38 protein-coding genes (2 of these 38 running past the window's edge) are annotated in these 57,671 nt (G+C 69.4%); 24 read left to right on the top strand and 14 right to left on the bottom strand.

Going from position 1 to position 57,671, the window contains the following annotated elements; genetic code table 11:
* The 3 genes in view from SALPAC2_RS0102930 to SALPAC2_RS0102920 are tightly spaced (at most 11 nt apart) and all read left to right on the top strand, a layout consistent with a single transcriptional unit that may run on beyond the window.
* On the top strand, positions 1-524 hold the 3' portion of the coding sequence (locus SALPAC2_RS0102930; RefSeq protein WP_018215138.1) for a sigma-70 family RNA polymerase sigma factor. It extends 1,045 nt beyond the left edge of the window; 524 of the gene's 1,569 nt are visible here — the last part of the coding sequence; its start codon lies off the left edge, out of view; it ends in the stop codon at positions 522-524.
* Positions 521-3,595, top strand: coding sequence for a helicase-related protein (locus SALPAC2_RS0102925; protein ID WP_018215137.1), 3,075 nt, complete (start codon positions 521-523; stop codon positions 3,593-3,595). The genes SALPAC2_RS0102930 and SALPAC2_RS0102925 overlap by 4 nt, the downstream gene beginning before the upstream one ends.
* An 11-nt stretch (positions 3,596-3,606) precedes the next feature.
* On the top strand, positions 3,607-5,247 hold the full coding sequence (locus SALPAC2_RS0102920) for a hypothetical protein (RefSeq protein WP_018215136.1): 1,641 nt from the start codon (positions 3,607-3,609) through the stop codon (positions 5,245-5,247).
* A gap of 80 nt (positions 5,248-5,327) precedes the next feature.
* On the opposite strand, the gene SALPAC2_RS0102915 is transcribed toward SALPAC2_RS0102920, so the two are convergent.
* Both SALPAC2_RS0102915 and SALPAC2_RS0102910 read right to left on the bottom strand, forming a co-directional pair.
* Positions 5,328-5,669: an HIT domain-containing protein gene (locus SALPAC2_RS0102915; RefSeq protein ID WP_018215135.1), complete on the bottom strand. Its 342-nt coding sequence runs from the start codon at positions 5,667-5,669 to the stop codon at positions 5,328-5,330.
* A gap of 158 nt (positions 5,670-5,827) precedes the next feature.
* Positions 5,828-6,469, bottom strand: coding sequence for a hemerythrin domain-containing protein (locus tag SALPAC2_RS0102910; RefSeq protein ID WP_223874136.1), 642 nt, complete (start codon positions 6,467-6,469; stop codon positions 5,828-5,830).
* 214 nt (positions 6,470-6,683) lie between these two features.
* Between SALPAC2_RS0102910 and SALPAC2_RS0102905 the strand changes: the two genes are divergently transcribed.
* Positions 6,684-7,328, top strand: coding sequence for a response regulator transcription factor (locus tag SALPAC2_RS0102905; RefSeq protein ID WP_026184350.1), 645 nt, complete (start codon positions 6,684-6,686; stop codon positions 7,326-7,328).
* Here the strand turns inward: SALPAC2_RS0102905 and SALPAC2_RS0102900 are convergent.
* Positions 7,313-8,578: a sensor histidine kinase gene (locus SALPAC2_RS0102900; RefSeq protein ID WP_018215132.1), complete on the bottom strand. Its 1,266-nt coding sequence runs from the start codon at positions 8,576-8,578 to the stop codon at positions 7,313-7,315. The two genes, SALPAC2_RS0102905 and SALPAC2_RS0102900, sit on opposite strands and share 16 nt — an antisense overlap.
* A gap of 173 nt (positions 8,579-8,751) precedes the next feature.
* Between SALPAC2_RS0102900 and SALPAC2_RS0102895 the strand changes: the two genes are divergently transcribed.
* The 16 genes from SALPAC2_RS0102895 to SALPAC2_RS0102825 all read left to right on the top strand — a co-directional run bounded on the left by SALPAC2_RS0102895 (position 8,752) and on the right by SALPAC2_RS0102825 (position 37,620).
* Positions 8,752-10,950: an MMPL family transporter gene (locus SALPAC2_RS0102895; protein WP_223874135.1), complete on the top strand. Its 2,199-nt coding sequence runs from the start codon at positions 8,752-8,754 to the stop codon at positions 10,948-10,950.
* Positions 10,951-11,048: 98 nt separating this feature from the next.
* Positions 11,049-11,276, top strand: a complete 228-nt coding sequence (locus SALPAC2_RS24345; protein ID WP_027657336.1) for a hypothetical protein — start codon at positions 11,049-11,051, stop codon at positions 11,274-11,276.
* A gap of 2 nt (positions 11,277-11,278) precedes the next feature.
* A complete protein-coding gene (locus SALPAC2_RS0102890; RefSeq protein WP_018215130.1) occupies positions 11,279-11,761 on the top strand; it encodes a Clp protease N-terminal domain-containing protein in 483 nt (160 codons plus the stop codon).
* A 670-nt stretch (positions 11,762-12,431) separates the two neighbouring features.
* Positions 12,432-13,559 carry an aromatic ring-hydroxylating oxygenase subunit alpha gene (locus SALPAC2_RS0102885; RefSeq protein WP_018215129.1) on the top strand — a complete coding sequence of 376 codons (1,128 nt, stop codon included), beginning with the start codon at positions 12,432-12,434 and terminating at the stop codon, positions 13,557-13,559.
* The gene (locus tag SALPAC2_RS0102880) at positions 13,556-14,914 is read left to right on the top strand and encodes a flavin monoamine oxidase family protein (RefSeq protein ID WP_018215128.1); all 1,359 of its coding nucleotides are present in this window, start codon (positions 13,556-13,558) and stop codon (positions 14,912-14,914) included. Before SALPAC2_RS0102885 ends, SALPAC2_RS0102880 begins: the two co-directional genes overlap by 4 nt.
* Entirely contained in the window at positions 14,911-15,822 is a 912-nt protein-coding gene (locus tag SALPAC2_RS0102875; RefSeq protein WP_018215127.1) for an LLM class flavin-dependent oxidoreductase, read from the top strand. Before SALPAC2_RS0102880 ends, SALPAC2_RS0102875 begins: the two co-directional genes overlap by 4 nt.
* Positions 15,819-17,684, top strand: a complete 1,866-nt coding sequence (locus SALPAC2_RS0102870; protein ID WP_018215126.1) for a non-ribosomal peptide synthetase — start codon at positions 15,819-15,821, stop codon at positions 17,682-17,684. Before SALPAC2_RS0102875 ends, SALPAC2_RS0102870 begins: the two co-directional genes overlap by 4 nt.
* 35 nt (positions 17,685-17,719) lie before the next feature.
* Complete coding sequence (locus SALPAC2_RS0102865) at positions 17,720-17,944, top strand: hypothetical protein (protein ID WP_018215125.1); 225 nt, start codon at positions 17,720-17,722, stop codon at positions 17,942-17,944.
* Positions 17,941-22,530 carry a non-ribosomal peptide synthetase gene (locus SALPAC2_RS0102860; RefSeq protein ID WP_018215124.1) on the top strand — a complete coding sequence of 1,530 codons (4,590 nt, stop codon included), beginning with the start codon at positions 17,941-17,943 and terminating at the stop codon, positions 22,528-22,530. The genes SALPAC2_RS0102865 and SALPAC2_RS0102860 overlap by 4 nt, the downstream gene beginning before the upstream one ends.
* Entirely contained in the window at positions 22,527-29,816 is a 7,290-nt protein-coding gene (locus SALPAC2_RS0102855; RefSeq protein WP_018215123.1) for an amino acid adenylation domain-containing protein, read from the top strand. The genes SALPAC2_RS0102860 and SALPAC2_RS0102855 overlap by 4 nt, the downstream gene beginning before the upstream one ends.
* 40 nt (positions 29,817-29,856) lie before the next feature.
* Positions 29,857-30,063 carry an MbtH family protein gene (locus tag SALPAC2_RS0102850; protein WP_018215122.1) on the top strand — a complete coding sequence of 69 codons (207 nt, stop codon included), beginning with the start codon at positions 29,857-29,859 and terminating at the stop codon, positions 30,061-30,063.
* Between the two features lie 31 nt (positions 30,064-30,094).
* On the top strand, positions 30,095-31,921 hold the full coding sequence (locus SALPAC2_RS0102845; RefSeq protein WP_018215121.1) for a non-ribosomal peptide synthetase: 1,827 nt from the start codon (positions 30,095-30,097) through the stop codon (positions 31,919-31,921).
* A complete protein-coding gene (locus SALPAC2_RS0102840; protein WP_018215120.1) occupies positions 31,918-32,439 on the top strand; it encodes a cobalamin B12-binding domain-containing protein in 522 nt (173 codons plus the stop codon). Before SALPAC2_RS0102845 ends, SALPAC2_RS0102840 begins: the two co-directional genes overlap by 4 nt.
* Complete coding sequence (locus SALPAC2_RS0102835) at positions 32,436-33,761, top strand: hypothetical protein (RefSeq protein ID WP_018215119.1); 1,326 nt, start codon at positions 32,436-32,438, stop codon at positions 33,759-33,761. Before SALPAC2_RS0102840 ends, SALPAC2_RS0102835 begins: the two co-directional genes overlap by 4 nt.
* 394 nt (positions 33,762-34,155) lie before the next feature.
* On the top strand, positions 34,156-36,915 hold the full coding sequence (locus tag SALPAC2_RS0102830) for an ABC transporter permease (protein ID WP_018215118.1): 2,760 nt from the start codon (positions 34,156-34,158) through the stop codon (positions 36,913-36,915).
* Positions 36,916-36,918: 3 nt separating this feature from the next.
* Positions 36,919-37,620 (top strand): ABC transporter ATP-binding protein, encoded by a 702-nt coding sequence (locus tag SALPAC2_RS0102825; protein WP_026184348.1) that lies wholly within the window; start codon positions 36,919-36,921, stop codon positions 37,618-37,620.
* Positions 37,621-37,743: 123 nt separating this feature from the next.
* On the opposite strand, the gene SALPAC2_RS0102820 is transcribed toward SALPAC2_RS0102825, so the two are convergent.
* On the bottom strand, positions 37,744-39,030 hold the full coding sequence (locus SALPAC2_RS0102820; RefSeq protein ID WP_018215116.1) for an IS256 family transposase: 1,287 nt from the start codon (positions 39,028-39,030) through the stop codon (positions 37,744-37,746).
* 179 nt (positions 39,031-39,209) lie between these two features.
* Here SALPAC2_RS0102820 and SALPAC2_RS24340 point away from each other — a divergent pair, with 179 nt between their 5' ends.
* Both SALPAC2_RS24340 and SALPAC2_RS28295 read left to right on the top strand, forming a co-directional pair.
* On the top strand, positions 39,210-39,389 hold the full coding sequence (locus tag SALPAC2_RS24340; RefSeq protein ID WP_018215115.1) for a hypothetical protein: 180 nt from the start codon (positions 39,210-39,212) through the stop codon (positions 39,387-39,389).
* Between the two features lie 98 nt (positions 39,390-39,487).
* Positions 39,488-39,754 (top strand): hypothetical protein, encoded by a 267-nt coding sequence (locus SALPAC2_RS28295; RefSeq protein WP_026184347.1) that lies wholly within the window; start codon positions 39,488-39,490, stop codon positions 39,752-39,754.
* On the opposite strand, the gene SALPAC2_RS0102810 is transcribed toward SALPAC2_RS28295, so the two are convergent.
* The 7 genes from SALPAC2_RS0102810 to SALPAC2_RS0102785 form a co-directional block, all read right to left on the bottom strand.
* Positions 39,755-43,285, bottom strand: a complete 3,531-nt coding sequence (locus tag SALPAC2_RS0102810) for a WD40 repeat domain-containing protein (RefSeq protein WP_018215113.1) — start codon at positions 43,283-43,285, stop codon at positions 39,755-39,757.
* 83 nt (positions 43,286-43,368) lie between these two features.
* Complete coding sequence (locus SALPAC2_RS25710) at positions 43,369-43,848, bottom strand: Rossmann-fold NAD(P)-binding domain-containing protein (RefSeq protein ID WP_223874166.1); 480 nt, start codon at positions 43,846-43,848, stop codon at positions 43,369-43,371.
* A 273-nt stretch (positions 43,849-44,121) separates the two neighbouring features.
* Positions 44,122-45,258 carry a cytochrome P450 gene (locus SALPAC2_RS0102800; protein ID WP_018215111.1) on the bottom strand — a complete coding sequence of 379 codons (1,137 nt, stop codon included), beginning with the start codon at positions 45,256-45,258 and terminating at the stop codon, positions 44,122-44,124.
* 39 nt (positions 45,259-45,297) lie between these two features.
* Positions 45,298-45,471, bottom strand: a complete 174-nt coding sequence (locus tag SALPAC2_RS25705; protein ID WP_263404681.1) for an acyl-CoA dehydrogenase family protein — start codon at positions 45,469-45,471, stop codon at positions 45,298-45,300.
* Positions 45,472-45,564: 93 nt separating this feature from the next.
* Positions 45,565-46,419: an isocitrate lyase/PEP mutase family protein gene (locus SALPAC2_RS0102795; RefSeq protein ID WP_018215110.1), complete on the bottom strand. Its 855-nt coding sequence runs from the start codon at positions 46,417-46,419 to the stop codon at positions 45,565-45,567.
* 327 nt (positions 46,420-46,746) lie between these two features.
* Complete coding sequence (locus SALPAC2_RS0102790; RefSeq protein WP_162561286.1) at positions 46,747-47,190, bottom strand: hypothetical protein; 444 nt, start codon at positions 47,188-47,190, stop codon at positions 46,747-46,749.
* A 129-nt stretch (positions 47,191-47,319) separates the two neighbouring features.
* Positions 47,320-49,479 carry a TerD family protein gene (locus SALPAC2_RS0102785; RefSeq protein WP_018215108.1) on the bottom strand — a complete coding sequence of 720 codons (2,160 nt, stop codon included), beginning with the start codon at positions 49,477-49,479 and terminating at the stop codon, positions 47,320-47,322.
* A 151-nt stretch (positions 49,480-49,630) separates the two neighbouring features.
* On the opposite strand from SALPAC2_RS0102785, the gene SALPAC2_RS28290 reads away from it, so the two are divergent.
* Both SALPAC2_RS28290 and SALPAC2_RS0102775 read left to right on the top strand, forming a co-directional pair.
* Positions 49,631-50,023, top strand: a complete 393-nt coding sequence (locus tag SALPAC2_RS28290; protein ID WP_018215107.1) for a hypothetical protein — start codon at positions 49,631-49,633, stop codon at positions 50,021-50,023.
* Positions 50,020-50,742: a DUF2637 domain-containing protein gene (locus tag SALPAC2_RS0102775; protein ID WP_018215106.1), complete on the top strand. Its 723-nt coding sequence runs from the start codon at positions 50,020-50,022 to the stop codon at positions 50,740-50,742. The genes SALPAC2_RS28290 and SALPAC2_RS0102775 overlap by 4 nt, the downstream gene beginning before the upstream one ends.
* Positions 50,743-50,823: 81 nt before the next feature.
* Here SALPAC2_RS0102775 and SALPAC2_RS0102770 read toward each other — a convergent pair whose 3' ends face one another.
* The 3 genes from SALPAC2_RS0102770 to SALPAC2_RS0102760 all read right to left on the bottom strand — a co-directional run.
* Positions 50,824-52,722: a hypothetical protein gene (locus SALPAC2_RS0102770; protein WP_223874886.1), complete on the bottom strand. Its 1,899-nt coding sequence runs from the start codon at positions 52,720-52,722 to the stop codon at positions 50,824-50,826.
* 150 nt (positions 52,723-52,872) lie between these two features.
* Entirely contained in the window at positions 52,873-53,709 is an 837-nt protein-coding gene (locus tag SALPAC2_RS0102765) for a hypothetical protein (protein ID WP_018215104.1), read from the bottom strand.
* Positions 53,706-57,671 carry the 3' portion of an AAA domain-containing protein gene (locus tag SALPAC2_RS0102760; RefSeq protein WP_033662072.1) on the bottom strand. 93 nt of this gene lie beyond the right edge of the window, so 3,966 of the gene's 4,059 nt are visible here — the last part of the coding sequence; its start codon lies off the right edge, out of view; it ends in the stop codon at positions 53,706-53,708. Before SALPAC2_RS0102760 ends, SALPAC2_RS0102765 begins: the two co-directional genes overlap by 4 nt.

Raw genomic sequence — 57,671 nt, 5'->3', positions numbered from 1 at the left:
AACGGATCCAGAAAATCCGGCGGGCGACCCGGAAGCTCACCGACCGGCTGGGTCGAGAGCCGACGCTCGACGAACTGGCCGACACCACCAGCATGGAGCCAGGCAAGGTCCAGGCGATGCTGGAGCTTGCCCAACCGGCTCTCAGCATCGACCTGTTACTCAGTGTGGATGGTGACCTTCGCCTCTCGGACGTCCTCGGCCACGACGAGGAGCGTGATGGGCGCACCGACCCGGCAGCGATCGTCGAGCACGCGACCCTGCGCGGCGAGGTCGATCGCCTCCTCCGCACGGTGCTCCCCGACCGAGCCGTCGACGTGATCCGCCGCCGGTTCGGCCTCAGCACCGGCGCGGAAGAGACCCTGGACGACATCGCCGCAGACCACGGCGTCAGCCGCGAACGGATCCGCCAGATCCAGGGAAAGGCCATGAGCAAGCTGCAGCGGTCGACGGAGAAGCTGGCGCTGCGGCCGTACTTGGGCAGCGAACCGGGGCGCGGCGCGTCGACGGAGAGGAAGACCCGATGAGCGGCAGGGTGGTGCAGTCGCTGGAGGAGGCGTGCGATGCCTTCGTCACCTGGCTCGATCGGCGGGTGGTCGCCGCGGGTCGGGGCGACGGACTGGATCGACTGGACGTGGCCCCATCGGGAACCTTTTGGCTGGGACGACTCGGGTGCGAGGACGAGGTGCGGAAGGGCACCGGCGACGACCGAGCTGAGCGGCTGGACCCGTGCGCGATCGGCATCCGGCTCCGCCCGGCCGAAGCGCCGCCGTGGTCGATGACGGTGACGGTGCGGGCCCGCGCCTGGGTCAGGGACCCCAGGGATGGTCCGGACCCAAACCGACGCTGGTGGCGTACCGGTCCCGTCGAGGAGGAGATCGGTGTCGTGGCGGGCGCCGAAGGTGAAACCTTCGGGGCCGAGCAGCTGCGAGCCGCCTTCGCCGCGGTGGGAGCGCCGGGGCGGACGGCTGAGGTCCGGGTCGAGGTGGAGGATTGGCATCAGGACCCCGAGCTGGTCGTACAGCTGGTCAACACCAGCCCGGGGAAGTCCCGCGATCTGACCGACTCGCACCTTTATGAGACACAGCTGGAGGTCTCCGGTCTCCGCACCACCCCGTTCCAGTTGGAGGCGCTGCCGGACAGTTTCCGCTACGACCGCGATGTGCCGGCGTACGGCCTCAACGTGGGTGTCGAGGTGCCCGCACCCGGGGTGTTTCGCAGTTCGGACACCACCACGGTGCAGACCGTCCGCCCCGACTATTGGAACAGCAGCCGGCCGGAGCCGACGCTGTCGTTCGAGCGGCTCGCCGCCGACCCGGTTCCGGAGCTCACCGCGCTGGTTGACGCGCTCGAAGCGTACGACCGGGCCCACTGGTCCGCCTCGGCGCTGGGCGCCCGGGAGGCGGCTGAGGGCTGGACGGCGGAAATGCGCGCCGAGGCGGACCGGGCGGCCGCGGAGGTGTTCGCCGAACTCGACCGGCTCCGGACCGGGCTGCGGCTACTGGGGACCAATAGCGACATTCGCCAGTCGTTCCAGCTGATGAACCAGGCGATCGGGTGGAGCGCGAAGGGGCGCGGCTACGACGCCTGGCGGCCGTTCCAGGTTGGCTTCCTGCTGTCCGCGATCCGCTTCCTCGCCGAACCCGCCGAGGACGCGAAGTTCGTCGACACCGTCTGGTTCGCCACCGGGGGCGGCAAGACCGAGACCTATCTGGGGCTGTTGTTGACGACGGCCTTCTTCGATCGGCTCACCGGCAAACGCACCGGCGTGACGGCCTGGTCCCGGTTTCCGCTCCGGCTGCTGAGCTTGCAACAGACGCAACGTTTCGCCGACGCACTCGCCGGCGCCGAGCTGGTACGCCGGGATGCGGTGGCGCGTCGGGTGGCCGATGTCAAAGGTGCGCCGTTCAGCCTCGGGTTCCTGGTCGGTCAGGCCGGTACGCCCAACAAGATCGTGCCCAGGCCGGCGGACGACGAGATCGGTCCGGATAGCCCGGGCATGCCGGACAAGTACCGGGTACTGCTGCACTGTCCGTTCTGCCGGGACGAGAAGCTGCGGATGAGGTTCGACCGGCAACGCTGGAAGCTGGAACACCACTGCACCAACCCGCGCTGCCCCTGGCGACGCGGGGCACTGCCGGTGTACGTCGTTGACCAGGAGATCTTCCGCTTCCTCCCGACCGTGGTGGTGGGAACGCTGGACAAGGCCGCCTCGATCGGCCTGCAGCAGGCGATGCGTGGTCTCGTCGGGCCGCCACAGAAGGTCTGCTCGGTTGACTGGCACGGCTTCACCTATGCGAGCAGGTCGAAGGCGCCCAACGGCTGTCTGGTGCCGGACTGCCAGGGGACGCTCAGGTCGCTACCGATGCCGGCGGACCGGTTCGCACCGTCGCTGCGGCTGCAGGACGAGCTGCACCTACTCCGCGACAGCCTCGGTGCCGTCGACTCACACTATGAGAGTCTGCTCGACCACCTACAGCAGGAGCTGTCCGGTAGCCAGGCCAAGATCGTCGCCAGCAGCGCGACACTCATCGGGTACGACCGGCAGGTCGAGGTTCTCTACCGGCGGGAAGGCCGGGTCTTCCCGCAGCCGGGTCCCCGCTCCGGTGAGTCCTTCTGGACGCTGCGCAGGTCGGAAAAGCTGCGGCGGTTCGTGGCGGTCGCGCCGCGTGGGGTGACGGTGGAGCACGTCAGCGACCGGACTCTGGACGCCCTCCAGCGCAGCGTACGGCGGCTGGCGGACGAGCCGTCGGCCGTCTGCACGGAAGCCGGCATCGATCCGAGACATGTCGAGGAACTGCTCAGCCTCTACGGTACGAACGTGGTGTACGGCTCCACCCTGTACGACGTCGAGGCCGCCGGCCGAAGCCTCGGCAGCAACAGCACCGTCGATGGCATCAACGTCGAACAACTCACCGGGCAGACCGACTTCGATGAGGTGCGGGACATCCTGGAACGGCTGGAGAAACCAGAGGAAAAGTTCTCGGATCGCATTCACGTGGTAGCGGCCAGCTCGATGTTGTCGCACGGGGTGGACATCGACCGGCTCAACACGATGGTCATGCTGGGCCTGCCGTTGACCACGGCCGAGTTCATCCAGACCACCGCCCGGGTCGGTCGTCGGCATCCGGGCCTGGTGTACGTCCTGCACAAGATCGGCCGGGAACGCGACGCCCAGACGTTCCGGCACTTCGACCAGTACGTTCGCCAGGGCGATCGGTTCGTTGACGCTATCCCGATCACCCGCCGCAGCCGGCGCGTCCTCGCCCTCACGCTTCCCGGGCTGGTTTCGGCGCGCACCCTGATGGTGCACGAGCCCGCCAGCAGGCAGCGGTTGAGCAACCCGGCGAAGCTGCACCAGTACCTCCACGACGTGGAACTGACGCCCGACGTCGAGGCAGCGGCCGTGGCGGAGCTCCTCGGTCTCGACGGGCCGGAGGATTCCCTGCACCGACAGCAGATCGCCGAGTGGGTCCGGGAGTGGTTCACCGGCCTTGCGGACCCCACCATCACGGCGCGTTTCATCAGCGAGATCGGTCACCCCTCCCCCATGCGGAGCCTTCGCGACGTCGAGCCCCAAGCTCCGATTCACGAGTGAAGGCGGGCGACATGGCGAAACTGGGTTCCCGTAGCGGCAGCCAGATCCTGCGTACCTTCCTGCCGGAGCAGACGGTTGACCTGCGCGGCGACATCTACCGGGTGCGCGAGTGGTCGGCCCCGAACCCGATCGAGATCGACTCCGACGTCGTACGGTGGAGTCTGTTGACCGAGATCGGCGCGTGGACCGCCAACGACACAGACGGCGGTATGGCCGGGGAGTTGCTGCGCCAGGTACCGGTGGAGGTCGTAGAGCTGGATGAACGCCGTGGCGTGACGGTCGAGAGATACCCGCGAACCTGGCTGTGCCGGTGCTGCAAGCGCATCGGCAGGTCCGCGGAGGAGCGCTGCAGGTGCGGCAACCGGAACTGGGGTCAGCTCCACTTCGTCGGCGTGCACGAGTGCGGAGCAATCACCGAGCCCCGGATCCGGCGATGCCCGCAGCACGACGACGTACGGGTGGTCGTGCCCAGGAGCGCCAAGGCCGCGGACATTCGCTTCGTCTGCCCGGTCTGCGCCACCCCGACGATGCAGGGGCTGGGTTTCCACCAAAAGTGCGGGTGCGGTACCGGCACCGTGCGCTGGACCGTGCACAAGGCCCGCATGGTCTATGTGCCCCGGGGCGTGGTGCTGATCAACCCAGGTCGGCCCGAGCATCGGGAGAACCTCAACCTCACCGGAGGTCCGCGTAAGGCGCTGATCTGGGTGGTCGAGGGTTTGCAGGTGGTCACGCCCGCCGAGCCGGCTGGCCGCTCGGCCGAGGCCGGTGATCACCCGGTCGACCGGCTTTCCCCGGCCCAACGTGCGGTGGCCGAACGGGAGGCCGTCGACATCGCGATGGCTCTGGCCGAAAGTCGGACACCGACGACGGCATTGCGCCTGCCGGACCCCGGCGACCCACTCGAGCAGCGCTATCGGGAGAAGTACCCACCAGCCCTGCGGCAGGCCGGCATCGACGGGCTCGACCTAGTCGACCGGTTCCCGATCCTCAACGCCATGTACGGCTACACGCGGGGGAAGGACGATCCGTCGAAGTGCCGGCTGGTGCCGTTCCGGCGCAGGCGGGGCGGCTACCGGCTCTACGGCAACCTCGCCGAGACCGAGGCGTTCCTGATCCGGCTCGACCCGATCCGGGTGGCGACGTGGCTGGCCGGTCGCGGTCACCGGTTAGCGGGATGGACGCCGGAGTACACCGACCCGGTCCTGGCCCGGGTCGCCATCCTGGAGTCAGCCGCGATTCCCGCTAAACGCGACGATCCGCGGGTCGAGTCGACCGGGGCCGACGTGCTGAAGCTGATTCACACCTACGCCCACCGACTCATCCGGCAGACCGCCGTCTTCTCCGGCATCGAACGTGACGCGCTCAGCGAGTATCTCGTGCCCCACCATCTCGGCTTCTTCCTGTACCCGGCCGCCCGGAGCGACTTCGTACTCGGCGGCATCCAGGCGGTCTTCGAGTCGAACCTCGACGACCTGTTGACCGCGTTCGTTACCGCAGAGCACCGTTGTCCACTGGATCCGGGGTGCGGGATCGGCAGTGGGGCCTGCGCGGCCTGCATGCACCTGGGTGAACCGTCGTGCCGATTCTTCAACCTGTTCCTGGACCGTGGCGTGTTGTTCGGGCGGAACGGCTACCTGCGCCACTCGACCTGATCCCCCGACGGCCGTCGGCACCACGACGGCGAACAACCACCACTGATCAGCTTGCGGGCAGACCCGGACCGCTCGCAGCCCTATGCCAGGTCGGGCCGGAGCGGCGGTCCACTACAGACGTGGAAGTGCAGGTGTTTGGAGTCCTGGTACCGGCCCAGATTGGTTAGCACCCGGCAAGCGCCCTGCTCTCGCTCCACCCGGCCGGCAACCTGACGAACTACCTCGAGAACACACTGCAGGAGATCCACGCTGGCATCGCCCAGGTCGACCAGGGACGGCACGTGCCGCTTCGGCACCACGACGATGTGTACCGGCCAAAAGGGCCTGGTGTGCTCGAAGGCAAGGACCTCCTCGGTCTCTGCCACCACGGTCACCTTGGTTCGGCCGCTGAGCGCTTCGTCGCAATAGAAGTCCTCGGTCATGCACACCCTTCCTCACGACGATCTGTTCGCAACTCACTTTTGATCTTCCAAGGCGGTGACCGTAACACCCGGATCAACCAAGATGTGAGCCCTGACGAAGCGCGGCCGCATCACCGGTCCGTGAAATTCCGCTCGGGGGGACTCGCCAGCCCGGCGACTCAGGCCCGCGCCCCGAAGGCCAGTCGCCGTTGTCTTCTCAAGCTGCCCCGCATCAGCAAGGCGATCGGCGCGGCCGGCAGCGCCTTGCGCTCCTCGGGGCGGGCAGCAGACGCCATCCAGGGCGGCATGAACCCGAGGCTCCACTTCGGCGCGGATCGCACCATCGCCCGGTCGAGCGTCTTCCACTCCCGATCACCGAGCACGGGCTTGAGCCGTCCAGCAAGCTCCCGCTCCTCGTCTGCGGTGTGCGTCAACAGCGCCTGACCCAGGGCGAGCCCCACCTCGGCCAGTGCCGCGAAGGCGTCCTCACCCCGCTGGGCGTCGGCGAGTAGCTCCCGTGCCCGCTCCAGCAGGCCCGCCAACTCGTCGTGCTCGGTCGTCATCAGCTCGATCGCCTCCACCGGAGCACCACGCGACCGCAGCATCGGCCAGAACACCTCGTCCTCGACCTCGTGGTGGTGCGCGATGAGTTGGAAGACCCGGTCACCGTAACGACACAGGGCCTTCGCCTGCACCGGATCAGGCCGGTCGGCGAGCGCGCGGGCCGCGTCGCTGATCTGCTGGACGTCGCGCACCATGGCCCGATGGACGACGACCATGACCTGGTACCCGGATGCCGTGGTATCCCCCGATGTACTCACGTTCCCTCCCTTAGAAGGCGTCGACGTGCATCGCAGTTATGCTATTCCGCCGGCGCAGCACCGGTAGCCGCTTCACATCGAAGACTACGGTTGTCGTGGCACACTCCGTCGGGCGTTGTGTTTCGGAATGTTCCGGTCGGCTCCTTCCGGACTCGGCCCCATGGTCGGTTGTGCGACGATGCGAGCGGATAGCTCCTCGAGAACGGGTGTGGATGTGCGGCTGGTCCTGGGAGAGGATCTTGCGTTGCTGCGCGACGGGTTGATTCGGTTGCTGGAGGCCTCCGGCTTCGACGTGGTCGCCTGTGCGGACAATGGACCGGATCTGAAGGCCGCGTTGATCGAGCAGCGCCCTGACGTCGCCGTCGTTGACGTCCGGATGCCGCCGAACCACACCGACGACGGGTTGCGGGCAGCCATCGAGGCTCGGGGCGTGGTGCCGCGGCTGCCGGTGCTCGTGCTCTCGCAGTACGTCGAGCCGCTGTACGCGCGGGAACTGCTCTCCGACGGTGCGGGCGCGGTCGGCTACCTACTCAAGGATCGGGTCTTCGATGTCGCGCAGTTCGTCGAGGCGGTACGGCGGGTGGCTTCCGGGGGAACCGCGATGGACCCGGAGGTGATCGCCGAGCTGCTCACCGGGCGGTCTCGGCACCGGTCTCTCGATTCGCTGAGCCCGCGGGAGCGGGAGGTTCTCGCGCTGATGGCCGAGGGGCGGTCCAATAGTGCCATCGCCGCTCAGCTGTACGTCTCCCAGAAGGCGGTGGCCAAGCACATCAGCGGCATCTTCATCAAGCTCGGGCTACACCTGTCCGACAGTGACAACCGGCGGGTGCTCGCCGTACTCGCCTACCTCGGCAGCTGAGCCCCCGCGATCGGCAACTCAACGATCAGACTGGTGCCGCCGCTGGCTCGCTCCCGGACGGTCAGCGAGCCGTCAAACGCCGCCAGCCGCCGCCTGACGCCCTCCAGGCCGCCGCCCGGTGCGAGCACCGCTCCTCCCCGGCCGTCATCGCCGACCTCCAGGTGCAGCCGGCCGAGTTCCCATCGCCCACGCACCCAGGCCCGGCTCGCGGCACTGTGCTTGACCGTGTTGGCCAGTGCCTCGGAGATCGTGAAGTAGACGGCGGACTCGATCGGCTCGCTCAGCCGCTCCGGCAGATCGAGTTCGACGTCGACCTGCAGCGGCATCCGCATGGCCAGGGACTCCACCGCGCCGACCAAACCCCGGTCACTGAGCACGGGTGGGCGGATGCCCTTGATGAGCGAGCGGAGTTCGGTGATCGCCTGTGCGTTGTGCGCCCGAGCCTCGGTCAGCAACGGCCGTACGGTTGGGTCGTCGCCGATCAGGCTCTCCACCATGCCCAGGCTCATGCCCAACGCGACCAGGTGTGCCTGGGCTCCGTCGTGCAGGTCGCGTTCGATGCGCCGCAACTCGTCGGCCTGCGCGTCAACGGCCTGAGTGCGGGTGGTGGCCAACTGCTCCACGCGCTCGGCGAGCAGCCACCGTTCGTCGGGTTGCAGCATGGCGGCGGTCAGCCGGCCGTACCAGCGCATGACCACTGGAGTGAGCAGCCAGCACGATCCCAGGTAGAGCAGACCCCACGGTACGCCGATCGTGATCGCACCGCGGACGTCCTGGACCGTTGCTCCAAACGGGAAATCCAGATGGGCGCCGGCCGGCAGCATGCCCCACAGCAGCGGCAGCGTCACGCCGAGCAGACCGGCGCCGAAGGTCGCCACCGGCACTGTCAGCAGCACCAGCCCGGCGGTCGCATCGACGAACAGCCAACGCAAGTCCCGCCAGCTGGCCGGATCGCGCAAAACGGTGCGAAACCGAGCCCACCGGTTGGCCGCAGGCAGGGGACGGTACCGCCGTTCGACGGAAATGCCCAACTCCCGGGCGGCGAACCGGCGTCGGCTGTCCGCCATCGCCCGAGCGGCCAGGACCGCACCGGTGAACAGCGGCACGGTAACCCAGAGAACAGCGAGCGTCAGCGTGGTCATCGCCCAGGTCAACACCAGAACCTCGACGAGCGCCAGCGCGACGAGAACGAACGCCCAGCCGAGCAGGCGCCAACGGATGCCGGCCGAATGCGCCAGATGAGTTGCCATGGCGCTGATTATCCGGATGCCCGAAGGCACGGGAAGTGGACTTGAGTCCACCCCGAGGTCGAGGACATGGCACCACCGCGGTCTGTCCCTGCGGCGCACCAGAATCTGACCTGTCCGGCACACCGCGTTGTCGAATCCGTTGCATCCCGTCACCTGCCAGGAAGGTCGAGGTCTTGACGAAACGACCCGTAACCGTGCGACTCGCCCGGTGGAGCGCTACCCATCCCTGGACGGCCATCGCCGCGTGGGCCCTCTTCGTGATCGTCTGCCTCGGGGCGATGTCCGCCGGCTTCACCATGGCCAGCCAGACCGAACTCGGCCAGGGTGAGTCAGGACGTGCTGCACAGACCCTCGACGACAAGTCGATGGTTGCGGCCGTCGTGGAGAACATCCTGATCAGTGCGGAGCCACACGCAGCGGATCGGGCTACGGCGGCCCAGGCCGCCGTAGCGGTGCGGGACCGGATGGGCGCACTGACGGAGGTGTCGTCAGTCGGCGAGGCGGTCCCGGCGCCAGACGGAAGGTCCGTGCTCGTGCCGGTCACCGTGGCCGGTGACCCGCGAACCGCCGACCAGCGGGTCCAGCCGCTACTCGACGTGGTAGACGCCACCCGCGCCGAGTTCCCGGGGCTGCGCTTCGACCAGAGTGGCCCGGCCTCGATCCAGGCCGGCATCAACGCGCAACTCGGTGCGGACTTCGTCAAAGCGGAGCTACTCAGCATCCCAGTCACGCTGATCATCATGATGGTGGCGTTCGGCGCGATCATCGCCGCCGGCGTACCGGTGCTACTCGCGCTCACCTCGGTCGGCGCCGCGATGGGCCTGTGGGCGCTGTGCTCCACGTTGCTGCCGGACCCGGGCCAGGTACCCAACATGATTCTGCTGATGGGGATGGCCGTCGGGGTCGACTACTCGCTGTTCTATCTCAAACGGGCCCGGCAGGAACAGGCCCGTGGCAGGGACAGGGTCGATGCGATCGAAATCGCCGCAGCCACGTCCGGGCACTCGGTCGTCGTTTCGGGCCTCGCGGTGATCGTCGCCATGGCCGCGCTGTATCTGTCCAACGACCTCATCTTCAGCTCGCTGGCCACCGGCTCGATCCTAGTGGTGGCGGTCGCGGTCGCGGGTTCGCTGACCGTACTGCCGGCCCTGCTCGCCAAGCTCGGCCCGTGGATCGACCGGCCCCGCGTGCCGATCCTGTGGCGTCTCAACGGCCGGAACAACAACCCGCGATGGTGGCCGGCCCTGTTGCGTCCGGTGCTGCGATACCCGGCCGTCACGCTGGTGCTGGCCGTGACCGCACTGCTGGCCATGGCCTACCCGGCGCTGGGTCTGCAGCTCAAGTCCGCCGACATCGACGACTACCCACGGTCGATCGCGGCACTGGACTCCTACGATCGGCTCACCGACGCATTTCCGGCCAAGGGCACCAGCCACGAGGTCGTCGTCACCGCCGACGCGAGCCGCGCAACCGAGGTGGCGACGGCGCTGAGCCGGCTCACCGAGCGGGCGCAAGGCTCCGACCTGTTCGCAGCCCAGCAGGAGCCACAGCTGCGGACATCCTCGGACAACACCGTTCACGTGATCAACCTCGCGACGCCGTACCCGGCGAACTCCGACGAAGCGGAAAGCTCGGTGCACCTGCTGCGCGACGACCTGCTCCCAGCCACCATCGGCCAGGTGCCTGGCGCGCGCAGCGCCATCGGCGGTGAGGTACCGAACAGCATCGACTACTCAGCCAACGTGGCGCAGAAACTCCCATGGGTGGTGGGGACGGTGCTGCTACTCACCCTCATCGTCATGATCGTCTCGTTCCGCTCGCTGGTCGTCGGCCTCGTCGCACTCGTGGTCAACCTGCTGTCCACCGGCGCCGCGTTCGGGCTCCTCGTGCTGGTGTTCCAGAACGAGTGGGCCGAGGGTCTCCTCGGCTTCCAGTCGAACGGGGCAATCGTCAGCTGGATTCCCCTGTTCCTGTTCGTCGTGCTCTTCGGACTGTCGATGGACTACCACGTCTTCGTGGTCAGCTCGATCAAAGAGGTCGCACAGACCGGCGTGGACATCCGAAGAGCGGTCTCCGAGGGGATCAGCCGCTCGGCGGGGATCGTGACCAGCGCCGCGGTCGTCATGGTCTCCGTGTTCGCGATCTTCGCTACGCTGAGCCTGATCGAGTTCAAACAGCTCGGCTTGGGCCTGGCACTGGCCGTACTTCTCGACGCGTTCGTCATCCGCGGCGTCGTCCTGCCGGCACTGATGACGCTGCTGGGTCACCGCAACTGGTGGCCGGCGAAAATACCAGCCGCTCGCGCAGAGCAAGTCGCCCTGATCCCGCCAGTTACGGATACGGACCGCAAGGTCAATGCTCACCTAGCCTGACGCCAGTGGAACGCCTGACCGGATCGTCGTACCGGAACCGGCCTGGTCCGAGCAACTTCGGTTGACTATTTCATCGCTTGTCAACTAAGGTTGCTTGCATGTCGGTTGAAGTCCAGCACTCAGAGGATCCCGGCGCCGCACTCGCCGCCGTCACGGCATTACGGCGCCTGGCTGACCAGCTGGAAGATTCTGCCGTGGAGCGGGCCATGCGATCCGGCTGGAGTTGGCCGCAGGTTGCGGAGGCGCTCGGTGTGACACGGCAGGCGGTGCACAAGAAGCATGCCAAGCGGCTCGTTGCTGCCGGCGTCGCGCTGAGGAGGCGTTGACCATGTCCACAACAATTCGCAGGTACGTGCAGGCCGTCGTCGACCAGGCCGGGATCGAGGCCCAGAGGGAAGGTGCCACAACCATCGAGGCTCAGCACCTCCTCCTGGCAATAGCCACAGAACCCGAGGCGAACACGCAGCAGGCGTTGAGCGCGGCTGGTCTCGACTACGAGGGCATTCGTACCGCTCTGCAGCGGGAATTCGAGCAGAGCCTTGGCGTGGCCGGGGTGTCGCTCGCTACCTCCGACATGACGACTCGTCCCGGGGCGGGCCACGCCCGCCCCACCAAGCTCGGCGCCTCGGCCAAACTGGCCCTTGAGCGGGGCTTGGGTAAGCGTCGGGGTGAGTCGCGACCGCTGCACTTGCTGCTCGGCATTCTGCAGGCAGAGAAGGGCACCGTGCCGCGAGCGCTCGAAACCGCCGGGATCAACCAGTCCGAGCTCACGATGCGGGTGATCGAGCAACTCACCGTCCACGATGACTGACGAGCGCCCTGGCTGTTGTGCGCAGACGACAACAACGAGATCGTCGTGAGCCAGGCCGCGGAATCGGCAGTTAAGCGGCATCGATGGTGCCGGCGATCGATCAGGGATCTTGTTGCAGGCACCGGTGACCCGGTTCCACCCAGGGGTTGATCATGCTGCACACCCGTCGCCGGCCCCCGTTACCGGCCCGCGAGGAGCCATCGGCACCTGGATGATCACCGAGGGTAACGCCCGCCGCTATATCGCCGCGATCCGGAGCGTCCGCCCCCACTCGCCATATTCTTTACCTTGCCGGAGCCCTGCGGTCAAGGCTCCACAACGAATTATGACGAGTATTACATGCCCTTCTAGGCAGACTCACAATGGTAAATAATCATCCCAACTTCATGGCCACGCACCAGGGGAGGGAACCACAATGTGCTGGCGGCGGGCCGAACTTTACGAACTTGGCAGATCTACCCCATACCCCGAGTAGTGACTTCTCACGCAATCACCGATTCGGTGCTCAAAATTTCGTGTAGCTGAGCGCGACCGGCCGACCCGGCGCGCTCAGTGCTGCGCCATTCCTTGACTGTCGACCCGTCCCGACATAGGTGAAATATATATGCGCTCGATGCTGCCCAAAAGTGGGGCACCATCCAATTTAGCCAGATCCGGAACAATCGATCAAATGATCGCCGATATCCAAGATGCACGCGCTTTACCTGGTCTCGCCTACACGTCGAAAGACCTGTTCGGCTGGGAGCTGGAGCGATTCTTCGGGCAGGGTTGGCTGCCGGTCGGCCGGGTCGCCGAGTTCGCCGAAAAGGGCACCCAGGCCGCCGTCATGTCGGCCGGGCGCAACATCCTGATCGCCGGCACCGGCGACGGGGTGAACGTCTTCGTCAACGCCTGCCGCCACCGTGGGCACGAGCTGGTCACCCCCACCTGCACCGTCCGGCGCGCCCAGGTCTGGTGCGCCTACCACGCCTGGGTCTACGGGCTGGACGGCGAGCTGCGCCGGGCGCCGCGGTTCGAGGACGCCGCCGGGCGGTACCCGCAGGGCATGGGCCTACTCCCGGTCCGATCCGCCGAATGGAACGGATGGCTGTTCGTCAACCACTCCGGGGACGCGGACGACTTCGGCGAATCCCTCGGCAATCTCACCGATATTCTCGCGCCCTATCATCTCGGCACCCTCACACAGGTCGGCACCGAGGTCTACGACGTCCACGCCAACTGGAAACTCCTCGTCGAGAACTACCTGGAGTGCTACCACTGCCCCAGCACGCATCCCGAACTCAGCAAGGTCCAACGAACCGTTAACGGCGAGGGATTCGCCAGCACCGGGATGTGGCTCGGCGGTTCCCTTGATCTCAAGAACTCAGCGGCGAGCATGTCCCTCGACGGAAAGGGCCCGGAGTGGACCTTTCCTGAGCTCGACGAGAACCGGGCACGACAGGTCTGCTACTACGCGGTGCTACCCGGTCTTTTCATCACCGCGATGCATGATTACGTGGTCACCCATCGCCTCGACCCGGTGGCCCCGGATCGCACCCGGGTGATTTGCGAATGGTTCTTTCCGGAAGAACTGCTGACCAGCACCGGGTTAACGCCGGATTACGCGATCGATTTCTGGAAGACCACTAATCAGCAGGACTGGGACGCCTGTTCGTCCACCCAGCGCGGTGTCTCCGATCCGCGGTACGTCGCCGGCCCGCTCGCCTCACACGAGGAGGAGCTCCACACCTTCGTACGGGCATTGGCCGACGCGTACCGCAACGACCGCCGACTTCGTCCGCTATGGACAGTAAGGTGACCGGTACGCGAATCCGGACCGGCGTCGTCGTCGTCGGGGCGGGTCTGTCCGGTCTGTGCGCCGCGGAGGCTCTCGCCGCGGACGGGCACGACGTCGAGGTGCTGGAGGCATCCGACCGGCTGGGCGGACGCACCCGCACCGAAACGGCGCCGCTCGGACTCGAACTGGACTGCGGCGGTGCGTACCTCGGGAACCGGCACACCGAGGTCCGGCAGCTGGCCGACCGGCTGGGCGTGCCGCTCCAGCGTACTGTCGCCCCCGGCGCCGCGCTGTTCGACCTGTCCGGTCGCCGGTACCGGGACGACGACGCCGACGCGCCCTTCAACGCTCTGGCCCTCGGTCTCGCCCTGGACCGCATCGAAGAGCTGGCCGAGGCGGTCGACCTCCACTCGCCCGGTTCGTCACCGGACGCGACGCAGCAGGACCGGACCACCGTCCGCGGGTGGCTGAGCACCGAACGGATGCCCTCCGCGACCACGTTGCTGATCGAGCAGATCGTCCGGGAGATGCTGGCCTCCGAGCCGGACGAGGTGTCCCTGCTCCACTTCCTCTTCTACGTCAAATCCGGCGGCGGTCTCGACTTCCTCACCGCCTTCACCGGCGGCGCCCAGGAGTTCCGCCTGGCAGGTGGAGCCGCCGGACTCAGCGAACGGCTCGCCGCCCGGCTGGACCGCCCGGTGCGGACCGGTCACCCGGTCCGCCGTATCTGCGGCACCACCGGCGGGATCCGGGTGGAGGCCGACGGCTTCGTCGCCGACTGCGAACGGGTCATCCTGGCGATCGGCCCAGCACAGGAACGAGCCCTCGAAGTGGCGATCCCGGGCGCGGCCGCCTCGCCGGTGCCGGCATCCGCCGGCGGCTCGGTGGTGAAGATCCACCTGGTCTACCGGACGCCCTTCTGGCGCGACAGCGGGCTCAGCGGCTGGGTCACCGCGGACCGGGCACCGCTGCGCTTCCTGGTCGACGACTCCAGCGGGCGCAACGGCCTCGGTGTCCTGGTCGGATTCCTGACCGGGGCCGAAGCCCGGGCCTACCGCGCCGGCCGGATCACCTGGGCAGACCTCACGGCCCGGCTGGCGGACTGGTTCGGACCCCTGGCCCTGGCGCCCGTGCACGTCACCGCGCAGGACTGGCAGCGGCAGCCGTGGGTTCAGGGCTGCTACGCGGCGGTGCCACACCCCGGCGCCTGGCTCGACGCCCGATCCCCCGGCGACCCGGGCGGTCCCCTGCACCGGGTGGGTGCAGAGCATTCGCCAAACTTCTTCGGCCACCTCGAGGGCGCCGTCCGCTCGGCCAACGCTGCCGTCCGGCGGATCCCCCGCCCCGCCGGATCCGGCGAACGGGTACCGCGGTGAGCGCTCCGGGCGTCCGGCACGGGCTCCTGCTCCCGAACGCCGGCTACTACGCCGACCCGGCGCGGCTGGTCGAGGTCGCGGTCCGGGCGGAGGAGTCCGGCTGGGACGGACTGTTCCTCTGGGACCACCTGATGTTCGCCCGCGAACTGCGCCTCCCGATGGCCGATGCGTGGACCGTCGTCACCGCGATCCTCGCCCGCACCACCCGGCTGCGCAGCGGCCCGTTGATGACCCCCCTGGCCCGGCGTCGGCCGTGGAAGGTGGCCCGGGAGGCGACGACACTCGACCACCTGTCCGCCGGGCGGCTGGTGCTCGGAGCCGGACTGGGCGCCGAACCGGACCTCGACTTCGGGGCGTTCGGCGAACCCACCGGGCTGCGGACCCGGGCCGCGAAACTCGACGAGGCGCTGCGCGTGCTGTCCGGCCTGTGGCGCGGGACCGAGTTCAGCCACACCGGCGAGCACTACCGGGTCGACCGGGCCACCTTCCTGCCGACGCCCCGCGGCACCGACCGGCACGGCCACCCGGCCGTCACGATCTGGAGTGCCGCCACCTGGCCCGCCGCGCGGACCGGAGCGCTGCGCCGCGCCGCTCGGTTCGACGGGGTCGCCCCCATGGTCCGCGACGACCGCGGGCACCTGCGCGGCCCGGAACCGGTGGAGCTGACGGCCATTCTGACCCGCCTGGCCGAACTGGCACCCGAGCAGTCCCCGGACCACCCGTACGAGGTGGTCGCCCTGGACCGCAGCCGGCCCGGGACCGGGCAGGCCGCCGACCGGACCGGCCTGCTGGCCGCCGCCGGGGCGACCTGGCGCATCGAGGCGTTCGACCCCTGGCACCGATCCCCCAAGGAACTGACCGGCTGGCTCGACACCGGCCCGCCCGACAACGATCGGAGAGCAGTATGACCGTCACGTCGCCGGCTGGTCCACGCAGCGCGGACCCGAGCCCCTGGCCCGAACCGATCCGCTCGTGGAGCGGGCACCCCGACCCACCGGCGCCCGCCCGGTGCATCCACGACCTCGTCGCGGAGGCGGCCCGCCGCACCCCGGACGCGGTGGCGGTGTCCAGCGGCGTAGACCGGCTGACGTACGCCGAACTGGACGCCGTCGCGACCGCGCTCGCCGCACACCTGGTCAAGCGCGGAGCCGGACCGGATCGGGTGGTCGCGGTGCTGGCCAGACGGTCCCCGCGGCTGATCGTCGCGCTCCTGGCCATCCTCAAGGCGGGCGGCGCGTACCTCGTCCTCGACCACGACGCCCCGCCGGCTGCCCTCGCCGCCCTCGTCGCGGACGCGGACCCGGTGCTGCTGCTGGCCGACCCGTCCCTGTCCGGCGCCGCCGGCGCATGCGGTGCACCCGTAGCCGACCTGGACCGGCTCCTCGCCGAACCGGTCACCGACCCGGTGCCTGCCACCCCGGTCACCCCGGAAGACCTGGCGTACGTCAGCTACACCTCGGGGTCGACCGGCGAGCCGAAGGGCGTGTGCGTCCCGCACCGTGCGGTCGCCCGGTTGGTGCAGCAGCCGGACTGGGCGTCGTTCACCGCGGACGACGTGTTCCTGCAACTCGCGCCGGTCGCCTTCGACGCGTCCACGCTGGAAATCTGGACCCCGCTGACCCTCGGGGGCCGGCTGGCGATCCACCCAGCCGGCCGCACCAGCCCCGACGCTCTCGCCGAGGTCCTGACGGACGAGCAGGTCAGCGTGCTCTGGCTGACGGCCGGCTTCTTCCACCACATGGTCAACTCCCGTCTCGACGCCCTCGGCGGCCTGCGGCACCTGCTCGCCGGTGGGGACGTCCTGTCGCCCGACTTCGTCGGTCGTCTGCTCGCGGCGCACCCGCACCTCACCTTCACCAATGGCTACGGTCCGACCGAGAACACCACCTTCACCACCTGCTGGACGGTGCACGGCCCGGCCGCCGTCGACGGGCCCGTCCCGATCGGGCGGCCGGTCAGCGGGACCGGCGTGGCGCTGCTGGACGCCGGGCACCAGCCGGTCCCGGTGGGCGAGGACGGCGAGTTGTACGCCTTCGGCGACGGCCTGGCGAGCGGCTACCTGGGCCGCCCGGAGGCGACCGCCGAGAAGTTCCTGAACCTGCCCGGACCGGATGCGACCCCGGTCCGCATGTACCGCACCGGCGACTTGGCCCGTTGGGAGCCGGACGGCATCCTCACGTTCCTCGGCCGCGCCGACCAGCAGGTCAAGATCCAGGGGTTCCGGGTGGAACCGGGCGCGGTCGAGGCCGCCCTGACCCGGCTGCCGGAGGTGAGCAAGGCGGCGGTCGTCGCGCAGGCCGACGACGACGGCACCAAGCGGCTGCAGGCCTTCGTGGTTACCGCCCCGGACGCACCGGCCGGAACGGCCCTCGCCGCGCACGTGCAGGACCGGCTCCGCGAGACGCTGCCGGCCTACCAGATCCCGCACACGGTCACTGCCCTGGACGAGCTGCCGCTGGGGCCGACCGGGAAGGTTGACCGGTCCGCGCTGCACGGACCCGCCGTGGCCGGCCGCAACTGCACCGCCACCTTCCGGGGCCCGCGGGGAGAGCTGGAGTCCAGTATCGCCGGGATCTGGTCCGAGCTGCTGAAGGTCGACCCGGTCGGCGCCGATGACGACTTCTTCGAACTGGGCGGCCACTCGTTGCTCGCGGCACGCGCCCTGCACGCGATCCAGCGCGCGCACGGCGTCCGGCTCACCTACTTCGACCTGCTCGAACAGCCCACCGTCGCCGGTCTCGCCGCCGCGGTCGAGGACGCTGACCGCTGACCTTCCACGCCCGCTTCCCGCACGAGGAGGACGACGTGACCGTGACCGCCCTCGACGCCGCCGCCGCGCTGCGTATCCCGCAGCTGACGAAGACCCGCCTCAGCTACCGGACCAGCAACCACCGCCTCGTCCGCGACGCGCAGACCGACAACCCGGTCGGGTCGGCCGGTCACCACCGCCACGACCTGATCCACAACCTGCCGGCGAGCGGCCGGCGGTGGTGGCGCCGGCACGCGCCCGGCGAGCAGGTGAGTCGATGACCACGCGGAACGGGACGCCGCCGCAGACCGAGCAGGCCGTCCGCCTGCCGCTGACCGCCGGGCAGCAGCGCATCTGGTTCGCCGAGACCTTCGAGGACGCGGCTCCCGCCTACAACGTCCCGGTGGCGGTTCGCCTGCGCGGCCCGCTCGACGAGCAGCGGCTGCGGACTGCCCTGGACACCCTGGCCCGGCGGCACGCCGCGTTGCGCGCCCGGTTCACGGTCGACGAGAACGGCGAGCCGTGGCACGAGATCGACCCGGACGCCCCGTTCGACCTCGATGTCGCCGACCTGACCGGCGGCACCCTCGAGGCGGCCCGAACCGCCGCCGCGGGGTTCGGCTGGCAGCCGCTGGACCTGGTGAACGGGCCCCTGGCGCGGGCCCGGCTGCTGCGCCTCGGTCCCGACGACGCGGTCCTGGTGTTCAACGTCCACCACATCGTCTTCGACGACTGGTCCACCGGCATCCTGCTGCGGAACCTCGGGGCGGCGTACCAAAAGGGGGCAGCCTGGACGGGGCCGGAGCTGGACTATCCGCACCTCATCCGGCAGGAGAACGAACGCCTGGCCGGGCTCGACGCCGAGAAGCACCTGCGGTACTGGGCGGACGGGCTCACCGGGCTGCGGCACCTGGCCGTGCCCACCGACCGGCCCCGCCACCGGCATCACCGCGGCGCGGGCGCCGCCGTCCACTTCGTCATCCCGGCCGACACGGCGGACGGCATCCGTGCGCTGGCCCGGACGTCCCGCTCGTCGGTGTACATGGTGCTACTCGCGGCGCTGCAGGCCACGCTGAGCGACTGGAGCGGCGGCCCGGACGTGGCGGTGACCTCACCGGTCGCCACCCGGTCGGTTCCCGGCAGCGAGGACGTCATCGGCTACCTGGTGAACACGGTGGTACAGCGGGTCCGCGTCCTGCCCGGCAGCTCGTTCACCGCCCTGTTGGCCGACACCCGCCGGACCGCGCTGCACAACTACGCCCACCAGGACATCCCCTTCGACCAGGTGGTCCGCCGGGTGCGCCCACAGCGGACGCCGACCGGGACCGCCCTGTTCCAGGTCGGCTTCAACTACCAGAACGCCGTGGGCGAGACACTGGACCTGCCGGGAATCTCGGTCGAGACGGTCACGGTGCCCCGGGCGACCGCCAAGTTCGACCTGCTGCTCGACGTCGCTGACGAGGCCGGCGCGATGGCCGCGTTCCTGGAGTACGACTCCGGGCTGTTCGACCCGGCCGGCATCGAGGCGCTGAGCGCGGCGTTGATGCGCGGGCTGACGGCGGTGGCCGCCGACGCCGAAGCCGGGGTGGACGTCTTCGCCGTCGCGCCCTCTGGTGCCCTGCGGCTGCTGGCACCGCTCGGCCCGGTCCCGTCCCGGCGCTCGGCGCCGGCGGACTTCGCCCTGACCGCCGGTCAGCAGCGGATGTGGACGGCGCACCAGCTGCGGCCGGACTCTGCCGAGCACGCGTGTCCCCTGGCCCTCGCGCTGGACGGCCCGCTGGACCGGGCCGCCCTGACCGCGGCGCTGACCGGGTTGGTCTCCCGGCACGAGGCCCTGCGCGCCCGCATCGTCGCCGGCGCGGACGACCGTCCGCACTGGACAGCGAGCCGCCCGGCCGCGATCATCCCCCGGTACGCCGACGTCCGGAACGCGGCCGACCCGGCCGCCGCGCTGACGGACCGCCTGACGGACGAGCTCGCCCGCCCGTTCGACCTCGCCGCCGGGCCACTGACCCGGGTCCTGCTGGTTCGTACCGGAGACGAGCGGCATGTGCTGCTGCTGTCGGTCGCACACGTCGCCGCCGACGGCCAGTCGCTCGACGTCCTGCGCGACGAGCTGCTGCACCTGTACCGGGAGGCCGCCAGCGGGGACGGCCCGGCCCTGCCCGAGCCGGTGTCATTCCGCGACTTCACGCTGGCCCGGGTGGCCGAGGAGGCCGAGCCCGCCGCGGAGCGGCTCGACTGGTGGCGCCGCCGGCTCGCCGGAGCCGTCGCACCGCGGCTGCCAGCCGACGTCCCCGGCGCGGCGGCGCGGACCGGGCGCGGCGCCACGCTCACCGTCACCGTCCCGGACGGCACCACAGCGGCGCTGCGCCGACTGGCGGCGAGCTCGCGGACCACCCCGAACATGGTCCTGCTGGCCTGCTTCCACGCGCTGCTGTCCCGCTGGACCGGAGCCCCCCGCACCTGTGTCGGCACGCCGCTGGCCGACCGCCTGCACGCGGACGGCGAGTCCGTCGCGGGCTTCTTCGTCGACACCGTCCCGCGCCCGGTCGACCTGTCTGCGGACCCGACGATGCTGTCGCTGATCGAGACCGTCCGCACCGACGATCTGGACACCCACCGGTACTCCCGGGGCCGGGTCCGGTCGGCAGCGGGCCGGGCGGTCCCCGGCTGCTCGGTGGAGGGACTGCTGGCCGAGCTGCGCCGTCGGGGCGACCTGCCGGCCGAGAGCCCGTTCACCGTGCTGTTCGACGTGCGGCACGTGGACCGGACGCCGGTGACCGTCGCCGGCCTGACCGTCCTTGATGCCGCGCTCCCCCGGCTCAGCGCCTCCGCCGACCTCACCGCTGACCTGGAACTGGACGGGGACGGCGGGTTGAGCGCGACGATGGAGTACGCCACCGACCTGTTCAGCACCGCGGCGGCCGAGCGGCTGGTTGCCCGTTTCCTGGCCGTGCTGGAACAGACAGCTGCCAATCCGGACATCCGGGTGAGCGAACTGGACGGTGGCGGTGCCGAGGTTCTCCCGTGGGACGCGCAGACACCCGCGGACGAACCGGACCGCCCGATCCATGTCCTGATCACCGAGCAGGCGGCGCGCACCCCCTCGGCCGCAGCCGTGGTCTGCGGCACGGACCGGCTCACCTACGCGGAACTGACCGAGCGGGCCGGAAACCTGGCCCGACGGCTGGTCGCCCTCGGCGTGCGGCCGGAGCAGCCGGTGGCCGTACACCTGCCGCGCGGTGTCGACTCGGTGGTCGCCCTGCTGGCGGTGCTCCGGTCCGGCGGCGCCCTGCTACCGGTCGACCCGGTCTTGCCGGCCGAACGCAAACGCGCCCTCCTGCTCGACTCCGGGACCAGGTTCGCCGTCGTGGACAGCGACCCGCCCCGGCCCGACAGCGGCCTAGCCCGGCCCGATAGCGGCCTGACCCTGCCCGACGGCGTCGTCCCGGTCCCGGTCACCGGCCCGGACGCCGGCGCGGCCCCGCTACCCGCGGTGGACGTCGAGCAGCCGGCGTACCTCATCTACACCTCCGGAACGTCCGGCCGTCCCAAGGCCGTCATCGGGCTGCACGGCATGCTGACGCGGCACTGCCGGGCGATGGCCGCGGCGTACGAGCTCACCGCCGCCGACCGCGTCCTGCAGTTCGCCAGCCACTCGTTCGACGCCTCGCTCGAACAACTGCTACCCGGACTGACGGTCGGCGCCACAGTGGTGCTGCGCCCGGACGAGCTGTGGCAGCCGGAGGAGTTCCCGGAGCTGCTGCGACGCACGGCGGTGACCGTCGCGGAACTGCCGCCCGCCTACTGGTCCGCCGTCGTCAACCGCCGCGGCGACGCGCCGCCGCCGGACCGGCTCCGGCTGCTCGTACTCGGCGGTGAGGCCGTATCCGGTGACGTCGCCCGACGCTGGCTCGCGTGGGCCCCGCGGTGCCGGCTGGTGAACACGTACGGCCCGACCGAGGCGACCATCACCGCCACCGCCGTCGACGTCACCCTGGCCGAGGCGCAGGCGGAAATCGTCGGCATCGGCGGTCCCCGGTACGGCGCGTGGGTGCACGTGCTCGACGACGCCCTGCGCCCGGTGCCACCCGGCACGACCGGCGAGCTGTACCTCGGTGGGTGCCTCAGCCGCGGGTACCTCGGGCGGCCCGCGCTTACCGCCGAGCGGTTCCTGCCCGACCCGGTGGTCCCCGGCGCACGCATGTACCGCAGCGGCGATCTGGTTCGGGCCCGGCCCGACGGGCGCCTCGACTTCCTGGGTCGGGCCGACGACCAGGTGCAGATCCGCGGCCACCGGGTGGAACCGGGTGAGGTCGCGGCCCGGCTCGCGGTGGCGCCCGGTGTGGAGACGGCGGCCGTCGTCGACCACCTCGCACCCGACCCCGGCGCGGAACGCCTCCTGGTCGGCTACGTGGTGCCGGCGGCCGGGCACCGCCTAGACGCCGCCGCCCTCAGCCGCTTCTGCTCCGCGACGCTCCCGTCGTACCTGGTCCCGACCCTCTTCGTCGAACTCGACCGGCTGCCGCTGACCACGGCGGGAAAGGTGGACCGGCCGGCCCTGCCCGATCCGCGGCAGCACGGCCTGCGCGGTACCGGCCGCACGGAGCCCCGAAACGACCTGGAGCAGCTCGTCGCGGACCTGTTCGCCGCGGTCCTGCAGACGGACCCGCCGGGGGTGTTCGACGACTTCTTCCACCTGGGCGGGCACTCCCTGCGCGCGACCCAGCTCGTCGCCCGCCTCCGCGAGAGCTTCGACATCGAGTTCTCCCTGACCGAGCTGTACGCGACCCGGACGGTGGCCGCCGTCGCCGAATCCGTGCTGAGCGCCCTCGTCGCCGACACGCAGGAAGGCACCGCATGACCATCGAAGAGCTACCGCGCGCCGGGACGGACCCACGCCTGGAGGCGGTCCGGGCCCGGATCGCTCGCGCCGGCACCCGGCTGCGCCAGGGCTCGGCGCCCAGCGGCGGACTACCGGTCCAGCCGCCTGGCCCCGTGCCGCTGGCGCCGGGGCAGGCCGGCATCTGGTTCTCCGAACAGCTGCGGCCGGGGACGCCGCTGTACAACGTGCCGCTCGCCGTCCGGCTGACCGGCCCGCTCGACATGGACGCGCTGCGCGCGGCGCTGGACGCGGTGACGGCCCGGCACGAGACGCTACGCACCGTGTTCCGGCTCCGGCCGGACGGCGAACCAGTCCAGCAGACCGCTCCCGCGGCACCGGTCGCGCTGCCGGTCATCGACGTCACCGAGGCCGAGCTGCCGCAGGCGCTGCGTACCGCCGCCGAACAGCCCTTCGACCTGGAACGCGGGCCGCTGCTGCGGGCCTGTCTCCACCGGATCGCCGCCAAACAGCACGTCCTGCTCGTCACCGTCCACCACCTAGTCCTGGACGGCTGGTCGGGCGGCCTGCTGCTCGCCGACCTGGCCCGCGCCTACACCGGCGAGCTCCCGGCGGGCGGGACGGCACCGACTTTCCGTGACGTCGCCGCCTGGCAGCACGGGCGACTCGCCGCCGGCGAGCTGGACGACCAGCTCGGGTACTGGCGGCAGCGGCTCACCGGGCTGCCCGACCTGGAGATTCCCGGCGACCGTCAGCGCCCGGCAGGCCGGGACTGGCGCGCGCACAGCATCCGGCGGGAGCTGCCCGCCGCCACCGCAGTGGCCGTCCGCCGGTTGGCCGCAGCCCACGACACCACACCGTTCACCGTGCTGCTCGCCGCGTACGGCACGTTCCTGCACCGGCTCACCGGCCAGGACGACTTCGCAGTCGGCGTACCAGTCGCCGGTCGCTGGCGTACCGACTTCGAATCGGTGGTCGGCCTCTTCGCCGGGGTGGTACCGGTCCGGCTGGACCTAGCCGGCCGGCCCGGATTCGACGAGGTGCTGGGCCGTACGGTCGCCGGCTCGCGCAACGACTTCGCCCACCCGCAGATCCCGTTCGACCGACTCGTCCGCGAGCTGCGCCGGGACCGCGTCGCGGGCGGCCAGCCGCTGGTGCAGGCGATGGCCGGGCCCGAAGCGGCCGCCGTGGCGCTGGCGTTCGGCGAGGCGACCGGCACCGAGCAGCCGGTCGACGTGGCCCTCGCCAAATGCGACCTCGACCTGAGCGTCCTGGACGACGGCGATCGCCTCGCCGTCACCCTGGTGGCCGCCGCGGACCTGTTCACTCCGGCGGCCACGGAACAACTGGCCGGCCAGTTCCTCAGCCTGCTCGCCGGGCTGGCCGGCGAGCCCGACCGGCTGATATCCGAGGTGGACCTGCTGGACGCGGAGGGGCTGCACACCGTCCTGCGCACGTGGAACGACACCGCCCGGCCGCTACCCGCCGCGTCGTTGCGCGACTGCTTCCAACAGTGGTGCCGCCGCACCCCCGGCGCGGTCGCCGTGATCGAGGGGAACACGACGCTCAGCTACCGCGAGCTCGACGAGCGGGCGAACCGGCTGGCCCGGCTCCTGATGGAGCGGGGCGCAGGCGCCGAGACGTTCGTGGCCGTGCTGCTCCCGCGGTCCGCCGAGCTGCTCGTCACCCTGCTCGCCGTCATGAAGGCCGGGGCCGCGTACCTGCCCGTCGACCCGGACTTCCCGGTCGAGCGGATCGCCTACCTGCTGTCCGACGCCCGCCCGGTGCTGGTGGTGACCGACACCGCCACGGCCGATCGGCTCGGCCCGGACGACCGCACCGGGCTCGTGGTCCTCCAGGAGACCGACACCGCCGGCTATCCCGCCACGGAGCCGACCGCCGTCCCCGCCGGGCACGCCGCGTACGTGATCTACACATCGGGATCGACCGGCCGACCGAAGGGCGTGGTGATCACCCGGGCCGCGCTCGACAACTTCCTGGCGGCGATGGCCGAACGGTTCCCCCTCACCGCCGACGACCGGGTCCTGGCCACCACCACCATCTCGTTCGACATCGCCGCCCTGGAGCTGTACCTGCCGCTGCGCTCCGGCGCCGGTGTCGTGCTCGCCGACGCGGACACCGCCCGTAACCCGGCGGCACTGATCGACCTCGCCGGCCGCCACCGGGTCACCCTGGCCCAGGCCACACCGACCCTGTGGCAGGCCCTCGTACCGGAGCTCTCCGGACCGGCGCTGGCCGGAGTTCGGGTCCTGGTCGGCGGCGAGGCGCTCCCCGCCGAACTGGCCCGCCGGCTACGCGACGCCGGCGCCGATGTCACCAACATGTACGGACCGACGGAGACCACCATCTGGTCTACCACCGGCCCGGCCAGCGAGGGCAGCGCCCGCCGCGGATCCGTCGGCGTGCCCATCGACAACACCCAGGTGTACGTCCTCGACGCGAACCTGCGTCCCGCCCCGATCGGGGTCCCCGGTGAACTCCACATCGCCGGAGAAGGGCTGGCCCGCGGGTACTGGAACCGGCCCGGTCTGACGGCCGAGAGGTTCCTGCCCGACCCGTTCGGCCCGCCCGGCACCCGGATGTACCGCACCGGCGACCAGGTCCGCTGGTCCGCCGCGGGCGACCTGGAGTACCTGGGCCGCAGCGACCACCAGGTCAAGCTCCGCGGCTTCCGCATCGAGCTCGGAGAGATCGAGACGACGCTGATCGAGGCCGGTCCGGTGCGCCGGGCCGCAGCGGTCGTCCGCGAGGACCGGCCCGGTGACCTGCGGCTGGTGGCGTACGTGATCCCGGACGGCCCGGTCGACCCCGACGCGCTGCGCGCCGAGCTTTCCCGGACACTGCCCGACTACATGGTCCCGGCGGCGATCGTGCCGGTGCCGGACCTCCCCACGACACCGAACGGCAAGCTCGACCGCGCCGCGCTGCCCGCGCCGGACTACGGCACCCGCGGCGCCGCCCGCCCGCCGCGTAACAACCAGGAGCGCTTCCTCTGCACCGCTTTCGCCGAGGTGCTCGGCCTGCCGAAGGTGGCGGTCAGCGACGATTTCTTCGCACTCGGCGGCCACTCGCTGCTCGCCTTCCGACTCCTCGCCCGGATCCGCGACGAGTTCGGCGCCGGCCTCTCCCTGCGGCAACTGCTGGCGGCCCCGACCGTCGCCGCCGTCGCCGCGGAACTCGCCGTCGAGGCGTCCACCGGTGACGCCGCCGTCGACCTGACCCCGGTGCCCCGGGATGAGCCGCTGCCACTGTCGCCGATGCAGGAGTCGATCTGGCTGGCGGATCAGGTGACCGCCGGCGACAGCGTCTACAACGTGCCGCTGGCGCTGCGGCTGATCGGCCCGCTGGACCGCGGGGCGCTGCGCCGCGCGCTGAACCGGGTGGTCGACCGGCACGAGATGCTGCGCACCCGGATCCACCCCGGCCCGGACGGGATGCCGGTTCAGGTCGCGGACCCCGCCGGGTGCGGCGCGACGCTCGACGAGCGCGATGCCGCACCGGGCACGGACCTCGGGCAGCTCCTGCTGGCCGAAGCCACCCTCGGTTTCGCCCTCGCGACCGAGCACCCGCTGCGCGCCGTGCTGTGGCGCCTCGACGAGCGGGAGCACGTCCTGCTGCTGACCGCCCACCACGTGGCGGTTGACGCCTGGTCGATGGACCTGATCCAGCGCGACCTCACCGAGCTGTACGCGGCCGGCACCGGGCACCGTGAGCCCGAGCTCGCCGAGCCGGCCCTAACGCAGGCCGACCACGCGGTCTGGCAGCGCCGGTCGGCGCAGCGCGGGCGGTACGCGGCGGAGCGGGACTTCTGGCGCACCGAGCTGACCGGCGCCGTCGCCACCGAGGTGGCCGGCGACCTCCCGCGCCCGACCACGCCGGGCGGCGGTGGCGGCGCGGTGGAGTTCGCGCTGGCGCCGCGGCAGATCCAGGGCATCCGCGAGCTGGCCCGCCGGTGCGGGACCACGGTCTCCACCGTGGTGCTCTCGGCGCTGCAGACCCTGTTGTACCGGATCACCGGCGGCGACGACGTCGTGATCGGCGGCACCGTGTCCGGGCGCGGCGACCCGCGGCTGGACAACCTGGTCGGCTGCCTGGTCAACACGGTGGTCCTGCGGGGTGACCTGTCCGGCACACCGACGTTTGACGAACTGCTGCGCCGCACCCACGCCCGGACCGCGGGCGCCCTGGCCCACCAGGAGCTCCCGTTCGCGGATCTGGTTGCCGACCGCGGTGCCGGCAGCGGGCCGCTGTTCCGGATCATGTACAGCTTCAGCAGTCAGGAGCCGGCCGGCCGGAGCGCCGGCGAGGTGGACCTCGAACCCGTACCCGTACCGGTCACGACCTGCAAATTCGACCTCGTCCTGACCGTGGTGGACGACGGCTCGGCGCTGGAGGGTGTCCTCGAGTACGCCGATGACCTCTATCTGCCCGGCACCGCCGAACGGCTCGTGACATCGCTGACCAATCTGCTCGCCGCAGCCGTCCGTACCCCGGACATCGCGGTCACCCGCCTGGCCATCACGTCCGAGAGCGACACGGTACGCACGTCCCGGTGGGGGCTCTCCGAGCAGCACGTCGGCGATGACCGTACGGTGCACCAGCTCGTCGAGGCGCAGGCCGACCGGACCCCGGGGCGGACCGCGCTGCGTACCGGCGCCAGCAGCCTCACCTTCGCCGGCCTCGACGCCCAGGCGAACCGCCTGGCCCACGCCCTGCGCGCCGGGGCGCTGGGGGCACCGCCGGTCGGCCCGGAGACACCGGTGCTGCTCCTGCTGGAACGCAGCCCGGAGCTCGTGGTCGCGATGCTCGCCGTGCTCAAGGCAGGGGGCTACTTCATCCCGGTGGACCCGGGCTACCCGACGGCCCGGCTGACCCGGATCGCCGGCACGGTGACACCCGCGCTGGTCCTGACCCGGACCGGGCAGGGCGGGTCCCTACCGGGGCCAGCGGTCTTCGGCGGCGTGCCGGTGGTGGCGCTGGACCGGGTGGCCGACCGGCTCACCACGATGCCGGACCACCGCCCCGAGGTGACCGTCGACCCCCGCAGCCTGGCCTACTCCATTTTCACGTCCGGGTCGACCGGGCAGCCGAAAGGCGTCGCGGTGGAGCACATCGGGCTGGTGCGCTACCTCTACTGGGCGGCCGCAAACTATCCGACTGCCGGACGGCGCGGCACCCTGGCGCACTCGTCGGTCGGCTTCGACCTGACCATGTCGGCCCTCTTCGAGCCGCTGGTGTCCGGTCGCGGCGTCACCCTGATGCCCGCCGATGCGACCCTGGCCGAGCTGGCTGAGGAACTGTCCGGGCCCCTGGCGTACGACTACATCCGGCTAACCCCGTCGCATCTGCGCCACCTGGTCGGGCACTGGAGCAGCCAGCAGCTCCCACCGGCGGCGCGCGGCTGGGTCGTCGGCGGCGAGACGCTGGACCCGGCTCTGGTGCAGCAGCTGCTGGAACTCCGCCCGGACGCCGAGGTCATCAATCACTACGGGCCGACCGAGACGGTGATCGGACGCGTGGTGCACCCGGTGCGCGATGCCGGGGAGCTGGCCATGGACAGCCCACTGCCGCTCGGCCGCCCGCTCGGTGAGACCCGGCTCCAGGTTCTCGACGCCTGGCTCGAGGCGGTTCCGGTCGGGGCTGTCGGGGAGCTGTTCATCGGCGGCGACGGCATCGCCCGCGGCTACCTCGGCCGGCCCGCCCTCACCGCCGAGCGGTTCCTGCCCGATCCGGCCGGCGAGCCGGGGGCGCGGATGTACCGCACCGGGGACCTGGTGCGGTGGCGCGGCGACGGGCTCCTCGACTTCGTCGGACGGGTCGACAACCAGGTCAAGCTGCGCGGCTACCGCGTCGAGCTGGGTGAGATCGAGGCCCGGATGGCCGAAAACCCCGGGGTGGAGAACGCGGTGGTGCTGGTCCGCGACGAGCAGCTGGTCGGCTGGTTCATCCCGGCCGAGGACCACCCGCCGGTCACCGTGTCGGCGCTGCGCCGGTTCTGCGCGGAGCAACTGCCGGAGTTCATGGTGCCGAGCCAGTGGGTCGCGCTCGACGCCTTCCCCCTCACGCCGCACGGCAAGGTCAACCACCGGGCCCTGCCCGGCCCGACATCCGAACGACCGGAAGTCGAGGACCGGTACCAGGCCCCACGCACCCCCGGCGAGCAGCTGCTGGCCGAGTTGTGGTCCACGGTCCTGGGCACCGACCGGGTCGGGATCGAGGACAACTTCTTCGACCTCGGCGGTACGTCGATCTCCGTCATCCAGCTCTCCGGTGCCTGCCGCCGGGCGGGGGTGGAGATCTCGCCCAAGGACGTCTTCGAGCAACCGACCGTCCGGGGGCAGGCCATGCGCGCGATCGAGCGGAGCCGCGCCGACGCGGACGCCCCGGTGCTGGACACCGTCTTCGGCGCCGGGCACACCGGCACGACGCGGACGGTGGTGACCCTGCGTGCCGGGGGCGACGGGCGTCCGGTGTTCTGCGTGCACCCGAGCGGCGGCGGCGTCGCCTGGTACCTGCCCCTGGCGCGCGCCCTGCCGACGGCGCACCCGGTGCACGCGTTCCAGCCGCTCGGTATGGACGGTCGGGAGGCGCCCGCGGAGACCATCGAGGACATGGCCGCCGGGTATCTGGCCGACCTGCGACTGGTGCAGCCCGAGGGCCCGTACGTCGTGGTCGGCTGGTCCCTCGGCGGCACCATCGCCTTCGAGATGGCGCGGCAGCTGGACCGGCTCGGCGAGCCGGTCCAGCTGATCCTGCTCGAGCCAACCCTGCCCGAGGTGGCCCGGACCATCGACCTGCACCGGCCGGCCCGGGACAGCTACCTGCGCGGCGCGGACCTCGCGGAGCGGATCCTCCGGCTGCCCGCCGACGATCCGGAAGGCGACCGGCTGCGGGCCGAACTGACCCGACTGCTGGAAGACGCCGGGTACTCGCCCGGCGAGGTCAGCCTCGGCGACGCCCTGCCGATGCGCGCCTGCGGCCAGATGCTGGCGGCTTTCGCCGAGTACCGTCCACTCCCGCTGCCGGACGAGTCGACGGTGCGTACCCAGTTCGTGGTCTCGGCTGAATGCACCGACGCGGCGCCCGAACGCCCCTCCGGTACCTCGCACACCGCCTACGACCCGTACGCGGCCGGGTGGCGGAAGCTGCTGGGCCGGTCCGGGGCGCCGCGGACCATCCACCTGCCGGGGATCCACGCCACCATGCTCACCACCGACCGCTGTCCCACCGTCGTCAGCGCCTGCGTGGAAGCACTGGGCACGGCGGACGCCGTCCGCCGGCATTGACATCCCCGTTCCCGCGTCACCTTTCGAGAAAGGCGAAGCCGTGTCCGACGCCGACGAACAGTTCAAGGTCGTACTCAATGACGAGGAGCAGTACTCGATTTGGCCGGCCGGCCGCCCGGCCCCAGAAGGCTGGCGGGAGGAGGGAACCAGCGGCCCCAAGCAGACCTGCCTGGACCGGATCGAGACCCTCTGGACCGACATGCGGCCGCTGAGCCTCCGGCAGCGCCAGCAGGCCGCCACGAATTGACCCCCGCCACCTCCGACCACAGGGACACGCCATGACAGCGACCTACTCCCGCACGAGCCCGGCCGCAGTCGAGCCGGTGACCGACCCTGGACCGAGCCCCGGCACGGTCGTCGCGGCGCTGCGCCGCTCGGCGGCGCTGTGGCCCGGCGCCCCCGCCCTCGTCGACCCGGATGGAATCTTGACCTACCGCGACCTGTGGTCCCAGGCCGGGATGCTCGCCGCGTCCCTGCGCCGCCACGGGGTCGGCCGCGGCGAGGTGGTCGGCGTCGCCGCCGAACGCACCCGGCAGAGCCTGCTCTGCCTGCTGGCGCTCGGCCGGATCGGCGCGGCATACACGCCGCTCGACGCGGCCCAGCCCGCTCCCCGACTCGAACGAATGATCGCGGGCAGCGGTGTCCGGACGGTCATCGGGCGGTCCGACGCCCTGATGGGCTTCCCGCACAGCCTCTCGGTGGGATTCCTGCACATCGATGCGGCTTTGCGGTCCGACGAAGGCCTGGACGACGATGTCACCGACCCCGACGACCCGGTGTACGTCATCCACACCTCCGGCTCCACCGGCGACCCCAAGGGCGTCCGGGTGTCACAGGGCGCCCTGTACGCGGCGGCCACCTCGCTGATCAGGCGGTGCGGCACCGGCCGGGGCGACCGGTTGCTGAGCTTCGCCGCCCTGAGCTGGGACACCAGCGGCGAGGAGATCTGGTCGGCGTTCCTGTCCGGAGCCACCCTCGTCATCGAACCGGCCGCTACCAGCGGATCCGTGCCCGCCCTGCTGAGCGCGGTCCGGCGCCACCGGATCACCGTCATCGACCTGCCCACGGCCTTCTGGTACGAGCTGGTGGCATTCCTCGCCGAGAGCGACGAGACCCCGGAGGCGACGGCGGCGCTGCTCGGCGACCTCCGGCTGGTGATCATTGGTGGGGAGGAGGTCCGGGCGCCCCAGGTACGGACCTGGGCCGAGCGCGCCCCCGACCGGATCCGGCTGCTCAACACGTACGGGCAGACCGAGACGGTGCTCGTCACCCACGCCGCCGAGCTGGGCGGCGGGTTCGGCCGGCGGATCGGGCCCGAAGACCGGGTGCCGATCGGCACACCCCTGGACCACGTGCACCAGATACTCCTGCCCGACCAGGACGGCGCCGCCGAACTGCTCGTCGGTGGGCCGTCGCTCAGCCTCGGCTACGCCGGCAAGCCGGAGGAGACCGCCGCCCGGTTCGGTCCCGGCCCGGACGGCACCGGCCGCTACTACCGCACCGGCGACCTGGTCGCCGAGCGGCCGGACGGCGGGCTCGACTACCTGGGCCGCCGCGACCGGCAGATCAAGATCCGGGGACTGCGCGTCGAACCCGAGGAGGTGGAACGTGCCCTCTGCGCCCACCCGCAGCTGCACGTCGCGGCCGTGGCGCCGATTGACGGCCCGGACGGCCCGAGCGGTCTCACCGCCTGGGTGGTCCCGCTCGACCCCGGTACCGCTCCGGACGCCGCCGCGATCCGCACCTGGCTCGCCGGGCGGCTGCCCAGCTACCTCGTACCCGCGACCCTGCGCATCGCCGACCGGCTCCCGCTGCTCCCGAACGGAAAGGTGAACCTCAGCATGATCTCCAGCAATGAGACCGCGCCCGCCACGCCCGAGGTCGACCCGGTCGCCGCCGAGCTGGCCGACCTGTGCTCCGCCGTCCTGGGTTCCCCGTGCGGCGTGAACGACGACTTCTTCGACGCGGGCGGGGACTCTCTGAAGGCCACCCGGCTAATCTCGAAGGTGTATCGGCGGTTCGACGCCGAGCTGACCTATGTGGATGTTTTCGAACACCGTACTCCGGCCGAGCTGGCGGCCCTGATCGGTGGGCGAACAGCATGACCCTGCGCCGCCTGCACGTACTGGTTACCGGCACATCGTCCGACGCCCACACCTGGAACCTCATATACCTGCAACTCGCCCTGGAGGAGGCCGGCCACGACGTCACCAACCTCGGGCCGTGCGTCCCGGACGACCTACTGACCGAGACCTGCGTCCGGCTGCGGCCCGACGCGCTGGTGATCAGCTCGGTCAACGGGCACGGCCACGCCGACGCGGCCCGGGCCGCCGCGGTGGTGCGCCACGACTCCCGGCACGACGCGATGCCGATCATCGTTGGCGGGCTGCTCGGCACGGCCGGGAACCCGAACGCCGTCCACGCGCCCGCGCTGGAGGCGGCCGGGGTGACCGCCGTCCTCGAAAAGGACGACCTGCCGGAGCTGATGCGACTGCTCGCCGAGATCCGTGCCGGTGCCGCTGCCACTCCCGCTGCCGTCGCTGCCCCTGCCCCTGCTGCCGCCGCTGCCCCTGCCCCTGCCGCTCCCGCCGCTGCCGCCCGCGAGCTGGAAGGAGCGCGATGACAGCTCCACCGGGGACGGGCTTCGCCGGTGCGCTGTGCAACACTCGGCGGGCCGGTCTGGTGGTCGTCCAACCCCGGATGGGCTTCGCCGAGCCATCAGCCATGCGGGCGGGACTGGTCGCGGTCCGGGACGCCCGGGCAACCACGGTTGGCACGATCACACTCGACAGCTACACCCGCGTCGGCGACCTGCACAGCGCCCGTGCCGCCGTGCGGACCCGGACCGGTCTCAACGGCTACCCGCTGTGCACCCACCCCGACGACACCACCAGGTCCATGCTGTCTGAGGTGCACCGGCCCGGATTCCCGATCCAGATCCGGCACGGCTCAGCGCGGCCCGGACACATCATCGAAGCCATGGCACGGATCGGGCTGGACGCCACCGAGGGCGGACCAGTCTCCTACTGCCTACCGTACGGCCGCACACCATTACGGTCCGCGATCAGCGAGTGGGCGGCCGCCTGCGACCGGCTGGCCGAGATGTCCACGCCGGAACGACCGGCCCACCTGGAGAGTTTCGGCGGCTGCATGCTGGGGCAGATGTGCCCGCCGTCGCTGCTGGTGGCCATCGCCGTGCTGGAAGGCCTGTTCTTCGCCCAGCACGGGGTGCCGAGCATCTCGCTGAGCTACGCCCAGCAGACCCAGCCCGAACAGGACTTGGAGGCGCTGGCCGCCCTCCGGCGCCTGATCGGCGAGCTGCTGCCGGACCGGGACGTCCACGTCGTCCTGTACACGTACATGGGCGTCTTTCCCCGGACCCGGGGCGGCTCCTTTGCCCTGCTCGAGGAGAGCGCCCGGATCGCTGTCTTCGGCGGCGCCGAGCGACTCATCGTCAAGACAGTCATGGAGTCGATCCGGATCCCCGACGTCGCCGACAACGTCGCGGCCGTGGAAAGGGCCGAGCGCGAGGTCCGGCGTTCCCAACAGATGCGGGCCGCCGGCCGCCACCCTTGGACGCCGTCGGAGTCCGGACTGTACGAGGAGGCCCGCACGATGATCGATATGGTCCGGTCACTCGCCCCAGACCTGGGCACCGCCCTGCACATCGCTTTCCGGCGCGGCCTGCTGGACGTTCCGTACTGTCTGCACCCGGACACTCACGGCCGAACCAGGAGCCGGGTCGGCCCCGACGGACGGCTGGAGTGGGCGCATGCCGGCTCCCTGCCGATCGACGGGCCACGTCCGGCCGGGCACGCGGTGGGCGCACAGGAGCTGACCAGCATGCTGAACTACGTGGCGGACCGCTTCGACTCGGCCGCGGTGGCCGTTCGCTCATCGGTGGCAGGACCACGCACCACCGCGGACCTGCCACCGAAAAGGTGAGCGACACCCAGCGCCGTCCGCGATTTGCACCGAGCTCCGCGGTGTGGTCGACGTTCCCGAGCTGCGTACGCCAATGCTCCTCGACCGTCGCGGCCTTGGCCTGTCAGGCTGCCAGAATTCGACGTTGGGCTGCGCAGACTTGGAACGCCAAAACATCGCGGAGCTGAATACGGTCCTGCAAATGAGGCACCTTCACCGGCGAGGGGCAGCGACAAATCCGATCCCGCGCCCCGGTAGCGGGTGCGTCCCCGCGCTCCCGGTCAGGTTTAGCATTGATGGCTGGGACTGCCGTGAAGTACTTTCACTGCTGGCGATCTGAATGATGCAGTTTCGGGTCGAGCCGACGCGGGCATCGTGGGTGGATTCAAAGACATAGCTAGGGGGAGGCGCCTTGATGGTGCGGATGGTCGTTGCCCAGGTACGGCGCCGACTCGGTCGGGCGATGGCGTTGTTTGTGGCGGTGCTGGTGGCGACCACCGGGTTCACGGTGTTGACGGGAAGCGCCGAGACGTCGCGCCTGACGGTGTCTGGTGTCGTGGAGGCTGATTTCCGGTCGTCCTATGACATCCTGGTCCGTCCGGGCGGCAGTCGGACTCCTTTGGAGGAGCAGCAGGGCCTTGTCCGCCCGAACTTCCTGTCGGGACAGTTTGGCGGAATCAGCATGTCGCAGTATGAGGAGATACGCCGGATTCCAGGAGTCGAGGTCGCGGCACCGATCGCGATGATCGGTTATGTCACCGTCAACGGTGGGGTCTCAGTGGATCTCACGGACGCGGTGGACCCAGGGCTCGATCGACAGGTCGTACGCCTGAAATTGTCGTGGAACACAGCGCGAGGGCTGTCGAGCCTGGATGGTGATGCCCCTCGCTACACCTATGTCACCCGGAACACGATTGTGTGGCCGGAGGTGAGCGCGACCAGCGAAACCTGGTCCGACGGAAAGAACCGGCCCCCCACGTCCTCCTGCGAGGGCCGCCCGTCCCCGATCGAGATCCTCGCCGACGGCGGCGAACACCCACTGTGCCTGTTCTCCGAGGGAGACATGGGACCACTCGGCAATCAGGAGTTGCGGTCACCCTTGGAGGTTGTGCACCTGAGGGCCGACGGGTCGTTCGTCACCGGTATGCGCGACGGGGCTCCGGTGGTGTCGGACCGGCTTACTAAAGGCGTCGGCTGGCCGTTGTCGCTCCTGTTGGCCGCGGTTGATCCCCGGGCCGAGGCCGACCTCGTCGGTCTGGATCACGCAGTCACCACGGGCCGCTATCTGAAACCCGACGATGCACCCGAGCCACTGGAGGGGGCACCGCGGATATCGGTTCCGGTTCTCGCCACCACCAGCCCTGCCCTCGATGAGGGACTGGTGGTGGCACCTGGTCGGATCACCGGTCCCGCCGTCGCCCGACTTCCTGGCCGGGACTGGTCTGATGCCCGGGCCGAGCTCAACGCGGCCGCCGCCGTCCCGGTCGGCGAACCGACCGAGGCGCGCGTCACCGACGCCTACGCACCACTTGCGACCCCGGGCAACGAGATAGGCTCGCTCAACCACATCATCCAGTCCGGTGCCGTGACATACACCCAGAGCGATTCTGGGCTCACGCCCACGATCGCACCTCACAACCCCAGCATCTTCGACGACATCGAGCACGGAAACCTTGACACGTCGTGGTTCGGCGCCGACAAGAAATTCCGGCCCTTGCGTAAGGTGCCGTCGGCGAGTGACGAGCAGCTGGTGGCCACCGCGGTGGGCACGTTCGATCCGCAGGAGCTGTCCGGGTTCAGTGAGGTGTCCGCCGTACCGCTGGAGACGTACTTCCCACCAGCGGCAAACGGCGCTGACGAGCAGTCACGGCGCCTCCTGGGCGGACAGCCCCTCGAACCGGACAGCAACCCGGGCGGCTACCTGGCCACCCCGCCGCTACTGCTGACGACACTGACCGGATACCCGGGCCTCACGAGCTCACCGGCCCCCCTGTCCGCGATCCGGATCCGGGTGGCCGGTGTCACCGGCCCCGACGAGGTAAGCCTGGAACGCGTCCGATCCGTCGCGCAGATGGTCGCCACCAGAACCGGGCTGGACGTCGACGTTACGCTCGGCTCGTCACCCGCCCCGCAGAGCGTGACATTGCCAGCGGGATCATTCGGACGCCCCCAGCTGAGCCTGCAGGAGCAGTGGACGAAGAAGGGCGTCGCCACGCTCATCCTGAAGGCGATAGACCACAAGAGCACCTTCCTGTTCGGGCTGATCCTCATCGTCTGCCTTTTGTTCCTGGTCAACGGCGTGTCGGCAGCGGTACGTGACCGGCGACGAGAGCTGGGCATCCTGGCCACCCTCGGTTGGCCCCGCAGACGCCTGGCCTTCCTGATCGTCACCGAGACGGGCCTCATCGCAGTCGCCGCAGGATGCGTCAGCGCGCTGATCGCCTGGCCGCTGGCCCAGTTGGTGGGGGTACAACTGACCGCCGGACACGCGGCTCTGGCCGTGCCGCTGGCCATCGGGGTATCCCTCGCCGCTGGCGCCGTGCCCGCCTGGCTAGCCGCACGTACCCGCCCCGCCACCTCGATCCGGCCCGCCGTGCGGCCACCTCGACGAAAAGCGTGGACGGGACGCAGTGTCCTGAAAATGGCGCTCACCAACGTGTCGAGGACGGGCGGGCGAACACTACTCGCCGCAGCTGCCCTCGCCACCGGCGTCGCCGCCGCCACCATCGTAGCCATCGTCACCACGAGCTTTCATGGATCGATTACCGGCAGTCTTCTCGGTGAAGCCGTATCCATTCAGGTCCGGGGGGTGGACCTGGTGGCCGTGGTCGCCACCCTCGCCCTGGGCCTGGCCGCGATCGCCGACGTGCTGTATCTGAACATCAGAGAACGGGCTGACGAGTTCGCGGTACTCCGGTCCTCCGGTTGGCCCGTAACGGCACTGGCTCGCCTCGTCGTCTTCGAGGGCACCACCCTCGGACTCATCGGGGCGCTCCCAGGGGCCGCCCTGGGCATCGCCGGTTCAGCCTTGTTCGCTGAACAGATCCCGCCCGGAATCGGTCCGCTGCTCCTCATTGTTGTGCTCGCCGCCGCGACCCTGTCGGCGGTTGCCGCCCTTGTTCCCGCCCTCCTGCAGTTGCGGATACCCATGTCCACCCTTCTGGCCGAGGAGTGAACAATGCCACACAGCGCTTCCATCGAAATATCTCAACTTTCGAAACACTTTCCAGCCGGGCCGACGAGAATCCCGGCGGCGGACAACCTTTCGATTACCTGTGACCCGGGGACCATGACGGCGGTCACCGGCCCTTCCGGCTCGGGCAAGTCGACCCTGCTGCATCTCATCGGCGCCATCGAGCAGGCCGACTCAGGCACGATCCTGGTCGACGGTGAGGACATCACATCAATGCGCCGATCTCGCCTCGAGGCGTTCCGTCGTAGCGTGGGCTTCGTGTTCCAGCGTTACCACCTGCTGCCAGCGCTCACCGCACTGGACAACGTCCTCGCACCGCTGATTCCTCACCGGGTCGCGTTCGACAAGGTGGCCCGAGCCCGTGAACTGCTCGACGCCGTCGGCCTCGGCGGTCGCTACAACGCCCTTCCCGGCGAACTTTCCGGCGGCCAACAGCAGCGGGTCGCCATCGCCCGAGCCCTGGTCGGCCGACCCCGGCTACTGCTGGCCGACGAACCCACAGGCAACCTCGACTCGCGCACCGGCGAAACCATCCTGGACCTCCTCATCCAGCTCAGAACCGAGCAAGGAGCCCCCACCATGCTGCTGGCGACCCACGAACTCCGACTCGCTGACGCCTGCGACCGCATCATCCACCTGACCGACGGCCGAATCGTCGAAGACACCGCGGCAACCCGGGTCGGGTAGCCGCGCGGCCGACCTGCGCCGCGGCCCGCCCGGGAGTCTCATCCGCCGCCCCCACAGATCCGCCTATCTGGCACTGACCTCAACTTGGGGCTGTCTCGCTAGCGGTGTTTCCGGCGATCTTGGTTAGTAGGTTTCAGCGGCTGGGAAGCGGTCGCTGAAGGTGATGGCGAAGGCGTTCAACGCGGGTTTCCAGCGCATCGTCCATCGGGTTCTGCCTGCTCCGGTGGGGTCCAGGGAGCGAGTCACCAGGTACAGACACTTCAACGCGGCCTGCTCGTTGGGGAAGTGGCCGCGGGCCTTGACCGCCCGCCGGTAGCGGGCGTTGAGCGACTCGATCGCGTTGGTCGAGCAGATGACCTTGCGGATCTCCAGGTCGTAGTCGAGGAACGGGATGAACTCCGCCCAGGCGTTGTCCCACAAGCGGATCACCGCCGGATACCGGCCGCGCCACTTGTCGGCCAGGTCGTCGAACGCCGCTCGGGCGGCGTCGGCGTTGACGGCGGTGTAGATCGGCTTGATGTCGCGTTTGATCTCGTCCCAGTACTTGCGGGAGGTGAGCCGGAAGGTGTTGCGGATCAGATGGATCACGCAGGTCTGCACCACCGTGCGGGGCCACACGTTCGTCACGACCTCGGGCAGGCCCTTCAACCCGTCGCAGACGAGGAAGAACACGTCCTTGACGCCGCGGTTGCGTAGGTCGGTGAGCACGCTCATCCAGAACTTCGCGCCCTCACCACCTGTGCCGGCCCACAGACCGAGGATGTCCTTGTCGCCGTCGAGGGTGACGCCGATCGCGGCATAGAACGGCCGGTTGGCGACCTGCCCGTCACGGACCTTGACCACGATGGCGTCGATGAATACCGCGGCGTACATCTCGTCCAAGGGCCGGTGCGACCAATCCGCCATCTCCTCGAGCACCTTGTCGGTGATCCGGGAGATCGTCTCCTTCGACACCGAAGCCCCGTAAATCTCGGCGAAGTGCGCGCTGATCTCCCCGGTTGTGAGGCCTTTGGCATACAGCGACAACACGACCTCGTCGACCCCCGACAAGCGCCGCTGCCGCTTACGGACGATCTGCGGCTCGAACGTGCCCGCCCGGTCGCGCGGCACATCGATCTGCACCGGGCCGTTGCCGTCGGTCAAGACGGTCTTCGAGCGAGTGCCGTTACGGATGTTGCCCGACCCGGCACCGGCCTGGTCGTGCTTTTCGTAGCCGAGGTGCTCAGTCATCTCCTCGTTCAACGCGGTCTCCAGGACCGTCTTGGTCAGCTGCTTGAGCAGCCCGTCCGGGCCCGTCAACGACAGCCCTTGTTCCTTGGCGGCTCGGACCAACTCGACGGCGGCTTTCGCCTCCGCTGTCGACTCGGGCCGCTTCTTACGTCCGGTCTGATCGTTCAGCGTCGCGGTCATCACGGCACCCTCCTCACCAGGCACAACGCCTGGCAGGTCAGGCCGGAAACACCGTAGATCCACACTCCCCTCAACTTGGCTGATTTTGTGGTTTGGGTAGCCGACGGAATCCCAGTGCCCGCGCACTGCGGCAGCAGTTGGTTCGCCACACGGTCCGCGACTGCCGCGGAGGCAACGGCATGCGCCAGCCCATGCCCACGTTGACTCGGCCTGGTGAGTACGCATATCGGGGCCACCTGCCCTGGCCGGTGCGCTGGCCGACCGACAACGTTCTCGCATCCTCCCCCACGCACCTGGGGTGTTCTTTCCTCGACGCCGTCCGCGCTGGTTACACCGGCTTCGACCTGGCCGTCTTCTGAAAGTCCTGGCCATACAGTAAGCGGCGTCGTGGTTGGCATGGTGTCGTACTGGGAGGGGTGTGGGCGCGGTGAGGACAGTTCAGGTTCGTACGTATCTCGTGCGGGTTGGTCGGTTGGATGAGTGGGTTGATGCGTGGCGGAGGTTAATTGTTCCGTTGCGAAGGGAGTTCGGTTTTGAGGTGCACGGTTCGTGGGTGGACCGGGACGCGAACGCCCACATTTGGGTGCTTTCCTACGAGGGAGGTCAGTCGTTCGCGGAGGCTAACGCCGACTATTGGGCCTCGCCGCAGCGCGAGCGGTTGGGGGTGAATCCGGCGGAGTTCCTGGTGGGTGAGCAGGTCCGTGAGGTGGAGCAGGTCTTGTAGCTACTCCGCTGCCGGGAGGCGGTGGGCGGCGCGTTCGTCGGGAGTGAGGGTCCGGACGACTCGATGGCGTGCGGCGTGTAGGAGTGCGTCGAGGTCGACTTCGGTGGGCCAGATTCGGGTGGTGGCGTCGGTTGAGCCCGTGACGACGTGGTTGCCGTCGGGTAGCCAGGCCAGGCAGGTGACGGCGTCGCGGTGGACTCCGATGACGTCGCTTTCGTAGTTGGTGTGGGTGTCCCAGCGGCGTACGGTGCGGTCATCGGAACCGGAGGCCAGGTATCGGCCGTCGGGTGAGTAGGCGACGGCGCGCACTCGCCGGTCGTGGCCGGTGAGCTCACGCACCGAGGTGTGGTCGGTCAGGTTCCAGACCCGGATGGTCCAGTCGGCGGAGCAACTGGCGAGATGATGTTCGTCTGGCGCCCAGGCCACCCCGTCGACGTAGTTCTGGTGCCCGGCGAGGACGGTGCTGGTGCTGGGGTGGTGCATGTCCCAGATGCGCACAGTGCGGTCGTCGGAGCCGGAGGCGAGATACCGGCCACTGGGCGACCAGGCGAGAACGCCAACCCAGTCGGCGTGTCCGGACAGGATGCCAACCAGGGTCCGGGTGCGCACGTCGAAGACGCGGATGGTGTTGTCCTTGGCGCCGCCGGCGAGGCGGCTACCGTCCGGGGAGAAGGACAGGGACTCACACTCCACCGTGTCGGCGAGTAGCAGGTGGGTGCCGCCGGTGTCGAGGAGGTACGTCGACCCGTTCTGCGCGGTGACGGCGAGCGTGGAGTCGGTCGGCGTGCCGGCGAGAGCGACCACCGCCGCCGGCAGCGCGTGGGAAGTGGCGGGTGGGCGGTGGTCGGGGTGCCAGCGGCGCACGCTGGCATCGGCGGATCCGGTCACGATGCCGCCGTTGGGGGCGGTGAGGGCAGTGATCGCCGCCTGGTGCCCGGTGAGTTGGACCTGTTCGGCGCCGCGGGGGTGCAGGGCCCAGAGCCTTGCGGTGTGGTCGGCGGAGCCGCTGAGGACCCGGGTACCGTCCGGGCTGACCGCGACGCTCCAGGCGGTGTGTTCGTGCCCGCGTAGCTCGGCGATTTCCCGCAGCCGGGTCACGTCCCATACCCGGATAGTGCCGTCGTCGGCGGCGAAGGTGAGCCGTTCACCGTCGGGGGCCCAGGTAAGCGACCAGATCGAGTCGCGGTGTCCGCCGATGCATCGGTGTTGGCTGCCGCTGCGGGCGTCCCAGATGCGCACGGTGCGGTCGGTCGATCCGGTGGCGATCCAGCGGCCGTCGGGTGAGAAGGCGACGGCTTCGACGAGGTCGAGGTGGCCGCGCAGCGTGACGGCAGGTTGGCCGGTGGTCGCCTCCCAGACGATGACCGTGCGGTCGTGGGAGGCGGTGGCCAGACGGGACGAGTCCGGTGCCCAGTCAACGCCCCACACATCGCCGGCATGGCCGGTCAGGGTGGTCCGCTTCGTCCAGGTGGCGGTGTCCCACAGGTGGGTGAGGTGGTCGCGGCTGGTCCCGGCCAAGGCGGTGCCGTCTGGGGACCAGGCCACGCTGCGGGCGTGGTCGCCGCAGGTTAGTACCGTGATCGGGGTGGCGGTGGCCGTGTCCCAGACTCGGACGGTGGTGTCCCGCGACGCGGTAGCAACCATGGTGGAGTCCGGGGAGAAGGCGATGGCCTCGACCATGCCGGTGTGGCCATGCAGCACGTGGGTCACCATCGCGGTATCGGCATCCCACAATCGGGCGGTGCCGTCGCGGGAGGCAGTCGCGATGCTGCGCCCGTCGGGCGCCCAAGCCACCCCTCGTACGACGTCTTTGTGCCCGGTCAGCACGGCCTCAATATGGCTGGACGCCAACGCGGACAGCAACGCCCGCCGAGCAACCGGGGTGGTGGGGCACTCGGTCAACGCCGCGGTGGTCAGGAGCACGGCCAGTTCCGGGAACCGGTCAACGTTGGTCAACGCGTAGTGGCCGACTGACTCCGACACCCTCCGCAGGAACGCCGTGTCCCGCCGCCGAGACGCCTCGACCAGCCCACGAGCGGCCGGCGTGTCCTGCCCGGCCGAACGCATCGCCTCCAGCCACTGCCCCGCCAGCGCCAGCCGATCCCCGGTGAGCAGATAGTCGGGGCTGCGCCCGGAGCGTTGCCAGTCGCCCGCCCAGCGTTCCAGTTCAGCGCGCCGTTTCAGATGCACGGACCTCGTCTCGACCTGCTGACGCAGCGGCGCCCACTGACGGAACAACGCCTCATGCGCCACCTGCACCACCGGCCGGCCGTCGTTGACGTCGGAGGTCAGCAGCCGGGCCTGGGTGAAAACCTCCACGATCTGACGCTGCTGCGCCGACAGCTCAGCCACCGGGACGCGACGCCGGGTGGGCTCCGCCCCGTCCATCGACACCAGCCGCAGCAGCGTCGACAGAATCACCTCCGGGTCGTACTGAATGCGCAGCTCAGCGAGGACAGTGTCCGCCTGCCGGGCCAGCGCCCCCGCAACCCCACCCGATGACTGATACATCTGCCGGGTCACCACACGGCCCGTACCAACGGTCAGGTACATCTCCTGCAACAGGTACGCCAACAGCGGCAACGCATCCGGCGTACCGGTCTCCTCCACGATCTCGGCGACCAACCCCGGCTCGAAACTCACCCCCGCCAACCGGGCCGGCTGCTCAATGACCTCCACCAGATCAGCGGGATGCATCGCCCCAACAGCCACCGGCCCGGCGAACAACTCAGTGTGCTCACCCGCAAGTAAGTCCGCCAGAAACTCGACCCGCAGCGTGGCTAACACCCACAACCGACGGTCCGCCGCGAGCGCGGCAGCGATCTGGTCGACGAACAGCTTGCGCTCCGCGGGGCCGGACAACGTGACCAGCTCCTCAAGCTGATCAACAATCAGCAGCACCCGGCCGAACCGGTTTCCTGTCTTCGCCCGCCAGGCCGCGACACTCTGCGCCACCCCGTCCTGATCAGCCCACATCGCACGCAACGCGGTTTGCCGCTGCCCACCGGTCAGCGTCGCCGCCACCGCCGCCAACCGCCCCAACGGCTCCCCCGCCGGAACAACCGACGGCAACACATGCCACCGATGCCCCCGCAGACGCGGCACCACCCCCGCGTGCACCAGCGACGACTTACCGCTACCCGAAGCTCCCGTCACACACACAAAACGGGCCGCCGGCTGCCCGGTCAGCGCATGCAGGCGCCGAACCAGATCCCTGGTCAACTGCTCCCGGCCGAAAAACACCGCCGCGTCCTGCTCTGTGAACGCCCCCAAACCCGGGAACGGGCACCGATCGCCGCCCCACACCGGCCGAGCACCACGAGGACTTTCCCACCACAACACCACCGCGTCACCAGCGATCACCACCACCAACAACACGATCAACACCGGCCCAGAGAAGGTCTGCACCACGGCAGCGAAACGGGAACTCGCAGCCGCGTTCGCCGCGAAGTTCGCCACCACCTCCAACAGAATCGCCGCCACCAGCAAAGACAACTGCAATGTCAGCGACGGACGCCGGCCGTGCCGCATCCCGCCTCCCCACACCACCTACCCCGCCGCATCCACAGTAGCTGAGCAACGACCGACGGTGACAGCTCAAGATCAGCGCATCTCTACCCGGGGGCGACGGTGGTGTCGCTGAATCCCCGCTTCCCCGCCGACCGCACCCGGTCGATGCTGTGCGCCGCCGGGGCCGGGGCGGTCATCACCGACGACACCGGCAGCATTGGACCAAATTCGGCCAGCTGCGCCAAGAGCGGCGATAAGGCGACGGAGAAGGCAATGCTGGACTCGACCGGCAGCATCGATGGCAGGTTGTCGATAGCGATGACGTCGAGCGGAGGGTCGGCGTGCAGGCGCTGGACCGGGTCGGACCAACTGGTCGCGGACTGGATGACTGGCAACGCGCCGCACGGAGAGGTGATGTCGCATGTGACGTCACTGATGGTGGGTAGCCGCCGAGCTGGATTTGTCACGTCCTCGACGCGGACGAATGAATCAATCGGTGCGGTGGTGAAGATCGTGTTGACCAGCATGTCGTGACACAGCAGCGTTGTCCGATCACGGGCCCGCGTCTCCGCTACGTCCCACACGGTGACCCTTCGCGTCGGCCACGGCTGCGGCGACGCAGGCACCGCTGCCGCAATCGCGCTGCCCCTTGAACGCGTGACCGAAAAAGATGTGCCGGTGCCTCAGCGCAGCCGGCTGAGCTGCGGCGTGATCGGCGTGCGTTGCCCGGTCGGACGATTCTCATGACGCACCCATAAGGTCACCTGATCTGCAATTTGGTGTCCTCTCTTGCCGAAAGGGCTGTCGCGGATACGCTCCTTCAGAGCCGTGCCCGGCTCAACCGATCAAGTGCCGGACTAGTCGGTGAGTACGGGGATGCGCGCGTTCGGCGACGGCCGGTAGCTCACCTGTGTGGACAATTTCGCCGGATCGAAGCCAACCCTCAGTAGCTGCTCGACGACTGTCGTCACGATGGTCACAGCCAGCGTTTCACCGGGGCAATGGTGTGCTCCTGCGCTGAAGGTGAACACGTTAGGGGCGGTTCGGTCGGCGCGGAACATGTGGGGGTCGGGGTTGGCAGCCGGATCGCGATTGGCGGCGGCGAGCAGCACGAGGACGGCCTGCCCGGCCGGCACCTCGACGTCGCCGTGCCGGATCGGCGTCGCGGTGAAGCGACGGGTGTTCTGGATCGGGGCGTCGTGGCGGATGACCTCCCGTACGAATCGCTGCAGGGCCATCTCGCTGATGGGCAGCTCACATTCCTGCTGGGACAGCGCCAGCAGGGTGTTGCCCATCAGAGCGGCAGTGGCGTCATAGGTCTGGGAAAGGAAGCCGACCCCGTTGGCCAGCAGGGGCGCTTGGTCCGTCCATCCGACGTGTGTTGCCATCCGCACTAGGTCGCCGAGGAGACCGTGCTGTGTGTCATCGAGCTTTGAGCCGAGTAGCTCCTGCAGGCCTGCGGCTGCCCGCGCCGCCCGCTGCTGTTGCTCAGGGGAGGCGGTGGCGGGAATACACTGCACGAAGTGGCCCACCAGCCGGGTGGCCTCACCACCGGCAGCTGGGTCGAGGCCGCACAGTGTTGCCACGACCTGGGCCGGCAGTTCGAACATCAACTGCTCGTACGGTGTGCGGACTGAGTCGTTGAGGACCTGCCGGGCGTGCCGCATCGCCGTCGCGGCGACAGTTGACCGATCGACGGCTCCGAGGGTCTGGGTGACGATCGCCTTGAGCCGGTGCTGTGGCTCGCCGTCGGTCATCCGCACCAGGTTGCCGAACACGTCGCCGGCCGGTGTGCCGGTGATACCTTGCGGTACGGGTTCGTGAGGCGGACGAACCCGGCAACCTGGGGCGGTCAGTACGGCCTGCGCCGCCGCAGCCGATGCCGCCACCCAGGTATCGAGTTGCTCGTCGAAGTGAAACGGGCGCTCCGCCACCATGGCGGCGTAGTACGGGTACGGGTTCGGGTGGACGACGGCCCCGACGGGCGATGGCATGCACACTCCCGAGATCTCCTGGAACGGATTTTCGACGACCTAGTCAGCTGATGCGTTCTGCGCGTTGCGCGTCGATCGTATTCGCGATGATGACCTTTGGACCTCTGAGGTCCCCTCGTAGATTCGGAGCGAACGGATCTGCCGGCATAACCGTTCCGGCACGCTGTCGGCGACCAGCCCGGCGGCACCGTGCAGCTGCGCTGCCGCATCCACGATTTCCTGTGCCGCCTCGGTGGCATACAGCTTGGTCTTCGCTGAACTCACCGAGGATGTACCGCGGAGCGCATAGCAGCGTGGGGTCGGTGGTTATGCGTGCTCCCCATGAGCTTCCATCAACGCATTGGCCTGCTTGTAGGGCAGCGCGTCGCGGGCGAACCCGAAGCTACCCTGCTCCTTGATCTCGGTGACCGCGGCGAGCACGGTGGCCAGCGCGGCACGTGGTAACGCGGAGCCGATGCTGATGCGGCGCACCCCACAAGCAGCGAGTTCCGCCGCTGTCCAAGTCGGGCCCGTGCCGCCAGCGAGCACATTGACCGGTCGGCCGACCGCTGCGCACACTGCCCGCACCGCAGCGAGGTCGGGCAGCCCAGGCGCGTACAGGACGTCCGCTCCTGCCGCTTCATACGCCTGCAGGCGACGGATTGTGTCGTCGAGGTCCGGAATGCCATAGAGGAAGTTCTCCGCGCGTGCTGTAAGGACGAACGGGAACGGCAAGGCCTTGGCCGCCTCCACCGCCGCGACCACGCGCTCCATGGCCACGTCGAACGGAAACACCGGCGACTCTGGTCGCCCCGTGGCGTCTTCGATCGACCCGCCGACCAGGCCCGCATCGGCGGCGAGCCGGATCGTTTCACCGACCTGGTCGGGGTCGGCCGCGAAGCCGTTTTCGAGATCCGCGGAGACGGGAAGGTGCGTGGCCTCGGCTACTGCGGCCGCGTTCGCCAGTGTTTCCGCGCGGCTGACGAGATTAGCGCCATCCCGGCGACCGAGCGTGAAGGCCAGTCCCGCGCTTGTGGTCGCTAGGGCGGCGAAGCCGAGACTGGTGAGAATTCGAGCCGTGCCCGCATCCCATGGGTTCGGGATCACAAATGGATCGGGGGCCGCGTGCAGGTCACGGAACGCGACGGCGCGACGGTGCTGGTCAGCAGCGTTGAGCGGCATGTGGTGAACCCTTCTCGGTCAGATAAGTTCGGTATGGTTCCGGCGCTCGTCGCGCCGAGGGCGTCGTCTCGCAAGAACGACCGGATCAGCTTTACTGGCGCGGACGGCTGTTGCACAAGGTAGAAGTGGCCCGCCCTCGGCCCAGTGGCGGTCCGGCTCCTCCTGGCTTCCCGACGCCATGGGTCGAGTGCTGACGCGTTAACTTCCGCACCCTGACGATCGTCACCGTTGCGACGACTGCTCGAATCCTCCAGCACCACGGCGGTCGCGGCGACCCCGGACAACTCCGCCACCGCGTCCGCGGCGACCAGTACCAGTGCGCCGCGGCTACACACGCCGACCGTCACCCAGCTCCGCGCGTTCCACAGCGGCCAACTCCGCCTCCACCTCCACGCTCACCACAGCGGAGAGCCCTGCCTCGGCGGCGCGGTGCAGGCAGCGACCCACCCGGTGCGTCCGCTCGTCGACCGGATCGTACGAGACCAGGAGGCTGCCGTGGTCGTCTGGAAGGTTCGGTCGGCGGATGTGGTGGCCACCGACGCGAACCCGTTCCGGGTCTGCCCGCGCCGCCGCCTCGGTGTTGACGTCCAAGTTGTCCGCGGCGCTGGCTGGGTGGGTGTAGCAGCGCCGCAACGCCTCGGACAGGCCAGTCAGCTCGGCGGCCAACACGCAGTGCTGCGGGGCGGGCACGTTGGCAGGCAGCACAGATACCCGGATCGCGACACCGCCGGAACCGGTTTCCCAACTGGCCAGGGTCCCCAGAGGACCCACGGAGGTCATAAATCGAGTTAGCGAGAGCCGAGGAGAGCGCGGGCGCTGATTACCAATCCTCCGCTTGCGCGGAGGCACCGAATCGAACGGATGAGAAGGAAGCGCCCGCATGGCCTCGGCTCTCGCCGCTTACTCAGGGATCAACTCACTCAGCCTATCCAACGTGTATGCCTCGGACCCGTCGGGCAAGCCCTCCGGCGCGTCAATGCCGATGAACGTGACGGGCTCGTCCGGCAGCTGCCCGTCCCACGTCGTCACCTCGGCCCGCGCGCGCCACCGGTCGACAAGGTAAGACACGGTGAGGTACCGCCGCTCCATCAGCGCCCGCACCCGATCCGTCGTGGTGAACGTGTTGTCCTCCACCCGGTTGAACGACGGCTGCCCCCGCAGGTACAGGTGCAGCCACACGGCCTGCCAACCGTGCTCGGTCCTGGCGAACACCATAGGCAGCGCGACCCGGCCCTGCCCGCGCATCTGCGAACGCGCCCGCACGGTCCGGGCGTCGAACGGGGCACCTCGCTGGTCCCGCTCCCGGGTCTGGTAACCGAACATCGACTCGGCGACCTCGTCGAACGGCTCACCCGCATTGATGTAGACCTGCGGAACCACGTAGGGCCCGAGGTCCGCCAAGGGCACGTCGATGAACTCGGTCGCGCCGTTCGTCGCGTCGGTGACGTCCCCGGAGTGCACCACCCCGTCGTGGTGGTAGTTCGTCCAGGACACCTGCCCCGCCGGGTGGAATTCGCCGTCCAGCAGCAGCACCGACAGGTCGTAGTCAGTGCGGCGACTCGCCTGCCGCCAATACGTGAAGAAGCGCAGCAGCTCACCGGTGACCGGTGCACGCGAGCCTCGCGGCAGCACCGCGAAACCACTCTCGGTCGCCTTGCCCGACAGCGGCAGGGCGACGTCGAGCACCTCCGGATCCACCAGCAGCGGCCGCTGCGGATCCGGCAGTCGGGCGCTGATCTCGGCGTCGAGCAGGCCCGACAGCTCGGCCACCAGCTCGGCGGACAGCGGCGGGCGGGCATCCGGGCCGACCCACGCGCTGCGCGAGCGGCTCGCGTACATCCGGGCTGACGCAGGTGTCAGCCGGTTGTCGACGTGCTCCCGCAGCGACAGCAGCACCCGGCCCGACGCCGCACCGAACGCGCCGGTGACCGCGTCGAGGACGGCGCTCCGCTCGGCCGCCGATGCCAGCCGTAGCAGCCGGTCGGCGGATCGCAGGAGCATGCCCGGAGCGGCCGACAGCAACGACGCGGCCTGACCGACAGCGCCGGCACGGACGGCCGCCTCGGCCCGACCCGCCAGGTTCGGCACCCGGCGCTCGCCACGCGCGACCGCGAACACTTCCCGGGCGTGCGGCCACTGGCCGTACTCGTGCGGGTGCAGCCGCTCCCCGAGTCGCTTCCACCGCTCGGCGTACCGGGCGACGTCACCGAGCTTGCCCGGGCTCGCCCCGACGACACCGTCCAGCGCAGCGAGCAGCACCCGCCGCTCCGGGCGCCGGAACGACCGGAACCGCGTAGCCGTCACCAGTGAGGTATCCCCGCCGGAAGCCTGGCAGGCAAGCCGCAGCACATCCGTCGTGGTGTCCATACCGACCAGCGGCCGGCCAAGCACCAGCCGGACCCCGTTGAGCACGGCACGGTTCTCCCGCACCGGCACCTCCGCCGGCTGCGCGCCATCCAGGCAGGCGACCGCCAGCTCACCGAGGACGGTCAGGTCCGCCTCGCCCAGCGGCGTCGCGCTGCCGGCTAGGGCCAGATACAGCCGCTCCGCCTCCACCTCGGCGACATCACCGAGCCGTAGCATCGTCACCCGGCTACCGGCCGCGGTGATCAGCTCATCGTGTGCCGTTAGCAGCTCGGCGTAGGTGTGCTGGTAGGTCCCGTACGCCGGCAGGTCGAGCAGGTTCACCCCACCCGAGGCGACAGCCGCACGCAGCTGCGCGTCGGTCGCCGTGCCCCCACCGGTGAGAACGGCCGCCCGCAGCCGGTCGATCCAGAACTCTACGGTGTCCGGCACATCGTCCGGGAAGCCGATGAAGTACGCGTTGTGCCGAACGTGATCACCGACCAGCTCCCGCACCGCCGACACCACGATGGCGGCGAGATCCATCGCCGCCTCGGGCGCCAAGCCGCCGATGTGGCCCAGCAGAGCCCGCGACGCCGAGAACCCGACATCGAGCAGCGCCGCGTCCAACTGCCGGGCTACGGACGTGCCATCACCGGCCGCGCCGGTGCTCGCCGGCACGCGCAGTGCCCTCTGGATGATCAACTTCTCCAGCACGTGCCTCCTCCTCCCGGTGAACGCCAACAGCTGCCAACCTGCAGCTGCGGCCAGTGGGCCGGAGGTACCACCATGCGAACCACACCCCCACCGTCGCCGGTGACCCGCTACCACTGAGTTTGCCCAGCTCACGCGGATCGGGTGGTGCTCGATGAACCCAGCCCGACCGACCAAACCGCCGGTGCGGTTCGCCGATTCGAATGAGATCAACCCGTTCCAACTCCTTCTCGATCTTCACGACCATGCCGTCGCTCGGATGCCAAGTTCCGGACTCGATGAAATCTTGACGAAGCTGGCGTTGTCCGCTGCGGTGGTGTCCTGGTGGACTCGCTGCCAACCCTCGACGATCTACTCCGCTCTACGGGCGGGCGCGGACCTGACGGACATCACGAAAGCGACCGGTCTCGACGCGGGTGACGCCGTCCGGCGGTGGCGTCGATGGACTGATATCCAGACGCGGCTGGACATCGGCGAATGTCCGTCAATGGACCCCGGCGAGGTTCGGGCCATCGAGCGACGGCTCGGGTCGGGGGTGGTTCGATGACGCCGACCCGGCTGGCCCGAGGCGTGAGCACGGTCGCGGTGGCCGCGATTGCTGCCTGGTCGTCGTGGAGTCACATGGTCGCCGTGGCGTTGAGATTCGGTGAGCGCCCCGAGGTCGCCTACGTGCTTCCGCTGTCGGTCGACGGGATGCTGGTCGTCGCGTCGGCGGCCATGGTCGAGGACAAGCGCGCCGGCCGGAGGGTGCGCTGGTCGGCCCGGACGGCGTTCGCGGTCGGGGTGGCGGCCAGCGTGGCGGCGAACATCGCCGCCGCCGAGCCAAGCCTCGGAGCGCGGATCGTGGCGGCCTGGCCAGCGGTGGCGCTGCTGTTGGTCGTGGAGATGCTGACCAGAGCGCAGCCGGTCCCAGGCAACGGCCATCGGACGTCAGACACCGCCCAGCCGCCTGCCTCTGACGTCGCGTCTGCGTCACCACTGGTGTCGCTACCGTTGGAGGTTATGACCGAGATGAAGGAGGCGCAGCTGGGTGGGGCCTCCGACAGTCCGGCGACGAACCAGGTGTCGGCGCCCCTCCGGCGGCAAACCTTACGACGCAAGCGGGTGACGGGACGCGCGGAGCGGACCGCAGACGTTGTAGCCCGGCTGCGTGCCGAGCGTCCGCAGGTAAGCCCGGCCGAGCTGGCTCTGGCTGCCGGCGTGTCCGAACGTCATGTCCGACGCCTTATAGCGGAGAAGCCCCCACCGAATGCCAGCGGCGGGTAGAGCTTTACCGGGGCACCGGCTGACTGAGCCGTAGATACCGCAGCCGCCGAGGCCGTGGCTCAGCGATTACCTTCGGGGCCGTCAGTTCGTCTGTCCGGTCGGTAGGTGCCGGCCGATGTAGCCGACATAGATCCGTCCGCTCTGCGCCGTGTCGTCGTAGTAGTGCATGCGGGGGCTGATCATGGCGAACTGAACGATCTTGAAGTGTGCACCCATGAAGATCCTGCCCGCTTGAACAACGGAGGCTGGCACGGGTAGCATCCGCTTTCTCCAGAACGCCGGGTTAGTTCGGACCTCCTCGCTCTCGTCACGGGCGTGTCGTCGCGTCGACCACTCGTGGCAGCCATCCGGAGTGTTCTCCAGGAAGCCATGCACGTCCCGACCCCAGCGCCCGTCTGCCTTCGCCGCTGCATAGTCCTGGAGCACCAGCAATGCGTCCCAGGTCTTCGAAGCCCAGGCGCCCAGGGGGTCGTTGCTGTCAAGTTCCTCAGCGCAGTCAGGATCGCCCGTGAACACGACGTGCTGGAGTCTAGGCAGCCAACGGAGCAACTCACCGAAGCTGTCCGGCCGGGAGACGTCCGCTTCGGATGGCTGTGCCGTCCAGGCCACCTCTGCTTGCCCCATGGAGGCGAGCCGGTGGCGCAGCGTCCGTTCAGTCTCCGCGGACCGGGCCAGACGTTCAACCGCGTCCCGGTTCTCGATCTGCTCATCATCCAGCTGCCATTTGACGTCGTGATACGCCTTCTGTGTCTCATCAAGTTCGGCCTGGAGCTGCGCGAATCGGGCTGCGATGTCTTTCTGCGCCTCCTGCGATGACCGACCGACCTCGATCAGACCCACGATCTCGTCGATCCCGTCGACGGTCAGGTCATCGACCCCCACCTTGATCTTCAGGTAGTCCAGCAACATGCCTTGCTGCGCGCTGACGTCGTCTTGCCGGCGGTCACTCTCTCGCGTCTCGACGGCCGCTGCCTGGGGCTGCGACGGAACGAGCGATGGCCGCTTCGAACTGACGTCGCCGAGCCGGTGCACCAACATGTCGTCGGCGATACGTTCCAGCATCCGGTGTACCCGCGCCACCGATGCGGGTAGCGGTTGTTCGAGAGCCTGCAGTTGGGCGTTGGAGGCGAGGACCCGCGCGAGCCGGGGCTGTTCGTTGTCGTCGGCGATCCGTTCGGCGCTCAAGACCCGGTGCCGTAGCCCGTCGACGACGGAGTCCGGTTGCACTTGGGAGCGATAGGTCCGGAGCCGGCCGGGCAGTACGGCGTGGGCCTGGCCGAGCCGGTCGTTGAGCAACTGTGTGGCCTCCCCGTCCAGCACGTAGCACGAGGCCATGCCGATGGTGAACCGCGTCAGTTTGGCGACTCGGTCAGTCCATGGGACTGAAGGCAGCGAGTCGTCGTTGCCTGCGACGAAGACGACACCTCGTCGGTCGGTGTCGATGAGGGCTCGGTGGACCTCATCGACTTCGTCGCCCCGGATGACGATTGGTCGCGTCGTCAGACGTGCGGCACCGTCCCAGGCATCGATGATTTCGAGCACGGGCGCGAGAAAGCGAGGGGTGCCTGCGAGGCGGGGTCGGCTGCGTGGGTCCTCGCTGTCGGGGTCGGGGGATTCGATGTCGATCCAGGCCCACGCCCCCCGCTCTCTCGCGTTGGGCGAGTGTACGGTCAGTTGGATGATCCACTGCCCGTCCGGCTTTGTTTCGACGATCCGTACGCGCGTTGACGTCGATCCATCCTGCCCCTCGTGCTGCAGTAGGAGGGCCCTGACGTTGTCGCCGATGGTCGCCCACCGATTCTCCTGAAGCGCAGACGGATCCCAGCACTTGGGGCCCGCGATCCAACGGTCGAGTTGTTCCCGTACCAATGGCTGCAGATGGTTCCGTTCGCGGTGGGTCGTGAACACACACCTGAAACCGAGCATTGCGCCGTCCTGAGGGTTACAGGCGAGAGGGCTGCGCCGAACGCGTCGCCGCACTCGCTCGGTGCGGCCCCGCTGACCTCTGTCTGCTACTCCAGCACCTGGTCCTGGTTCGGAAGCTGGAGTAGCAGCGGCGGTGTCGAGGTCGCCATCTGGACAAGGAGAGGTCAATCCGCTTGCTTGCTGGTCACCGAGACGAGCTGTTGATCATGGTGCGGATTCCAGATCATTGAGAAGCGCGTGTACAGGCGCCCAGCACATCCGCACCGTGTCCAGGTCGGGCACGAGCCCGTAGTCGATCTGGTGACGGGGGTGGACGAAGTTGCGGTAGTCCCGGACCTTCTCCATGAAGTCCTTGGCGTCGGTCTGGACCCACTTCTTCCGATGCGCGTACTCAAGGAGCAGGTGAAGGCCCGCTCGTTCGGCCCGAACCCGTCGGCCGTTACGGTCCACCAGGCCGTTCCTTCGCACGGTCTCGTCGCGGTCAGTCACCACGACGTGCAGCAGGCCTTCGACGAAGCTACCGATGCCGATGATCGCCAGCGCGTAGGCTCCGTTGTTCTGGCAGATCGACGCTTCGTCGGCGCGCGCCATGAGGATGTCGATCGCCTTGCTGTTGGGGGATAGTCGTCGCACCCGCTCGTGGAGATCTGGTGGCGGCCCGTAGAGGGGAACGTCGCTGGTCTGGCTGAGCTGACCGAGTACGGGGCGCCCCCCGACGTAGGTGATGGTGAGCTGCTCGGGAGCCAGGATGCGGTTCAGTTCTTGTGTGATCGGTTCGGCGGCCTCGACGCCGCCGTCGTACTCCAACGGATCACCGATGCGACAGAGCAGCCGGTCGAGGGCGGCGGCATCGTCGGCATGAAAATTGAGTACTTCTGTCAGCCAGGGGATCCGCGGAGAGCCGTCGTACTGTGGTTCGCCAGGCCACCGGACTCGGTGCAGGAACCGCTCGATCTGCGTGCCGGTCCGTTGATAGGGACCATCGACGTCGCAGATCAGGCGGGCGACGCGTTCCAGGGTCAGCGGGTCGAGGGCAATCATCGGGATACCTCCCGGTCGGCGCGCTGCTGCGCGATGTCGAGTGCTTCGGTCAGGCGCTGGAGGATGATTGCGCCCCGTTTGCGGAAGCCGAGTTCGCTCATGGCCTCTTGGAGGCGCTCATCCCGATCACGCTGGAGTTGGTCGCTCACCAGCCAGGTACAGATCTGTACCAACTGTTCCCGCGTGTAGTCGGTGATCCGCAGGCCGATCGGCACATCGGGCCGGGGGCCACGGCGGGTCGCTGGCGGCGTCGGTTGCTGAGCGGGCCGGCGTGCCGACGGTACGGGGTGGCTCCTCGCGGCGTGGTTGGCGCGGTCGACCGCCTGCTTCCAGCGGGCCACGAGCCGGGCTGTCTGGCCCGCCGGATCCACGTACCAGTCGGTCGACCAGATGCGGTGGAACTCCCACCCGAGACGCTCAAGGTGCTGCTGGCGTAGTCGGTCTCGGTCCCGGGCGCTGTGTGCCTGGTGGTACGAGTGTCCGTCGGTCTCCACAGCGAGGACCATTCGGCCGAGCTGGTCTGGGTGGGCGAGGGCTAGGTCGATGCGGTAGCCGGAGACGCCCCACTGCGGCACGGCGTTGATGCCCTGCTGCTGGAGAGCCTTCAGAACGCTGCGCTCGAGGCCGTTGAGCTCGACCCCGGTGTGCTGTCGCGCGCCCAGGTCGCCGCCGAGGTCGACGAACTCGAGGTAGCGGCGGAGCAGTTCGGGGCCGCGGTGCCGTGTTGCTGTGGTCTGGTTCGGGTCCATGTCGTGGTGGGAAAAGGCGCTCACCACGGTCATCCGACTCCGCGCTCGGGTGACCGCGACGTTGAGGCGCCGTTCACCGCCCTCCTGGTTGAGCGGTCCGAAGCGCAGCGGAAGTCGACCGTCCCTGGTCTTGGCGTAGCCAATACTCAGGATGATGGCGTCTCGCTCGTCGCCCTGGACGTTCTCCAGGCTCTTGATGAAGAACCGCTGGCTCGCGGCCCGGTCCTGGGAGAAGAAGTCGTCGAGGTGCTCAGTTTCTCGGCGTCTACTACGCAAGGTCGCCTCGATCCGCAGGGCGTGCTTCTGCCCCATCGTGATGACGCCGAGGCTTTCGTTCGGTCGCTGCTCGGCGTGCTCGACAATCAGCTCGACCGTCCGGTTGACCTCCTCCGTTGACGAACCGCTCTGCCCAGGGACGACACGGCCGTCCACCGTCGCCAAGCGCAGCGGGCTGTCGACCTGCACGCCGGGGAACGTAACGAGGGACCGGTTGTAGATCTCGACGTTCGAGAACGCGATCAGGCGCTCGTCTCGGCTGCGGTAGTGCCAGGTCAGGCGGTACCGGTCTGAGATGAGGCCACCGAGGACGTCAAGAACGGACTCGTAGTCCTCAAGGCTCTCGTCGCCGAGATCATCGTCTTCGCCAGCCGGGCTCTGCTGAACGAGGCGTCGGAAGAACGGCGTGGGTGGGAGTTGCTTCGGGTCGCCGGCCACGACGAGTTGGGTGCCACGCATAATCGAGGCGACCGCGTCGTGCGGCTCGATCTGGCTCGCCTCGTCGAAGATCACCACGTCGAACGACCGCTCGGGCGGCAGGATGCGGCTGACCACCAGCGGCGACATGGCCCAGCACGGGAACGCCGCGACGAGCACCTCCCGTGCGCTACTGAGCAGCTTCCGCAGAGATAGGTGCCGGCTCTTCTTGGCCGCCTCCCGCCGGACGAGGCTGTTCTGGTCAGGATAGGCGTCTCGGATCTTCCGCAGGTTCACTGCCACGTTGCGGCGCACGTGCCGGGCGGCCATCTCGATGTGACGGCTGTCCGCAGCGTGGAAGCCCTGGACCACCGCGGCATGCTGCTGCCCGACGAATTGACCGAGGTACGGGACCCGCATGCGCATCTCGTCGAGGACCACCTGCAACCAGGCGCGCAACAGGGTGTCGGCTGCCTCGTCGCTTGAGACCTGCCGGGTGGCCAGGTCATCGAGCATGTGGCTTAGCCCCAATGAGCGGAACAGCTGCTGCTGTTTGTTCAGGTCAGGCATCAGGAACAACGTCTCGCGTTCGGCGTTCAACTCGGCGAGCGTGTTGGCCGCGGTGGTGGTGGGCCCACGCTCAAGACCGTCGATCCGGGCACATGCCGCCACCGCGGCGAGGTGGTTACGCACCTGTGTGAAGGACGACATGCACAGGTCGGCGCCCGCCAGAGCAGTTGGTGCGCTGTCCTGACGGCTGAGCTTCCGCCACCGCTCCCGCTGGCCCGCCGCGGCGACCAGGCCCTGATACATCTCGGATCGGCTCTTGGGAGGGGCCGGACAGGTTCGCCGCAGCTCGCGGCGCAGTTGGAATCGGCGGAAGATCCCGAGCGGCTCGGAGCGGCGCGGCCGGGATCTCCCTGGTGCTGTCGCGTAGACGAAGTCGTCCAGATCCGGGCCGAAGACCTGCTCACCGTAGCTGGCAATGGTGCGGTCGACCTCGCTGAGCAGGTCGAACAGGTCCCTCCACGCAGCGAGGTCGTCCGGAACGTCCAGCCCCGCGCGGTCGACCAAGTCACGGATCTGGCGCTGTGCGCCCTGTAGGGCGCCGGCCGCGAGTTCATCGAGATGCACCAGCACCTTGCCGACATCTTCTGGGGTGCGGATATCCGCCTTTGCCCACGGCGACTCCCCGCGCCAGATCCTCAGGCCGCCTCGATCCACGAAGGTCCGAAGGTCCTCCCGCGCGGCCTCAAGCCTTGACCGGTCAAGGTTCCGCAGCTCGGACGCGCGCAGGTTGAAGCCGCTGACATCGAGAGTCGGAAGTGCGAGGAGTTGCTCGATGACCTGAAACGCGCTCACCCCCCAGGGCTGCCGTACTTCGTGCAGCTCGGCCGGGTGCCGTTTCGCCGCGGCCCGGCGGCTACGCAGGCGGCGGTGCAGTTCGTCGGTGTCAACGGGTGGTTCAGCGCCAGCTTGAGTGAGGACATTGGCGATGCGATGGGCTACCTGCCGCTTGCTGATCTTGCGGTCGTGCAGGTCGAACACCAGGTTGTCGAGCCCGACGTCGCCAAGGCGGTTCATCACCGCTTCGATGGCAGCCCGCTTCTCCGAGACGAACAGCACGCTGCGACCCATCGCGGCCATGTACGCGATGATGTTCGCGATCGTCTGGCTCTTACCCGTGCCGGGCGGACCCTCGATGACCACATGCCGGCCGGACAGCACCGCGTCGATCGCCGACTGCTGGGAGGAGTCCGCATCGTGCACCAGGAACTCATTGGCCGGATCAATCTGATCGGCACTGGAACTGGACCCTTGCGCTTGCTCAGTGCGCAGCTGTTGCCGAGCGTCGTGGTCGCCCGCCATTGCACCGATCACCGGGTGTGATGCGAGCAGCTCGGCCGAGTTGCGCAGGTCCTCGACCATGGGAAGCTTGTCGAAGCTGAAGACGCCGGCGATCACTGCGGGCTCGAGCCGGAGAGACAGACCACTGGGAGCTACCGCCTCGACGATCAGCTCGTAGGCGGCGCTTAGCTGCTGGTCCGGGTCAGCGATCTCGGACAGCATCGCGCTCAACTTCTCGCGGAGGACGCTGATATCCGCCTCCACGCCGTACTGCCGCTCCAACGCGTACAGGAGGACGGGGTTGATCTCGGGGGACTCGGAAAGCTCAAGCGTGAAGTCGTTCTCGGTCGCCGTCCTGCTGTCCAGCGCAAGCTGCTGGAGGATCAGCGGCGCCCGCAGCGGTTGCATCGGCACGGATCCGCGGGTGTACGGACCGACCATGCAGAGCAGGCCGCGGGTCACCCAACCGGCCTGGATGCCCTGCTCCTCCTCCAGCTCGACCAGCTTCCGGCGGAGACTGCGGGCAGTGTTGCAGGCGGTGTTGTGCCGGTCCTGGTCCGGGAACAGCGTCCGTAGGCGAACCTTCTGTCCCCGGAGCAGGTCGGCGACCACTTCAGCAGCCGCCTCGGCAAGATCGAGAGTGGTAGTCTGTCGCTCCTTGAAGTAGAGCAG

The sequence above is a fragment of the Salinispora vitiensis genome (genome assembly GCF_000378825.1).
Taxonomy (GTDB): domain Bacteria; phylum Actinomycetota; class Actinomycetes; order Mycobacteriales; family Micromonosporaceae; genus Micromonospora; species Micromonospora vitiensis.
Note: the sequence above shows the minus strand (reverse complement) of the source record. Positions and strands in the feature narration are given on the sequence as shown.

Bases quoted from the DNA above. Each gene is read 5' to 3' on its own strand.
- SALPAC2_RS0102925 (WP_018215137.1), top strand. From the start codon at position 521: ATGAGCGGCAGGGTGGTGCAGTCGCTGGAGGAGGCGTGCGATGCCTTC.
- SALPAC2_RS0102920 (WP_018215136.1), top strand. From the start codon at position 3,607: ATGGCGAAACTGGGTTCCCGTAGCGGCAGCCAGATCCTGCGTACCTTC.
- SALPAC2_RS0102915 (WP_018215135.1), bottom strand. From the start codon at position 5,669: ATGACCGAGGACTTCTATTGCGACGAAGCGCTCAGCGGCCGAACCAAG.
- SALPAC2_RS0102900 (WP_018215132.1), bottom strand. From the start codon at position 8,578: ATGGCAACTCATCTGGCGCATTCGGCCGGCATCCGTTGGCGCCTGCTC.
- SALPAC2_RS24345 (WP_027657336.1), top strand. From the start codon at position 11,049: ATGTCGGTTGAAGTCCAGCACTCAGAGGATCCCGGCGCCGCACTCGCC.
- SALPAC2_RS0102890 (WP_018215130.1), top strand. From the start codon at position 11,279: ATGTCCACAACAATTCGCAGGTACGTGCAGGCCGTCGTCGACCAGGCC.
- SALPAC2_RS0102885 (WP_018215129.1), top strand. From the start codon at position 12,432: ATGATCGCCGATATCCAAGATGCACGCGCTTTACCTGGTCTCGCCTAC.
- SALPAC2_RS0102870 (WP_018215126.1), top strand. From the start codon at position 15,819: ATGACCGTCACGTCGCCGGCTGGTCCACGCAGCGCGGACCCGAGCCCC.
- SALPAC2_RS0102860 (WP_018215124.1), top strand. From the start codon at position 17,941: ATGACCACGCGGAACGGGACGCCGCCGCAGACCGAGCAGGCCGTCCGC.
- SALPAC2_RS0102855 (WP_018215123.1), top strand. From the start codon at position 22,527: ATGACCATCGAAGAGCTACCGCGCGCCGGGACGGACCCACGCCTGGAG.
- SALPAC2_RS0102845 (WP_018215121.1), top strand. From the start codon at position 30,095: ATGACAGCGACCTACTCCCGCACGAGCCCGGCCGCAGTCGAGCCGGTG.
- SALPAC2_RS0102840 (WP_018215120.1), top strand. From the start codon at position 31,918: ATGACCCTGCGCCGCCTGCACGTACTGGTTACCGGCACATCGTCCGAC.
- SALPAC2_RS0102835 (WP_018215119.1), top strand. From the start codon at position 32,436: ATGACAGCTCCACCGGGGACGGGCTTCGCCGGTGCGCTGTGCAACACT.
- SALPAC2_RS0102830 (WP_018215118.1), top strand. From the start codon at position 34,156: ATGGTGCGGATGGTCGTTGCCCAGGTACGGCGCCGACTCGGTCGGGCG.
- SALPAC2_RS0102825 (WP_026184348.1), top strand. From the start codon at position 36,919: ATGCCACACAGCGCTTCCATCGAAATATCTCAACTTTCGAAACACTTT.
- SALPAC2_RS0102820 (WP_018215116.1), bottom strand. From the start codon at position 39,030: ATGACCGCGACGCTGAACGATCAGACCGGACGTAAGAAGCGGCCCGAG.
- SALPAC2_RS24340 (WP_018215115.1), top strand. From the start codon at position 39,210: ATGCGCCAGCCCATGCCCACGTTGACTCGGCCTGGTGAGTACGCATAT.
- SALPAC2_RS0102810 (WP_018215113.1), bottom strand. From the start codon at position 43,285: ATGCGGCACGGCCGGCGTCCGTCGCTGACATTGCAGTTGTCTTTGCTG.
- SALPAC2_RS0102800 (WP_018215111.1), bottom strand. From the start codon at position 45,258: ATGCCATCGCCCGTCGGGGCCGTCGTCCACCCGAACCCGTACCCGTAC.
- SALPAC2_RS0102795 (WP_018215110.1), bottom strand. From the start codon at position 46,419: ATGCCGCTCAACGCTGCTGACCAGCACCGTCGCGCCGTCGCGTTCCGT.
- SALPAC2_RS28290 (WP_018215107.1), top strand. From the start codon at position 49,631: ATGAACCCAGCCCGACCGACCAAACCGCCGGTGCGGTTCGCCGATTCG.
- SALPAC2_RS0102775 (WP_018215106.1), top strand. From the start codon at position 50,020: ATGACGCCGACCCGGCTGGCCCGAGGCGTGAGCACGGTCGCGGTGGCC.
- SALPAC2_RS0102765 (WP_018215104.1), bottom strand. From the start codon at position 53,709: ATGATTGCCCTCGACCCGCTGACCCTGGAACGCGTCGCCCGCCTGATC.